The following is a 43,296-nucleotide window of genomic DNA, read 5'->3' as shown; positions in this document are numbered from 1 at the left end:
AAGGCGGACGGCACGATCACGGATCCTGCCGCACCCGCCCACCACCTGTCACATCGTCAGACAGTCGATTCGGTCACGACCTTCTGAATGCTTACCCTCAAGCTGAGGTTGGAAAAGCCTCACTGCCTCCTGTCTCGGGCGAAAGTCTCGCTTGACGCCTATCAGGAAGTCCCCTCGGTGCTGCCGGGGGATGCTTCGGGCGGCAGTGATCCTGGTGGGGGCTCGGGTGGTGGCGGGGGTAGCGATGCCGCCCCGGTGGCCTGCCGGTAATTGATGATTGCTTGGATTCTTTTTTCAGGATCGGTTATCTCTTCCAGAGTCGCCGTGAATTTCTCGTCGACCGCATCTCCTTTCCGCTGCCGTACGTGGTCCAAGACCATTGCGGTCATGGGAACAACCAGGTACGCCAAGAGGAGAATGACTCCGACGGCCCACCACGGGGCGCCACCCAGGCCCGCGAGAGCCGCAGGTACCCCCGCCAGGATGCTTGCCGGGGAGATGTGAGGGGGAAGGTTCACAAGGTGTGCCCTTCTGGCACACAGCGGCCCCGCCGCCTCGTGCCTGACAAGCCGGGCCTTGGCCGACGGCGAGCGGGTGGGAGGCGGCGCAGGAGCGCCGGGGCGTGCGAGCACGCCGAAAGCCGGTGCCGCCAAAGGGCGGCCCGGTGGCCTTTCAGAGAATCTTGATTAAGCGCCCAGGAAGTGAGGAAGTCTTCAGAGGACTTAGGCTGCCGACCTGGCGAGGGAGGTCTGGATCGACTTTTTGGGCAGGGGCCGGTATTACATTTCGCAAATAAAACGAATGCCTAGAAGACCCTTGAGTCGATTCATTTAGCCTCTACCTACACCGCTTTCCTTGTGCTGGATGCCGGCCTGCTTGCCGTCTGGGCACGCCGGACGTGCCACCGAGTATGCCCTATCACGGCTTGTGATGCGCTGAGGACACGATGCTGAAGCTGGCGACTGGAGCCGGGTAGTAGCGGCAAGACCCACCCGCCATCCCGCGTGGTCCGCGCGGGTGGTGGGGGACGACGCGTCCACCACCGCCAGGACCTTCCCACTCGACTGCCGATAAGGCGACCCGCCGCTGACTGACAACGGCAGCGGCACGAGTCAGGAGTCCTTCTCAATCACTGGGCACCTGACACGGCGCCAACAGCAGTCCCCCGCGAAGACTTTGAGAGTGCGCCGGTACGAGAGGCTGAACTCGACCCGATTCTGGACACACGTGTACTGCTGGCAGGACTGTAACGCTAACTTTTGCTAGCGCCAAGTCCCCAGGTCAGCGAGGTGACTGTTGTGACTGAGGACTCCAGCTGGCCACTCTGAGCGTCGCAGTTGGCCACTGGGGTCGAGTCGGCCCGGCGGAGTCAGTCGTGACGCGCGAGCTTGGCCGAGGAGACGAGCAGGATCACGGCCAGCACGGGGATGAGCACCAGGTCCGGGAACACACCGAGGAGCAGCCCGCCCAGCATCGCGCCGGCGATCGAGCCTGCGGCCATCACCAGGGTGAAGCGGCGGTTGGCACGCAGCACCGCGAAGCTGCCGTCACGGCTGTAACGGGCGAAGGCCACCAGCATGGTCGGTAGTGACACCAGCAGCTACAGGCTGCCCGCCGTCTTGATGTCCACGCCGAACAGCAGCACGATCGTCGGGATCAACAGCTCGCCCCCCGCCACGCCCATGATCGCCGCGACCACCCCGATGCCGAACCCAGCCACGACCCCGCTGGGCACCTCCGCCCACAGTGGCAGCGTGAGCGTTCCCAGGGCGGTGGTGTGCGTGACCAGCAGGGCCACGGCCATGAGCACCATCAACTCTGCGAGCACCTTGTAGAGAGTGGAGCCGCGCATCCGCACCGCCCAGGATGCTCCGGCCCAGGCACCCGCCAGGCTCCCGGCTAGCAGGTTGACTGCGACAGGCCAGTGCGCGGCCACTTCGGAGACCGACACCGCTGCCAGGCGGGCGGGCAGCGCGGCCAGGACCACCACCAGGCTCATCGCCTTGTTCAGGATGACCGCGGAGAGCGCGGCGAACCCGAACAGGCTGATCAGCAACGGCAGTCGGAACTCCGCGCCGCCCAGCCCGATCATCCCGCCCAGAACACCGATGGCCGCTCCCGCACCGAACACCACGGGTGCCGAGTGCGTCGACCGAAGCGGGGCGAGGTTCTGGTCGGTGGTCATGGCGGGCATCCTCGCCGGTCGCGGGTCCTGTCCGCTACGGCACGGGCCCGCCTTTAGGGAAAGGCACCGGGCGCTGCCCCAAGATTCGTCCGGTCCTCTGAAGCACCTGGTGAGTGAGGGGCCTCGCGGTTTCCGGACAGGCTTCTGACCGTTTATTTCACGCGGCGATTCGCAACTTCTCGTACTCGGCGTGGACTTCGCGCGGAGGGCGGTAACCCACCGCCGAGTGGAGGCGTTTGCGATTGTACCAGAATTCGATGTAGCGAGTGATGTCCTGCCGGGCAGTCTCGCGGGTCAGGTAAGTCACCCTTGATACGCGCTCGTTCTTCAGGGCGCCGAAGAATGATTCGGCCATGGCGTTATCAAAACAGATCCCGGTGCGACCAGAAGATCTGCGGAGCCCGAACCGGTCGAGCGTCTTCCCGAACTCGGCTGACATGTAGTTACTTCCGCGGTCGGAGTGAAATATTGCACCGGCCGAGAGGTTTCTGTTCCGTGCCGCGTTGCGGATCGCCCTGGATATCAGCGGAGTTTGGTAGTGGTCGTCCATCGCGTAGCCGATCACCTCTTTCGTGCAACAGTCGATGACCGTCGCGAGGTACAGCCAGCCTTCCCCGGTCGCGATATAGGTAATGTCGCCGACGAGCTTTTCACCGGGTGCTTCCGCGGTGAAGTCGCGGCCGACGAGGTCCGGCACCTGGCCGGCCGCAGCCTGAGTGAGGTTGAACCTCTTCGGGCGTGGCTGGCAGGGCGCCAGGCCCAGTTCGCGCATGAGACGCCGGACCAGCTCCACGCCTGCGGCCACGCCCCAGCGGTCCAGCTGGGCCTGGATGCGCCGGTGCCCGTAGGTGCTGTCGGACATGTCGAAGGCTTTCTCGATGAGCAGTTTCAGTTCTTCGCGCCGCTGAGCTGTCGCGGATTCTGGGCGGGAGCGCCAGTCGTAGTAGCCGGATCGGGATACGCCGAGTCGGCCGCACATGAACTCGACGCTGTATGCGTACTCCTCGGTGTCGAGCCGCATCTCGTCGATGAACTCGTACTTGCTTGCTACCGGGGATCCTTCGCGAAGTACGCTGCGGCTTTTTTCAGGAAAGAATTTTCCATCTCCAGCTCGCGGTTGCGTCGTTCGAGTTCCTTCAGGCGCGCCCGCTCGTTCACCGTCAGTTCCGCATCGGGGGCCGGTTCCTGCTGCTTCTGGTACTTCTTCACCCAGCCGCGTAGCGTCTCCGAGTTTAGCTCAAGCTCCCGGGCGACTTCCGAGATCGTCTTGCTTGACCTCAACGCGATCTGGACGGCTTCCTCGCGGAACTCCGGCGAGTACTTACTGGGTGGCGCCACTTCTTCCTCGTTTCCTTGTTCAGGACAACCCTATTGGATGCCTGTCCGGAAACTTCGTGGCCCCTCAAGGCGGCATCACCGCTGAATTCTGCCTCCCGAAACGCAGCACCCGCTTCGAACTCTGCCTGATTGAACCAGGCCATGCCCAAGTGGGGCCGCCTGGTAGCAGGGTCCGTGAGCGCAGAGAGCAGCTCATCCAGTAGTTGCTTGCTGAATCGCGTGCCGCAGTGGCTGATGTCCGCGCCGGGCTGCAGGTCGGCTAGGTATGTGGACCGGTCGTCATCGCTCAGGTGGGCTAGACACTCGGTGTACGGCTCGACCTGTTGACCGAGGCAGCCCGCCGCGTGATCGGAGGTTGCCCCCTGCCCACACGTCGGCCATGCGGGGCTTCCCGAGGTGGATGCATCGGAAGTTCTGACGGTCATGATCGGAGGGACGTGGAAGTGGGTTTGACAGGTTGCCGACATCGGTGGATTGCGTCCGGCGCCGCTTGCCGCCAGGCAGGTACCGTCACGGTGCCGACTACTGGCCTTCCTTGGCCTGCAGTTCTCGGGCGATAGCAACATCCTGGCTCATGGCAACGACGACCTGGCGGTCCACTTCCTCCTGCTCGTGCGGCTCCCCGCACGGACAGATGCTCCACTCACCAGAGTCGACCCGTCCGACAACCCGCTGGACAAGGTCAGCAAGCTCGTCAAGCACCCCCACCGGCACCTCGACGAGTTCGCTGCCGCTCGCCGACACCGTAGCGGAGCCGAGTTCTGTCACCAGGTCCATCGCGTGAGCTGCCGCCCGGCCGTCGCGGTTGGCCGCCGCGTACTTTCCGGCCTGTGCGCCGGCCATCACCAGGCGCCCCAGAGCCATGGTGGGCACGTCCACGGTGCGCGCGTCCAGACGGACCGGACGCACAGCGTGGACAGCGGAGGCATCCTCGTTGGAGTCGTCCGCCGCAGCCGCGATCGCGTCCGCGACCATCTCCGGCGAGACCAGATGGACTGCTTCCTCGGGGTCCAGCCTGACCTTCTCTGCGGCCGTGCTGACCACGTAGGCCACCACATCTCGAACCGCTACCGGTTCGACCTCAAGGCCGCGTGTCAGTAGCACTGCCGTGGTCTGGGCCACCAGGGCCTTGAACCCCGTGCCGCTCTTGATGTCCGCCATGAGGACCAGCGTAGAGGGGCGCTTTGTTGGATTGCGACAAAGCCGTCCAAGCAAAGGGCAGTAACCATCGCGCTCCGTGCGCCGTCCCGCGAAGCTGTCATCAAACCGTCGCCCGATCACCGCTGCACCGTCGTTGCGCCAATGGCCTCCCCTTGGCCTCCCCTCGCCGTGACCGGACGAAAGCAGCTCTGACAGCCTCCGGCCCACAAGGTCAAGGACAAGCAAAAGGCCCAGGTCAGCGGGTATCTGACCTGGGCCTTTCAAAGAGCCGCCTTCGGGATTCGAACCCGAGACCTACGCATTACGAGTGCGTTGCTCTGGCCATCTGAGCTAAGGCGGCGCGCTGTCCGCACTATGGTGCGATCAGCAACGGCGGTAAGTCTACACAGTTTCCGGGGGTGCTCCGACCACGCCCCGGGACGGCCGGTCCCGCCGGAGGTGGGAGGCCCCGTCGGCGGTCCCGGGGTGTGCCGGTGCCGCTACGAGCAGCGTTTCCCCTGCGAGGGCAGGGTGCCACGGAGCAGGTACGCGTCGATCGCGGAGTCGACGCACGTGCTGCCGCGGCCGTACGCCGTGTGACCGTCGCCGTCGTACGTGAGGAGTCTGCCCCCGGAGAGCTGCGAGGCGAGGGAGCGGGCCCAGGCGTAAGGGGTCGCCGGGTCGCGGGTCGTGCCCACGACCACGATCGGCGCCGAGCCCTTGGCCTCGATGCGGTGCGGCCGGCCCGTCGCCTGCACCGGCCAGTAGGCGCAGTTCAGCGACGCCCAGGCCAGCCCTTTCCCGAACACCGGCGACTCCTTCTCGAACGCCGGAAGGGCGTCCCGCACCTCCTGCGGGGTCGAGAAGGCCGGCGGCAGGTCCAGGCAGTTCACGGCCGCGTTCGCGAACATCAGATTGGAGTACTGACCGTTCGCGCCCCGCTCGTAGTAGGTGTCCGACAGCAGGAGCAGTCCGGCGCCGTCGCCGCTCCGCATCGCCGAGGTCAGCGCCTCGCGCAGCTGGGGCCAGGCCGTCTGGTCGTACATCGCCGCGATCACCCCCGTCATGGCCAGGGCCTCGCCCAGCTTGCGGCCTCCCGAGTCGCCCGTCGGAAGGGGGGACGCGTCGAGCTTCCCGAAGAACGCCTTCAGCTTCTGGCCGGCCTTCTCCGGCGAGGTGCCGGGGACGCCGAGCGGGCAGTTCGTCTGCCGGAGGCAGTCCTTGACGAAAGATTCGAACGCCCCTTCGAAGCCTGCCGTCTGGTCCTCGTTGAGCTTGCGGGCCGACAGGGCCGGGTCCATCGCACCGTCCAGCACCATCCGGCCGACCCGGTTCGGGAACAGTCCGGCGTAGGTCGCCCCGAGGAACGTCCCGTACGACGCCCCCACATAGGTCAGCTTCCGTTCGCCCAGCGCCGCCCGCAGGACATCCATGTCGCGGGCCGCCTCGACCGTGGAGACATGGCGCAGCAGGGCCGGAGACTGGCGGCCGCAGCCCTCCGCGAACCGCTTGTACGCGTCGACCAGCGCGTTCCTCTCCTGCTGGCTGTCGGGGGTGATGTCGGTCTGCGTGTACGCGTCCATCTGGGGGCCGCTGAGGCACTTGACGGGCTCACTGCCGGCCACGCCGCGCGGGTCGACGGCGACCAGGTCGTAGCGGGCGCGGATCTCCGCCGGGTAGCCGGTGCCCGCGTACTGCTGCAGATAGCCGACCGCCGATCCCCCGGGACCGCCGGGGTTCACCAGCAGGGAGCCGAGGCGCTTGCCCTGATCGGTGGCCTTCTTGCGGGCGAGGGCCAGTCCGACGGTGCCCGAGTCCGGCCGGGCGTAGTCGCGCGGCACCTTCATCGTGGCGCACTCGAAGCCCGGGACCCCGCACTCCCGCCAGGCCAGCTTCTGCGTGTAGTACGAGGTCAGCGCAGCCGGCGTGGACCGGGGCAGCGCGGCGAGTCCCGCCTGCGCCGTCGCCGTCGTGGAACCCCCCTGGGAGCAGGCCGAGACGAACAGTCCGGCGGCGGCGAGCAGGGCGCCGCCCGCCCGCACCATGCGCGGCGGGCGGAGGAGGGGGAGAAGGAGGGAGCGGCTCGGGCGAGGACGGCGGGACGGTCCTGGGATGGGCCTGGTGTGCATTCTGCGAGCGTAACGCTGTGCGATGCATCGCTCACCTTCAGTCGCGAAGGTGCCTCGTACGAGTGATGGGGACACCACCGCCCAGGCTCCTCTCCCCGGCCGGCCTCTCCCGGCCGGCCACGGCCGGTTCGGCGGGTCGTGCGGTTCGGCGGGTCGTGCGGTTCGGCGGGTCGTGCGGTTCGGCCGTAGGATCCGGCCGTCGTACGGTTCGGCGGTCGTGCGGTCAGCCCGTCCGCAGCGCCATCGTCATGGCCTCCACCGCCAGCAGCGGCGCCACGTTCCGGTCCAGGGCCTCGCGGCACGCGGCGATCGCCTCGATGCGGCGCAGGGTGGATTCCGGGGTGCTGCCGCGGGCCAGACGCTCCAGGGCGTCCTCCGCGTCCGTGTTGGCGAGGGCGATGCGGGAGCCGAGCTGAAGGGCAAGCACATCGCGATAGAAGCCGGTCAGGTCGGTGAGGGCCTGGTCCAGGCTGTCGCGCTGGGTACGGGTTCTGCGGCGCTTCTGTCTGTCCTCCAGCTCCTTCATCACGCCCGCGGTGCCGCGCGGCATGCGTCCGCCCTGCACCGCCCCGAGTGCCGTCTTCAGCTCCTCGGTCTCCTTGGTGTCGACCTCCTCCGCGAGCTGCCGGGAGTCCTCGGTTGCCGCGTCGACGAGCTCCTGGGCGGCCCTGAGGCAGCCGCCGATGTCATCGATCCGCAGCGGGAGGCTGAGCACGGCGGCCCGGCGCTCGCGGGCGCGCTCGTCCGTGGCCAGACGGCGGGCGCGCTCGACATGGCCCTGGGTGGCGCCGGCGGCGGCGGCCGCGATCGCGGGCTCGATGCCGTCGCGGCGTACGAGCATGTCCGCGACCGCCTCCACGGACGGCGTGCTCAGGTTCAGGTGGCGGCAGCGGGAGCGGATCGTCGGCAGGACGTCCTCCAGGGAGGGGGCGCACAGCAGCCAGACCGTACGGGGAGCGGGCTCCTCCAGGGCCTTGAGGACCGCGTTGGCCGACTTCTCGTTCAGCCGCTCGGCGTCCTCCACGAGGATCACCTGCCAGCGTCCGTTCGCCGGCGAGGTGAACGACTTGCGGACCGTGTCACGCATGTCCTCGGCAAGGATCTGGGTGCCCACGGCGGCCACCGTGGTGACATCCGCGTGCGTGCCGATCAGCGCGGTGTGGCAGCCGTCGCAGAAGCCGCAGCCGGGGGAGCCACCGAGGGCGCGGTCGGGGCTCACGCACTGGAGCGCGGCGGCGAACGCCCGTGCCACCTGCGTACGTCCCGCGCCGGGCGGGCCCGTGAACAGCCAGGCGTGCGTCATCTTCGACGCCTCGGGCGGCGGTGCGTAGGCGGCGGCCGCGGTGACCAGGGCGTCGGCGTCACGCGCGGCCGCGTCGAGCTGCCCGCTCACCCTCTCCTGACCGACCAGGTCGTCCCACACGCTCACGGGACACCGCCCTTTCGTCGCACTTCGCCTCTCCGCGGTCCATTGTGCGGGTCGGCACCGACAACGACGCCGGAGCGCCCGCGCGGCACCGGGCCGCGGCGGCACCAGGACACCGCTCTCAGCGTCGTCGATCTCAACGCCGCCGGCCGGAACCGCCGCCCTCGTCCCAGTGCCCCTCGTCCTCGTCGTCGCGTGGACCGAGCAGTTCGTCGGCGAGGGTCGGCAGGTCGTCCAGCGGGGTCTCCTCGGCCCAGTCCGGACGGGGACGGCTGCGCGGCCGTCCCTCGGGATCCATCCGGGGCAGCTCGCGCGTGCGGTCCTCGGCGCCGTCGGGTCGCGGCGCCTGGCGCTCGTCGCGGAAGAAGCCCGGCGGCACCCGGTCCGCCGGATCACCGGCGCCACCGTCCCGTACCGGCGGCAGCACGGCGGTCTCGTCCGCGGCACCCGGCGGGACCGGCGGCAGCACCGCCGTCTCGTCGGCCGCCGTCCGCTCATCGGCCGGCCTGGGCAGCTTCGCCGTGGTTTCCGACTCGGACTCCCCCACCCGCACGGGCGGCAGCACGGCGGTCTCGTCGGCCGGACCGCCCATCGCGTTCGACGGCGTCACCAGCGGTGTGGGCACCGTCGTCTCGTTGTCCGGCGACGAGCCTGACGAGGTCCGGCCCCCGGTCCCGGACCCGGTCCCGGCGGAACCGGTGGCTCCGGCGCCGGTGCCGCCCGCCGCCCTGCCGTCCGCACCGGCCGTACCCGCCGCACCCGAGGCCGCCACGCCGGACGACGCCGCCGCCTGGGCCGCGGCCCGGCGCGCCTCCTCCGCCCGCAGCAGCGCCTCCTCGGCCTTCCGCTGCTTCTCCAGGCGACGCTCCTCGGCCTCGGCCCGCAGCCGGGCCTCCTCCTCCGCCTGCCTGCGCCGCCGCTCCTCCTCGGCCTTGCGCCGCGCCTCCTCGGCCGCCCGCGCCTGCTCCTCCGCGAGGAGCCGCGCCTGCTCCTCCTCGGCACGACGGCGGGCCTCCTCGGCCCGCTGCCGGGCCTCCTCGGCCTGGCGCTCGGCCTCCCGGCGCTGCGCCTCCTCCAGCTCCCGCTGCTTGCGCTCCTCCTCCTCGGCGCGCAGCCTGGCGAGCTGCTCCTGGCGCTCGCGCTCCAGCCGCTCCTCCTCGGCCTTGCGCGCCGCCTCTTCCTCCGCCTTGCGCCGTGCCTCCTCCTCGGCCTTCCGGCGCGCCTCCTCCTGGGCCTTCACCTCGGCCTCGGAGAGCGGCAGCATCTGGTCGAGCCGGTGGCGGATCACCGTCGTGACCGCCTCGGGCTCCTGGGCCGCGTCGACGACCAGATAGCGTCCGGGGTCGGCGGCGGCCAGCGTGAGGAAACCGGACCGCACGCGCGCGTGGAACTCGGCCGGCTCCGACTCCAGCCGGTCGGGCGCCTCCGTGAACCGCTCGCGCGCGGTCTCCGGCGCGACGTCCAGCAGAACGGTCAGATGCGGCGCGAGACCGTCGGTCGCCCACCGGTTGATCCGGGCGATCTCGGTCGGGGACAGGTCGCGGCCGGCGCCCTGGTAGGCCACGGACGAGTCGATGTAGCGGTCCGAGACCACCACCGCGCCCCGGTCCAGCGCCGGGCGTACGACCGTGTCCACGTGCTCCGCGCGGTCCGCGGCGTACAACAACGCCTCCGCGCGGTGCGAAAGTCCGGCGCTGGAGACGTCCAGCAGGATCGACCTCAGCCGCTTGCCGACCGGTGTCGCGCCCGGCTCACGGGTCAGCACGACCTCGTGGCCCTTGGCGCGGATCCACTCGGCGAGCGCCTCGGCCTGGGTGGACTTCCCGGCGCCGTCACCACCCTCCAGGGCGATGAAGAAGCCGCTCGCCGCGGGCACCTGCACCGGGTCGTCACCGCCGCGCAGCGCGTCCCGCAGATCGTGCCGCAGCGGCACGCCGGAGCGGTCGTCCACCTTGGCGAGGACCAGCGCGGCCACCGGCAGCAGCAGCGCGCCGACCAGCATCAGCGTGAAGGCGGCGCCGCCGTGCGCGAACACGAACTTGCCGTTCTCCAGCCGGTGCGGCCCGATCCCTCCCGCCACCACCGGTGCCGCCAGCGCCCCGAGCACGACGAAGACCCGGACGACCGCGTGCAGGTGGTCGGTGGTCCGCGCCCGCCGGTGGTCCTCGGCCTCCTGGTCGAGCAGCGTGTGACCGGTGTTCGCGGCGACGCCCGCGCCGATGCCGGCGAGCGCCCCGATCAGCAGCACGCTGGTGACGTCCGGATCGAGTCCGCAGGCGAGCAGCGCGACACCGGTGAAGGCGATCGCGAGCGCGAGCAGCCGGCGCCGTGACAGCGAGGGCAGCACGCCGGGCGCCGTACGGATGCCGACGGCCGTGCCGCCGGTCAGCGCGAGGACCAGCAGACCGTACGTCACCGGGCCGCCGCCCAGGTCCTCGGCGTGCAGAACCGAGACGGCGACGGCCGCGGAGACCGCCCCGGCGACGGCCGCGCAGGCGAGCACCAGAAGAGGGATCGCTCCCGTACGGCCCTTGTCGACGGCCCCGCCCGTCCTGGGGCGGCGCAGGCCCTCCAGCGGCGACCGCGCACGGGGAGTGCGGGTGCCGGGCAGTTCGAGGAAGGTGACCACCGAGAGGGAAGCGGCGAACAGCCCGGCCGCAACGTACGAGGCGAGGGCCGCCTGGTGCTGGTCGAACCAGGCGATGCCCGTGCCCAGCAGATTGTTCAGGAGTGACGCGAGGACCAGCGCGGCGGCGGCCAGCGGCACCGCCGCGAAGCCCGTGCGCAGCGACAGCCGCCGCAGTGCGTCCATGTGGTCCGGCAGCGGGCGCACCGTCGCGCCTTCCAGGGGCGGCGCGGGCAGCAGGGCGGGCGCCGCGCCCTCGCGGCACACCGTCCAGAAGCGCTCGGCGACCCCGGTCACGAAGGCGGTCACCAGCAGGACCGCGAGCGCGTCCGCCGGAGCCCAGTCGATCCACAGGGGGGCGACGATCAGCAGGGCGGCCCGCAGGCCGTCGGCGCCGACCATGGTCCAACGGCGGTCGAGCGGACCGTCCTGGGAGGTCAGCGCATTGAGCGGGCCGAGCAGGACAGCCCCGAAGAGCAGGGTCGCCAGGACACGCGCACCGAAGACGGTCGCGATGGCGAGGGCCACGCCTCGGTAGCCCCCGCCGAAGGACCCCTCGGCGACAGCGGTCTGGAGGGCGAGCACGACCAGCACGAGCAGGGCGAGGGCATCGCCCACACCGCCGATGAGCTGGGCGCTCCACAGCCGTTTCAGTTGCGGTCGGCGCAGGAGCGCGCGGACGGCGCGCTCGCGGGAGTCTGCGACCAGGGCGTCGTCGGGGGCCGGGATGTTCGCCGTCGGCTGCTCGGCTCGCGTCATGCGTTCAGCCTATCGGGAGCCGCCGACAGCCCGAGGCGACCGACCGAACGTGCGCACGCCTGACACCAAACTGATGCCGGAGCGTACGTTTCGTACGAGTCGTGCGCGTCGTACGCGCCGTACGCGCCGTACGCGCCGTACGCGCCGTACGCGCCGTACGCGCCGTACGCGCCGTACGCGCCGTACGCGCCGTACGCGCCGTACGCGCTCATGCGGACCGGCCGAGGGGTCCGAGCATCCGGCCGCTGCCCGCGGCCGCCGCGCCGGTCAGGGCTCGACCGACGCCTTCGGCGCCGCCGTCTTCGCCGCAGCGGCCTTCTTGGCGGGCGCCTTCTTCGCGGTGGTCTTCTTGGCGGCCGCCTTCTTCGCCGTCGACGCCGTCTTCTTGGCCGGCGCCTTCTTGGCGGCGGCCTTCTTCGCCGTCTTCTTGGCGGGTCCCTTGGCGCGCTTCTCCGCGAGCAGCTCGAAGCCGCGCTCCGGGGTGATCGTCTCGACGCTGTCGCCGGAGCGCAGGGTCGCGTTGGTCTCGCCGTCGGTGACGTACGGGCCGAAGCGGCCGTCCTTGACGACGACCGGCTTCCCGCTGACCGGGTCCTCACCCAGTTCCTTCAGCGGCGGCTTGGCGGCGGCCCGGCCACGCTGCTTGGGCTGGGCGTAGATCGCCTGCGCCTCCTCCAGCGTGATCGCGAAGATCTGGTCCTCCGCCTGCAGCGACCGCGAGTCCGTGCCCTTCTTCAGGTACGGCCCGTAGCGCCCGTTCTGCGCGGTGATCTCCGCGCCGTCCGTGTCCGTGCCGACGACCCGCGGCAGGGACATCAGCCGGAGCGCGTCGTCGAGGGTCACCGTGTCCAGGGACATCGACTTGAACAGGGAGGCCGTGCGCGGCTTGACGGCGTTCTTGCCCGTCTTCGGGGTGCCCTCGGGCAGGATCTCCGTGACGTACGGGCCGTAGCGGCCGTCCTTGGCGACGATCGGGCGGCCCGTCCCCGGATCGGTGCCCAGGGTGCGCTCGCCGCTCGGCTTGGCGAGCAGTTCCTCGGCCAGTTCGACGGACAGCTCGTCCGGGGCCAGGTCGTCCGGGATGTCGGCGCGCTGGTGCTGCTCGGAGTCCTTCTCGCCGCGCTCGATGTACGGGCCGTACCGGCCGACCCGCAGGACGATGTCGTTGCCGACGGGGAACGAGGACACCTCACGCGCGTCGATCGCGCCCAGGTCGGTCACGAGTTCCTTGAGACCGCCGAGGTGGTCCCCGTCGCCGTTGCCCGCCTCGGCCGCACCGCCGTTGCCGGTGCCCTCGCCGAAGTAGAAGCGCTTCAGCCACGGCACGGCCTGCGCCTCGCCGCGGGCGATGCGGTCGAGGTCGTCCTCCATCTTGGCGGTGAAGTCGTAGTCGACCAGCCGGCCGAAGTGCTTCTCCAGGAGGTTGACGACGGCGAAGGACAGGAAGGACGGCACCAGGGCGCTGCCCTTCTTGAACACGTATCCGCGGTCGAGGATCGTGCCGATGATCGACGCGTACGTCGACGGACGGCCGATCTCGCGCTCCTCCAGCTCCTTGACCAGCGATGCCTCGGTGTAGCGGGCCGGGGGCTTGGTGGCGTGGCCGTCGACGGTGATCTCGTCGGCGGTCAGCGCGTCGCCCTCGGCGACCTGCGGCAGCCGGCGCTCGCGGTCGTCCAGCTCGGCGTTCGGGTCGTCGGCACCCTCGACGTACGCCTTCAGGAAGCCGTGGAAGGTGATCGTCTTGCCGGACGCGCTGAACTCGGCGTCCCGGCCGTCGGCGGCGGTGCCACCGATCCGGACCGTGACCGAGTTCCCCGTCGCGTCCTTCATCTGGGAGGCGACGGTCCGCTTCCAGATCAGCTCGTAGAGCCTGAACTGATCGCCGGTCAGCCCCGTCTCCGCGGGCGTGCGGAAACGGTCGCCCGAGGGCCGGATCGCCTCGTGCGCCTCCTGCGCGTTCTTGACCTTGGCGGCGTACGTGCGCGGCTGCTGCGGCAGGTAGTCGGCGCCGTACAGCTGCGTGACCTGGGCGCGGGCGGCGGTGATCGCCGTGTCCGACAGGGTCGTGGAGTCCGTACGCATGTACGTGATGAAGCCGTTCTCGTACAGCTTCTGCGCGACCTGCATGGTGGCCTTCGCGCCGAAGCCGAGCTTGCGGCTGGCCTCCTGCTGCAGCGTCGTCGTACGGAACGGGGCGTACGGCGAGCGGCGGTACGGCTTGGACTCGACCGAGCGGACCGCGAACCGTGTGTGCTCCAGGGCGGCGGCCAGCGCCCGGGCGTTCGCCTCGTCCAGGTGGAGCGTGTTCGCGCCCTTGAGCCGACCCAGGGAGTCGAAGTCACGGCCCTGGGCGACGCGCTTGCCGTCGACCGCCGCGAGCCGCGCCACCAGGGAGGACGGGTCGGACGAGTCGCCGGCACGGCCGGTGCCGAAGGTGCCGGTGAGGTCCCAGTACTCGGCGGAGCGGAACGCCATGCGCTCCCGCTCCCGCTCGACGACCAGGCGAGTGGCCACGGACTGGACGCGGCCCGCCGACAGCCGCGGCATGACCTTCTTCCACAGGACGGGCGAGACCTCGTAGCCGTAGAGGCGGTCGAGGATGCGCCGGGTCTCCTGGGCGTCGACCAGCTTCTGGTTCAGCTCGCGCGGATTGCGCACGGCCTGCTGGATCGCGTCCTTGGTGATCTCGTGGAAGACCATCCGCTTGACCGGGACCTTGGGCTTGAGCACCTCCTGGAGGTGCCACGCGATGGCCTCGCCCTCGCGGTCCTCATCGGTGGCGAGGAAGAGCTCGTCGGAGTCCCGAAGCAGATCCTTGAGCTTCTTGACCTGCGCCTTCTTGTCGGCGTTGACGACATAGATGGGCTGGAAGTCGTGCTCGACGTCCACGCCGAGGCGACGCACCTCGCCGGTGTACTTCTCGGGAACCTCCGCGGCGCCGCTCGGAAGGTCACGGATGTGCCCGACGCTCGCCTCGACGGTGTAGCCGGGGCCGAGATAGCCCTTGATCGTCTTCGCCTTGGCAGGCGACTCGACGATGACAAGTCGGCGGCCGCCCTGTGCGGTCTCGCTGGTCGGGGACAACTTCGCTCTTCTCTCCGGTCGACGCTCTGGGTCCTCCCCAGGGCTTCGTCCCGGGGTCTGTCGTGGTGACGCTGCGGAGTGTGACGGTACAGCCCGCCCCCGTGTCAAACGGGAAAAGCCCGCAACGGCCACTCGAACGGTAACCCGACTACCGGTATTCCTGCCGCCCGGAGTAGCCACCTGTCCCTCGGGTCCTGTCCGGAGGGTGATCTCCCGGTTACCGGAGCCCCGGCCGCCGGACCGCCGTGAACCATGACGTCACAGGCGTGAGAAGCTCCATGCGGCGAGGACGAGCGCGGCCACCGCGACGAGGCTCGCGAGGGCGGTGGATGCGGCGCGGCTCACACCCTCGGCCACCGGCTCGCGGCGGTGCAGCCGCACCGCGGTCCAGATCAGCAGGGCGCCGCCGAACAGGGCGAACACCGTGCCCGCGAAGACCGCCGGTCCGCTCTCCATGGTCTTGCTCCTCCCGGCCTGGACCGCCGGACCGCCCGGACGGCCCGGATCGGGAGGCTGGCACACGCGGGAGGACGGAGCGCGAACCCGGGGTGAACGCCGGACGGACGAGCCGCCCTGACGCCACGCGCCCGGACCGGCTCGCGCACCGGGTGCCCGGACCGGTGGCGCGGCGTCCTGTGGCGAAGCCCGCGCATCGTCTCGAATTCGCCGGCTCGAATTCGCCGTCCCGAATTCGACGTCTTGACCTCGTCGGCCTGAACTCGTCGGCCCGGAGCCCGGCCCGAATCCGGCAGGGCTTCCGGCAGGGCTTCCGGGGCCCGTCACGGCGCGGGTTCGAGGAAGCCCTGCTCGACCAGCAGCCGGATCTGCGCGGGAGTCCGGTCCCGCAGCAGCACCGGGTCCTCGCCGACCAGCTGCGCAATGGCGTCGAGGATCCGTCCCGCGCTCAGGGTGCCGTCGCAGACGCCGGCGAAACCCGCGCCCACGGTGTCCACCCGGGTGGCGCGGCGCATCCCGCGGTTCTGACGCAGCACCACGTGCTCCGGGTCCTCGGCGCCGGGCAGCCCGACCTGCTCCTGGACGACCTCGGCGGCGAGCCTGAAGTGCCCGGCGAGCAGGGCCGCGTCGTCGTGCTCCCGCAGGTACGCGACGCGCTCGAAGTGGGCGCGCACGGCCTCGCCGAGCGGCTGTTCGACCGGATGCGGCCACTCCTCGACGGTGATCGAGGGCTCGGCGGCGTCCGTCCTGCGCAGCGTGATCCAGCCGAAGCCGACCGCCTGCACCTTGCGTGCCTCGAACTCGTCGAGCCATGCGTCGTACCGGGCCTGGTACTCGGCCGTCCCCCCTCGGTGGTCGCCGGCGTCCCGCAGCCACAACTCGGCGTACTGCGTGACGTCCTGGACCTCGCGCTGCACGATCCAGGCGTCGCAGCCACCCGGCACCCATGAGCGCAGCCGGTCCTGCCAGTCCTCCCCTTCCACGTGCTGCCAGTTGGCGAGGAACTGCGCGAACCCGCCCCGATTCAGCCGTGCCCCCGCCTGCTGAACGAGCGTGCGGCACAGATCGTCCCCGCCCATGCCGCCGTCTCGGTAGGTGAGCCGGGCTGCGGGAGAGATCACGAAGGGCGGGTTCGACACGATCAGGTCGTACGTCTCGTCGTCGCGGATCGGCTCGAAGAGGGAGCCCTGGCGAAGGTCCGCGGCCGGGGCGCCGGAGAGCGCGAGGGTGAGCGCGGCGATGTGCAGGGCGCGGGGGTTGACGTCGGTCGCGGTCACGCGCGTGGCGTGCCGTGCGGCGTGCAGCGCCTGGATGCCGGAACCGGTGCCGACGTCGAGGGCGGCGCCGGCCGGGGTCCGCACGGTGATGCCGGCGAGGGTGGTGGAGGCGCCGCCGACGCCCAGGACGACCTCTTCCGCGCGGCTGCCGATGCCACCCGCACCGCCGACCGCACAGCCGAGGTCGGAGACGATGAACCAGTCCTCGCCGTCGGGTCCGCCGTACGGCCGGACGTCCACGGCCGCGGCCACCTCGTCCCCGCCGGTCGGGACCAGCCAGCCGGCTTCCAGGCACGCGTCGACGGGCAGGACGCCCGCCACGCGCGCGTGCGGCACGGGTTGCTGCAGCAGGAACAGCCGTACCAGCGTCTCCAGCGGCGTGTCCCCGCGTGTCGCCCGGAGCGCGGGCACGGTCTCGCTCCGGGCGAGCGCCGCGTACGCGGGCGCGCCGAGCAGTTCGAGCAGCCCGTCGGCGGTGAAGGAGGCCGCGCGGAGGGCGTCCCTCAGCCGTGCGGTGACGTCGGGGTGGTCGGTGGTGGGCAGGGTGGCGAGGCCGGAGTTACTCACGTCGACCATTCTGGCCCCGGGCGACCGGTCATCGGGGCCCACCGCCACGGTCGGCCGTCCCGCGAGCCGGGAGGGGCGGGGCGCTCAGCGCCGTGCGACACCGAGCGGGCGCGCACCCGGCACTCGGCACCCCGGCACCCCCGCAGCACCCTCTTCGCGCCCGGCACCCGGCACCCGGCAGCACGCTCTCCGCGCCCGTACCCGGGACCGCCGCTCAGCCCGAGGCCGCGGGGGTGGAAGCCGACGGGGAGGCGGACTTGCAGCTCTGCTGCTGTGCCATGGCCTTGCCGACGTCGCCCTCCTCCAGCTGCTTCAGCGCATCGCTCCCGTTCTTGCTGAGCTTGTCCAACTGCGTCGCGATCCCCTTGAGCCCGTCGGCGAACTTCCCCTGGTCCTTGGTGTCGAGACCGTCCACCTGCTTCTTGAGGTCCGTGTAGGCCGCGGAGATGCCGTTGAGCTCCTTGACCGCGTTCTTCTGCTTCGTCGCGCCGTTGTCGACGTCCGGCGCGCCCGCCGTGTCGACGGCGGCACCGATCGCCTTGTAGGCGTCGGACATGGCCTGGAATGCCTGGGAGTCGGTCTTCTGGACCTGCTCCGGGGTGCTGTTGTCCGAGGTCTGCTTCTGGATCGCGGCGCTTGCGCCCGCGATCTTCCTGGCCTGCGGCTGCACCGCGTCGCAGACCTGCTTGGCCCAGGATCCCAGCTTGTCGTCGGTCCCGCCGCTGTTGCTGGTGCACGCCGACAGCGCCAGTACCAGTACCGCACCGCCGGACACCGCGGCCGCGAGCTTCTTGTTCACCGGATCGGTCCCTTCCATGGCTCTCTCGGCCCCGGAACATACACGCCAACCGGGCGACAACCCCATGTCGAATATCGCTTATGGCTGTTATGGGATTGTTTGCTCCGTGCGAGAGAAGCCTCACGAAGGGGGCGCGAACGCAACAGGGCGGGCGCACGGCGTCTCGATGATCGCCGTACGCCCGCCCGTTTGCCGGCGCCTGACCAGGCCGGAAGAGCGGGTGCCGTGGAACCGGCTACGAAACCACCGCCGGATCGGCGGGCTTCGACACCCTCTCGGCGTTGTCTTCGTCACCCACGGCGATTCCGCGCCGCTTGGAGACGTACACCGCGCCCACGATCACGACGAGCGCGAGCAGCGAGATCAGGACCCGTACACCGAGACTCTTGTCACTCCCGTACGAGAATTTGATCACCGCCGGTGCGATGAGCAGCGACACCAGGTTCATCACCTTCAGCAGCGGGTTGATCGCCGGGCCTGCGGTGTCCTTGAAGGGATCGCCGACCGTGTCGCCGATCACCGTGGCGGCGTGCGCTTCACTGCCCTTGCCGCCGTGGTGGCCGTCCTCGACGAGCTTCTTCGCGTTGTCCCAGGCACCTCCGGAGTTGGCGAGGAAGACCGCCATCAGCGTGCCGGCGCCGATGGCACCGGCGAGGAAGGCGCCGAGCGCTCCGACGCCGAGCGTGAAGCCGATGAAGATGGGCGCCATGACGGCGAGCAGGCCGGGCGTGGCCAGCTCTCTGAGGGCGTCCTTGGTGCAGATGTCGACGACCCTGCCGTACTCCGGCTGCTCCGTGTAGTCCATGATCCCGGGCCGCTCACGGAACTGCCGCCGCACCTCGTAGACCACCGCGCCCGCCGCACGCGACACCGCGTTGATCGCCAGCCCCGAGAAGAGGAAGACGACCGCCGCGCCCGCGATCAGGCCGACCAGGTTGTTCGGCTGCGAGATGTCCATGACCAGCGTCATCGGTCCGCCGCCACCGACCTTCTCGCCCACGTCCTGTGCGGCCGTGGTGATCGCGTCGCGGTACGAGCCGAAGAGCGCCGAGGCCGCGAGGACGGCCGTGGCGATGGCGATGCCCTTGGTGATCGCCTTCGTGGTGTTGCCCACGGCGTCCAGATCGGTGAGCACCTGCGCGCCCGAGCCCACGACGTCGCCGGACATCTCGGCGATGCCCTGCGCGTTGTCGGAGACCGGGCCGAAGGTGTCCATGGCGACGATCACACCGACCGTGGTGAGCAGGCCGGTGCCGGCCAGCGCCACCGCGAACAGCGCGAGCATGATCGAGGTACCGCCGAGCAGGAACGCCCCGTACACGCCGAGCCCGATCAGCAGCGCGGTGTAGACGGCCGATTCGAGACCCACGGAGATACCGGCGAGGATCACGGTGGCCGGGCCGGTCAGCGAGGTCTTGCCGATGTCCCGCACCGGACGGCGGGTGGTCTCGGTGAAGTAGCCGGTGAGCTGCTGGATCAGGGCGGCGAGCACGATGCCGATGGCCACGGCTACGACCGCGAGGATCCGCGGATCGCCGTCCTTGGCCCGGATCGCCGCGTCGGAGACGCCCTTGAGGTCGGCGTACGACGACGGGAGATACGCGAAGACGGCCGCGGCGACCAGTGCCAGCGAGATCAGCGCGGAGATGAAGAACCCCCGGTTGATCGCGGACATGCCGCTGCGGTCGGCGCGGCGCGGGGCCACGGCGAAGATGCCGATCATCGCGGTCACGACCCCGATGGCGGGGACGATCAGCGGGAACGCCAGTCCGGAATCGCCGAACGCCGCCTTGCCGAGGATCAGTGCGGCGACGAGCGTCACCGCGTACGACTCGAAGAGGTCGGCCGCCATGCCCGCACAGTCGCCGACGTTGTCGCCCACGTTGTCGGCGATGGTCGCGGCATTGCGCGGGTCGTCCTCCGGAATGCCCTGCTCGACCTTGCCGACCAGGTCGGCGCCGACGTCGGCGGCCTTGGTGAAGATGCCGCCGCCGACACGCATGAACATGGCGATCAGCGCCGCGCCGAGACCGAAGCCCTCCAGGACCTTCGGCGCGTTCGCCGCGTACACCAGCACCACACAGGAGGCGCCCAGCAGACCGAGCCCCACTGTGAACATGCCGACGACACCGCCCGTGCGGAACGCGATCTTCATGGCTTTGTGCGAGACGGCGGTGAGATCCTTTTCCGGCTCACCGTCCGCCGGGGTTGCCTCGCGTGCCGCCGCGGCAACCCGCACATTGCTTCGTACGGCGAGCCACATGCCGATGTATCCGGTGGCCGCCGAGAACGCCGCTCCGATCAGGAAGAACATCGACCGTCCGGCGCGCTGATTCCAGTCGTCCGCGGGCAGCAGCATGAGCAGGAAGAACACGATCACTGCGAATACGCCGAGCGTGCGCAGCTGCCGGGTCAGATAGGCGTTCGCGCCCTCCTGGACCGCCGCCGCGATCTTCTTCATGCTGTCGGTGCCCTCGCCGGCCGCGAGGACCTGTCGCACCAGAACCCCGGCGACCACGAGGGCCGCGAGGGCCACGACGCCGATGACCACGACGATCATGCGGTTGCTGTCGGTCAGTACCGCGGCTGCGAGGGATGTGGGGTGATCGAACTGTTGAGGGGTAGAAAGCCCCGCCATTCGTCCTCCTTGACGCTTGGGCTGAGCTCAAGATGTGGACGGATTGTAGGGAGCGGAACCTGATCAAAACAGGCCGCGGTAATCAGAATTGGTCTTCAGGTGCTCTTCAGCAAATGATCGCACGCGAGCTACAGAACCCGAAAGTGGTAACGCCCTAAAACCATTGACTCGATGAGCACTTGATCAAATTATCGCGCGATTGATCGTGAAGCAATTCACGAATTCGGGGTCCCGGCTGTACAAAAAGAAGGGTCCTGCACAGGGCAGGACCCTTCGAAGCCGTACGAAACGCACGGGAGGGAGAGGGCGAGGGAGCGTGCGTGGGGTGGCGGTGGGACCGCCCAGGGCGTCAGGCCGGGAGTGTGACGGGCGGTGTGGTCGGCCAGCTCATCCTGATCCGTCCGCCGTCCCGCCCTGCGGTGACCTCGACGTCGTCGACGAGACCGCTGATGACAGCGAGGCCCATCTCGTCCTCCTCGGCCTCCGCGTCCGCCTCGCCGCCGGCTCCGGACGGCTGGGCACCGGGTGCCGCGTGCGGCGCCTCGTCACCGACCTCGATGGAGAACTGTTTCTCCTCCTCGGTCAGCAGCACCCGCACCGGCGCCGAGATGCCGTTGCTCTGGTGCAGCCCGACGGCACGCGTGCAGGCCTCACCGACGGCGAGCCTGACCTCGTCGAGGACGGCCTCCTCCACTCCGGCCCTGCGCGCCACCGCGGCCGCCACCAGTCGGGCGGTCCGGACGTGCTCGGGCAACGCGCTGAAGCGGAGTTCAACGGTGGCCATGCATCCCCCTCGGAACTTCGGGCGTGCGGTCAGGGGGCCGGGCCACCGGGCCCGGTCCCCCTCATTGCTCCTGCCGTCCGGGCGCTGCGGCCCGGACGGGATCAGTCGGTGGCCGCCACCGCTTCCTCGACCGAGGTGTGGATCGGGAACACCTTGGTGAGACCGGTGATGCGGAAGATCTTGAGAATGCGCTCCTGGTTGCACACCAGACGCAGGGAGCCCTCATGGGCACGCACACGCTTCAGGCCACCCACCAGCACGCCGAGCCCGGTGGAGTCGAGGAAGTCCACGCCCTCCATGTCGACGACGAGGTGGAAATTCCCGTCGTTCACCAGCTCGACCAGCTGCTCGCGCAGCTTGGGCGCGGTATATACGTCGATTTCGCCACCGACCTCGACGACCGTACGATCGCCGACGGTACGGGTCGACAGGGACAGGTCCACGGATCCTCCAGCACCTTGCTATCGAGCGGTCGCCCCTCGGAACACCTCGGCAGCGTCCAAGGGCAGTTCGCCAGCCGCGATGGCATTCAATCACTTACCGGCAGGCGTGCACGACGCCTTGGTCCCATTGTCCGTCACGCCGGTGACACACTCGGTGCCGATGGCCAAGAATCACCGATCCGATCGACCCTCGGCGGATCCCGCGTCCCGCCCCTCGCCGGGCACGGTCCTGGACCGGCTCGCCTCGGGGCCGAGCCGGGCTGCGCGCATCACTCATACGGAGCACTTGCCCCCGCGCGAGGGCCGCCATGCCGTCTGGCCGGAGCGGATCCGTCCGGAGGTCGTCGCCGCCCTGCACACCGCGGGCATCGAGCACCCCTGGGCCCACCAGGCGCGCGCCGCCGAACACGCCCTCGACGGCGACTGCGTGGTCGTCGCCACGGGCACGGCCTCGGGCAAGTCGCTCGCCTACCTCGTACCGGTGCTGTCACGGCTGCTGGACGGCTCCGAGGCGCCGAACGGCCGCGGTGCCACCGCCCTCTACCTCGCCCCGACGAAGGCTCTCGCGGCGGATCAGTGCCGATCGGTGAAAGAACTTTCACAACCCCTGGGCACGGCGATCCGCCCCGCGGTGTACGACGGCGACACGCCGCCGGAAGAACGCGAATGGGTGCGCCAGTACGCCAACTACGTGCTCACCAACCCCGACATGCTGCACCGCGGCATATTGCCCTCGCACCCCCGCTGGTCCTCCTTCCTGCGCGCCCTGAAGTACGTCGTCATCGACGAGTGCCACACCTACCGGGGCGTCTTCGGCTCCCACGTCGCCCAGGTGCTGCGCCGTCTGCGCCGCCTGTGCGCCCGCTACGGCGCCTCACCCGTCTTCCTGCTCGCCTCCGCGACCGCCGCCGAACCCTCGGTCGCCGCCCGCCGCCTCACCGGCCTCCCGGTCGTCGAGGTCGCGGACGACGCGTCCCCGCGCGGCGAGCTGGTCTTCGCCCTCTGGGAACCTCCCCTCACCGAGCTGCACGGCGAGAAGGGCGCTCCGGTCCGGCGCACCGCCACCGCCGAGACCGCCGACCTGCTGACCGACCTGGCCCTGCAGGGGGTCCGCTCGGTCGCCTTCGTCCGCTCCCGTCGCGGCGCCGAGCTGATCTCGGTGATCGCGCAGGAGCGTCTGGCCGAGATCGACCGCTCCCTGGCCCGGCGGGTGGCCGCATACCGCGGCGGCTACCTGCCCGAGGAGCGCCGCGCCCTCGAACGCGCCCTGCACTCCGGCGAACTCCTCGGCCTCGCCGCCACCACCGCCCTGGAACTCGGCATCGACATCTCGGGCCTCGACGCCGTTCTCATCGCCGGCTACCCCGGGACACGGGCGTCGCTGTGGCAGCAGGCGGGCCGCGCCGGCCGCGCCGGGCAGGGTGCCCTCGCGGTCCTGGTCGCCCGCGACGATCCCCTGGACACCTTCCTCGTCCACCATCCCGAGGCCCTCTTCGACCGGCCGGTGGAGTCGACGGTCCTCGACCCGGACAACCCGTACGTCCTGGCCCCGCATCTGTGCGCGGCCGCTGCCGAGCTCCCGCTGACGGAGGAGGACACCGAGCTGTTCGGTCCCGCCTGCGCGGAGCTGCTGCCGCAGCTCGAGGCCGCGAAGCTGCTGCGCCGCCGGGCGAAGGCCTGGCACTGGACACGCCGGGAGCGGGCCGCCGACCTCACGGACATCCGCGGGGAGGGCGGGCGCCCCGTCCAGGTCGTCGAGGCCCGGACCGGGCGGCTGCTCGGCACGGTCGACGCGGGCGCCGCGCACACGACGGTGCACGAAGGCGCGGTGCATCTGCACCAGGGCCGTACGTATCTGGTGCGGACGCTCGACCTGGAGGACTCCGTCGCCCTGGTCGAGGAGGCCAGTCCGCCGTATTCGACGGTCGCCCGCGACACCACCTCCATCTCCGTGCTGGAGACGGACGTCGAAGTCCCCTGGGGCGCCGGCCGGCTGTGCTACGGCTCCGTCGAGGTCACCAACCAGGTCGTCTCCTTCCTGCGTCGGCGTCTCATCACCGGCGAGGTGATGGGCGAGACGAAACTCGACCTACCACCGCGTACGCTGCGCACCCGGGCGGTGTGGTGGACGGTCACCGAGGACCAGCTGGACCAGGCCCGGATCGGCCCCGAGATCCTCGGCGGCGCCCTGCACGCCGCCGAACACGCCTCGATCGGCATGCTCCCCCTGTTCGCCACCTGCGACCGCTGGGACATCGGCGGCGTCTCCGTCCCGCTGCACCCGGACACCCTGCTGCCGACGGTCTTCGTGTACGACGGCCACCCGGGCGGCGCGGGCTTCGCGGAACGGGCCTTCCACACGGCCCGCTCGTGGCTGACGGCCACCCGGGAGGCCATCGCGTCCTGCGAGTGCGAGGCGGGCTGCCCCTCCTGCATCCAGTCCCCCAAGTGCGGCAACGGCAACGACCCGCTGCACAAGAGGGGGGCGGTGCGGTTGCTCACGGTGCTGTTGCACGGGGCGCCCGAGGAGGCGGACGAGGCGGACGACTGAGCACGCGGCGCCGGAGGTGCCGCCGGCTCCCGGTGCGCCCCGGCCCGAGCCGGCCCGGCCCTCGCCCTGACCTCGGCGGTGAACGGACCGGAGCCCGCCGCCGCCGTCACGTCCGCGACCTCGCCCTCGACGACGCAACGGAGGATCCGGCCGCCCTGCGCTCCCGCGACGCGGCCCGCGAGGGCACAGGCCACGTCGCCTCCCTCCATCCAGTGGTCCGCGACCGCGAGCGCCGCCAGGTCGGCCGCGCCGGCCGCACGATGGCGGACCAGCACGGCCTCCCCCTGGGCCAGCAGCACCCCGAACACGGCACACAGCGCACCGATCACGCACACCACCCATACGGTCGCGGAGCCGCGGTCCGAACGGGTCACGTGGCCGCGGGCGTTCAGGAACCCGAGGAGGGAACGCAGGGCGCGCTCGCGTCCGCTCATCCGTCCGCCCCCACCGTGTCCTCCGCCAACGCCACCGCCTCGTGGCGCAGTTCGAGAGGCAGCCCGCGCGGGCCCGGCGGCCGGGCGACCACGACCACGTGGACCAGGTCGCCCTCCCGGCTCACCCTGACCCTCGCGCCGTCCGGCGCGGCCTGCCGGGCCACGCGCCGGACGGCGTCGGGCGGCTCCTGCCGGGCCGCGGCCCGGGCCCCCGCGCGGGCCGCGTCCACGCACTGCAGTTGCGCCGACGCGGCCAGCAGGGCCCAGACCAGTGCGGTCGCGAAGAGCACCAGGGCGGGCAGGACGACCGCTGTCTCCGCCGTCACGAACCCGCGGTCCCGGCCGGGTCTCCCTCCCGGGCGCCTTCTCCCCCTGTCACATGCGGACATCGAGCGCCCGCTTCACGATGGCCTGCAGCTCCGCGCTGACCTGCCCGCTCGTCAGCACCTTGTAGAGGAGTGCCGCGAAGGCCACGGCCGCGATGATCCCCATGGCGTACTCGGACGTGACCATGCCCGCATCCCGACGCGCCGGCTCCCGCACCCGGCGCACCAGCGCACGCGCCCGGGCTCGTGCCCCTGCTCGCAGGTCCACTCGGGCTCGTACGCCCACTCGTGCTCGTCCTGCCTTGCCCATCTCAACCCCCGTGAGGTTCTTGTCCTTTCGAGGCCCGGTCCGTTCCGCCGGGCCGCCCGTCCACGTCCTTCACCGCATGCCGTGTGCCGTCATCCGTCACCTCCTCCCAGCAGCCCGCCCGCGAGCCCGATCACCACGGGCAGCACCCCGACCGCGATGAACGCGGGCAGGAAGCACAGCCCCACGGGCGCCGTCACCATGACCCCCGCCCGGCGTGCCCGTGCCGTCGCCGCACGTCCCCACTCGGCTCGGGCCTCCGCCGCGAGGCGCCCGGCGGCCGCGGCGGCGGGTACTCCGGAGTCCCCCGCCCGTTCCAGAAGCCGTGCCAGGGCTCCGGCGCCGGGAAGGTCGGCGAGCCGCCGCCAGGCTTCGGCCGGCCGGCCCCCGAGCCGCACCTCGGCCGCGCCCCGGGCCAGTCGTTCCCCAACCGGTCCTCCCAGTGCCTCGCCCACCGCCCGGGCGGCCGGCACAGGGCCGGCGCCCGCTGCCGCGCACGCCGCCAGCAGATCGGCGGCGAGCGGGAGCTGACGGGCCGCCGCGCCGGCGTCGTACTGCGGGGCGAGCCGATCCGCCACCCGCCGTGCTCTCCACCGCGACACACAGACCCCGGCGATCAGCCCCAACACCAGCCCGTCGATCCCGCCGGCCACCACCCAGCCGGCACACAGCGCCCCGGCCACCGGCAGCCACCGGCGCTCGGCGCCCCGCATCCCGAGCCGCCGCACACCGGCCTCCCGGACACCGGCCCCCCGGACACCGGCCTCCCGCACGCCGACCCCTCGGACACCGGCCTCCCGTACGCCGATCCGCCGCAGCCCGCTCCCCCGCCCCGCCGGTACGGCCCCCCGCACGCCGAGGTCCCGCTGCCCCGACGCCGCTTGTCGCGCCTTCACGCCCCACCATCCGGGCGGGAGCGCGGGCGGCGGCCGAGACGTCCGGTTCCCGGACGCCACGTGCGGCATCAGCACCGCTCCCAGGCGACGCCGCGCCCTGCGCTCACGCCGGGAGACGGCGAGCACCCACGCGAGCCACCCCAGGGCCGCCACTCCCCACAGCACCCCCAGCCTGTGGACGACGTCAGCGCTCATGCCGCCTCCGCTCCCCGCACGATCCGCAGGGCCCACCACAACCCCGCGCCCTCCAGCGCACCGCCGACGGCAAGGCAGGCCAGCCCCGCACCGGTGTGCAGCAGGACGTGCAGCGGGCGGGCACCGAGTGCCGTGCCCAGGAGCAGACCGAGGACCGGCAGGCCCGCGAGCAGCACCGCCGTCGACCGGGCGCCCGCCAGCTGGGCCCGCAGATCCGCCCGCTGATCGCGCTCGGCGCGCAGGGCCGCCTCCAGCCGGTCGAGCCCGGCCGCCAGGCCCGCCCCCCGGTCCACGGCCACCCGCCAGCACGCGGCGAGCCCCGACAACCCGTCGGCCCCCGGCTGCCGTGCCGCCTCCGTGAGCGCGCCCGGCACGTCCCCGCCGAACCGCGCCGCCGCCAGCACCGCCGCGTGCGCCTCACCGAGCCCGCCCGAGTCGCGTGCGGCGCGCAGCAGCGCCTCGCCCGGCTGACACCCCGCACGGACCTCACCCGCGAGCGCCCCGCACAGCGCGATCACCGCTTCGCCGCGCCTGTCCCTTGCCAGCCGAGCCTCCCGTGCCCGTCGTACCCGGCGCAGTGCGGGGACGCCGGCGGCTCCGGCCAGCAGGGGCAGGACGGACGCACCGAGCACCGCGATCAGCGCACCCACGGCGAGCGACCACCACTCGGCCGGCAACCGCCGCAGCCGCACGACGGCCCGTTCCCAGGGCGGCGGGCCGACTCCTGCTTCCGCTCCCCCGTCCGCGCACAGCAACCGGGCACGGCGCGCCGCCGCGTTCGGGCGGACCGTCATCCAGGCAGCCACAGCGGCACAGGCCACTCCCACGCCCAGGGTCGTCCGGCCGATCTCCGTCACAGAACGTCACTCCCCTCACGTCCGCCGCTCCCGTCCCCGAGGAGTTCGCCCAGCCGCTCCCAGCCCCGCTCGCGCGTGAACGCCTCCGGGCCCCACCTCAGTGCGGGCACCGTCACCACCAGTCCCGACGCGTCCCGCTCCAGCACATGCACCTCCGCGATCCGGCGCCGCCCCGTCCGGTCGCGCACGAGGTGGAGGACCACCGACAACGCGGCCGCCAGCTGGCTGTGCAGGGCGGCCCGGTCCAGGCCCGCCGCCGTGCCCAGGGCCTCCAGTCGGGCGGGCACCTGGGCTGCCGCGTTGGCGTGCAGCGTGCCCGAGCCGCCCTCGTGGCCCGTGTTCAGCGCGGCCAGGAGGGACACCACCTCGGGGCCGCGCACCTCGCCGACGACGAGCCGGTCCGGTCTCATCCGCAACGCCTGCCGTACCAGGTCGTGGAGTTCGACCAGGCCCACGCCCTCCTGGTTCGCGGGCCGTCCCTCCAGGCGCACCACATGGGGATGGTCGGGGCGCAGCTCCGCCGAGTCCTCGGCCAGCACGATCCGTTCCGACGGCCCGACCATCCCCAGCAGCGCGCTCAGGAGCGTGGTCTTCCCGAAGTGGGGACAGGAACACCACTGGTGAGCCACACTCAGGGCATGAAATCCACTCCAACGGGGGAATCCCGGACGCGCGCCGTCATCTACTGCCGTATCAGCCAGGACCGCACCGGGGCCGGCCTCGGGGTCGAGCGGCAGCGTCAGGACTGCGAGGCCCTCGCGGAACGTAACGGCTGGCAGGTCGTCGAGGTGTACGTCGACAACGACATCAGCGCCTACTCCGGGAAGAAGCGCCCCGGCTACCGGAAGATGCTCGACGACCTCAGGAACGGCCTGGCGACCGTCGTGATCGCCTGGCATACCGACCGGCTGCACCGGTCCCCGACCGAGCTGGAGGAGTACATCGACGTCTCCGAGCGCTGCGGCATCGCCACGCACACGGTGCAGGCTGGGACGATCGACCTCGCGACGCCGTCCGGGCGGATGACCGCGCGGATCCTCGGCGCCGTGGCCCGCCAGGAGTCCGAGCACAAGGGGCACAGGGTGGCGCGCGCCCGCCAGCAGAAGGCGATGGCCGGAGAGTGGGGCGGCGGGATCCGCCCCTTCGGCTGGGGTGTCCTCACCGGGGAGACGCGCACGGTCGTGGACCGGAAGACGGGCGAGGAGCGCGAGGAGTCCGTCTACGACACCACCAAGGCCGTGCCCGAGGAGGCCGCCGCGATCGAGTACGGCACCGATCTCCTGCTGTCCGGGGGCTCAATCCGCGGGTTCACGAAGTGGCTCGCCGAGAAGGGCTACACCACCACCCGCGGCAACCCGATCAGCACCACCGACGCCCGGGACATGCTGCTGCGGCCCAGGAACGCCGGCATCGCCATCTACAAGGGCGCCGAGGTCGGGCGCGGGCAGTGGGAGCCGCTGGTCCCGGAGGAGAAGTTCAGGGCCGTTGTGGCGATCCTGTCGGACCCGGGCCGGAAGACGAACGTGGGCGCGCAGCCGAAGTGGCTCGGGTCGATGCTGTTCCTCTGCGGCCGCAGCGGCTGCGGCACGGGCATGACGGTCACCCAGTCCGGCGGCCGCCAGTACCCGTCGTACCGGTGCCCGACCGGCCACGGTGGCGGCCGGCGCGCCGAGATCGTCGACCAGTACGTCGAGGACACCATCGTGGAGCGGCTGTCACGGGATGACGCGGAGGACCTGCTGCTGCCCGGCCCGGACGATGTGGACGTGGCCGGGTTGCAGGCGGAGAGCGAGCAGATCCGCCGGCGGATGACGGATCTTGCGGGACTGTTCGGTGCGGGGCAGTTGGAGCTGGGGCCGTTCACGGAGGGGATGGAGACGGCCCGCGGGCAGTTGGAGGGTGTGACGCAGCAGCTGGCGCGTGCGGCGACGCGGGATCCGCTCGTCGACTTGGTGGGGGCGCCGGATGTGCGGAAGGCGTGGAAGGCGCTGGGGTTGGAGCGGCAGCGCAACGTGCTGCGGGCGGCGCTCACGGTGACGTTGATGGTGCCGCGGCCGGGGCGCATGCCGGACGGCGGGTACTTCGACTACGACGCCGTCGTGTTTCAGTGGATACGGGGCAAGCAACTCTGATCAACTGCGCTGTGGCGCGGCTTGTCTTTTGTCAATCAGCCTTAATTGTCAGACACCACGCGCAGTCGGTTCCGGGGCTTGTCAACGTACTCCTTGAGCGCCGCTCCCTGCCTAATTGCCTGCAAGAATCCAAGCGTCCTTAGCTCCGTCTCGCGTTCCTCGCGGATCTCCTTCAACTCAGCCTTCTCGACTTCGAATTGATGACCCAACTGAACTATCTCGTATTCAAGGAGCGCTGCTCGCATAGAGAACGCCTCGCGTTCTCTGCGCACGTCTTCAAGTGCCTGCTTCTCCACTTCGAACTGGGCTATCAAATGAGCTATGTTGCGCTGAAGGAAAATTTCACACCCGCGCAACTGGGCAATCTGGCCCTCTCGGACGAATATGAGCCACTCATCGGCTCGCCGGGCCGCCAGGTCCTGGAGGGCTGCTTTCTTGTACCGGCGCAATGCAATCCCGATCGTTACTGGCTGAAGAGTCGTGAGCACCCCAGCAAGTAGCATGGTCTGTAGGTCACCGATAGATTTGCCCATTTGCACTTGACTCAACATCATCGCAACAAAAAACAGGGCCGTAGGCACTGCGCCCATGAACGCAACCTTGGATATGTGCTGCATCCCATCCGGAAGACAGGATGAGCGAATCCGGTACGTCCCCCGCGGCGCTCGATGCCGACCTCGACTCACGCGACTTCTCCATCTTCTTGCTGGCTCTCCGGACGGATGTTCTGGTCTGTCAGCAAGGCGCGCACCATCGTCTCAAAAAGCTCCACCTTCGCTGGCTCTTTGATCCCCAGTTCGGCAGCAGCCTCCCGGGGCGACAACGATCGCGGAGGCTGCTGCTCTGTGAACACGTCCCGAGAGATAAGACCTGAAAGCACCAGCAGTTCGGAAAGTGGAACCCGCAGCGCTGCCGCGAGTGACTCAAAGTAGGCAGGGTCTGGCATCGCCTTACCGGCAATCATGCGCCCCACCGAGGACGGGGACATCCCTGTATCGCGGGCTAGGGCAGTCTTGCCTCCGCCGCGCGGCGAGTCGATGTCGTAGCCGGCCCGGCGAGCAGCTTCGCGGACATAAGCAGCAAACTGCTCTGCCCTCAGTTCGTCGTGGTCAGGCATGCCGTACATGCTAGCGCGCAAGTAAGAGTGCGCCTACCCCGGCAGCAAGACCATCTTAGCTACCGAGGCAGGCAGCTACTTGCGACAGGGGCAGTAGAGGCGTAAGTTCCCTGCATCGGCAGGTACTACCTGCCGAGGCAAGGAGATACCCATGTCCGACTACCGCCTTCGTGTCGAGCGGCTGCGCTCAGCGGCGGCAGCGAAGGGCGATCACACGAGCTACGCCATCTGGAAGCGCACGGGAGTCGCCCAGTCCACGCTGTCGCGGCTCCGCCGCGGCATCGCGAGGCCCGCCGCGGACACCCTGCTCGTGCTGTCAACGGCCTACGGGCTGAGCGTCGACGAACTCATCGAGCGCCAGGCGCCGGCCGTCGTTCCGGAGAACAGCGACGGGGCCAGGTCTAGCCACCCAGCCCCGTCTGACGAGAACGCCCTCACCAACCAGCACTAACCAGCAAGACGGCGGCACCCGGGGTCTAGCCACCCCATCAGTGCCGCCGCCGGAAAGAGACGTCTCAATGACCACCGTAACCACGGCGACAGCGTCGTCGCCAGACACGGCCGATCAGCGCAACCCGAACGAGACCCGCAGGGACAAGGCGCGCGAGGCATTCCCCCGAGTGTGGGACGCGATCGAAGCCATGTTCGCCGTGTCGGAGAACGCGGAGATGACCCGCGGTGCGCTGCGGGAACTCGTCGACATGTGCGCCGCCAAGGCCCGCCAGGAGCGCGTGCAGGCGCAGACGGGGGTGACGGCATGACGACCACCACCCCCGTGACCGCCCCCGAGGCCAACCTCGTGGACCTCGACAAGGCCATTGCGGCCACCCCGGACGCGGTCCGCGTGGCCCTGCAGAAGGCCGTCCCCGACCGGTTCACGCCGGAGCTGGCCGCGCAGATCAGCGCTGACGTCATCGCCCAGCTGAACGCCATGCGCACCCCCACTTGCCAGGCCGCAATCCCGGAGCGGCCCGCCTGCCCCGACGGCTTCACCTGGTGCGGGGAGCCCGCCGCGGACCACGGCGTCGACCGTCGGCACGCCGGGGCCGCCCACGCGATGCGCGGCACCTACACCCGCCCGGACGGCGGGCTCATGGAGTTCCAGGTCGTCCAGTGGGGCGACGACGAGCCGAAGCTCCTCTTCCAAGCCGACGGCACCTGGCCCGACCTCAACCTCGCCCAGACCGACGAGCTGGTCGCGGACACGACCACCCACCTGATCCGGCTGAAGGCCACCCGCCGCCGGCTCGCCCTGCTCCTGGGCGGCGACACCGTGCCCGCGGTCGAGGTCACCGACGAGGAGATATCGGCGGCGGCGTTCGCGCTGGTGCTGGACGCCCTGGACACGGCGGTGGGCAAGAGCAGCAGCAAGGCCGGTGTCTGGCAGGCGCTGCGCACGGTCGTCGACATGTACGCCGCCGAGACGCAGCCCGCCGCCGAGGAGACGCACCCCGACCTCTGCCTCCAGTGCGAGCACAACTGGCACGGCACAAAGCGCTGCACGGGCGGCAGCATCTCCACCATCACGGGGTGCCGCTGCGCCGCCGGGGTGCGGCAGGACGGGGCACAGGCGTGACCGCCCCGACGAACACCGCGGCGGCTGAGGGTCACGGTCTGCCCGTGACCCCTGGCCGCCCGGCCCGCCCCGACCGTCCCGTCCGGTTCACCGACCCGGCCCGCGATGCCGCCTACTGGGCCAGGGTCGACGCGATCGTCGATGCCGCGCCCCCGTTCTCGGCCGAGCAGCGCGCGGTGATCAGGAGCGCTTTCCACCAGCCCGAAGCCAGGGGTGCAGCATGACCTTCTCCATCCACCACCCGTTCGCGGCCAAGGTCGTCGCCCGACACGATGCCCTCCTGTGCAACGACGGGCCCGAAGAGCAGACCGCCCGCGTCGTCGCCGCTATCGAACGCGTCTCCAAGGTCACCCTGTTCGCGCCGATGCACACCGAGGTCATCGTCGACCTCGCCGGGTTCGGTGAAGCGCCGATCGTGTACGTCACCGAGAAGGACGAGTACCTCCTGCTGTCCGACGTCGCCGAAGCCCTCGGCTGGCCCCTGCCCAAGGCCCACAAGTGGGCCCAGCTGGAGAACGACTTCGCCGTCCGCGACCAGCGTGACCACGACGAGGAACGCGGCGACGGCCGACTCGGCTGGGAATGCCTCCTCGACTACGTCGACCTCCGCCTCGACCTCGTCATGGACGACCCCGAAGCTCGGCCCGACGCCGGCGGACGCCGCTGGTCTTCGGCTGGGGACTGGCTGATCTCGAAGGACCGGCTGCCGCTGCTGCTGTCCTGCTCGCCGTGGGGCAAGGAGTTCATGGACAACGCGCTGCCCGCGTTCGGGCACGCGATATGGCAGGTCTGGGGCGACAAGCTCAAGCAGATCCCGACCGTGAACCTGGACGGGACGCCGACCGGCGGCAACGCCTACGACGACCTGTTCAGCACGGACGGGCTCACCGAGGAGGAGGCCCTGCACCGGGCCCGCCGCGGTCCCGCCCTCGACGAGGACGGAGACCACCGATGACGCGCACCCCGCACGACACGTTCCTGTCCGACCAGACCCTCGCCACCGCACGCGACGCCGCCGCAGATCCCGGCACCGTCCCGGTCGCCATCACCGCCGCCAACGGCCAGCAGTGCACCTGGTGCGACTGCCCCGACGGACCCAACTCCCCGCACAACCAGCGCGACTACCGGTGCCCCGGCTGCCCGGCCACGGCGAAGTACGTCGTCAGCACCTTCTCCGGGCCCAACCTGCGGTACGACTTCCCGGCCTGCGACCGGCACCACACCGACATCGTGGCCACCGTCGCCCAGCTGGTGGGAGGGCGCAGGTGACAGGCACCGTCCACATCCAGGTCGGCAGGTTCGACGCCAAGGTCCACAGCCCGTTCGAGGCGAAGGACGTCATCAAGGACCTGCCCCGCACCTGGCGCCGGTGGGACAAGGGCGAGAAGTGCTGGATCGTCGAGCTGCACGCCGTCGACTCCCTCAAGTCGAGCCTGCGCATGGCCGGCTTCACCGTCCAGACCACGCATCAGCCCGGCTCGGAACGTCGCTACAGCAGTCCGCCGCCGCGCGCCGAGCGCAACCCGGACACCTGGGCCGACTCCATGTACCGCGCGCTCGGCAAGACCCTCGGCGACAAGGCGTACAAGGCGCTCGTCCCCGTCCTCCACCCCGACCGCGGCGGCGACACCGTCTCCATGCAGCAGCTCAACGCCGCCCGCGACAAGGCCAAGCTCCAGCCCACCCGGTGACGCGAGCGCGGCGCCGCCAACGGGTAGCGCCGCGCCCTCACGAACACCATCGGCACCACGGGAAACGGAAGACCACGTTCGTGAACACCACCACCGGGCCACTGGCCGCAGACCCGGACATCATCCGGGCATGGCTCGCCTCCCGCTTCGAGGCGCCGGGCCTCGTCTCCCTCTGCTCCAAAGGGAACTGGACCGGGATCCAGACCGACGACCTCGACCGCGCCGTCGCCTGGGCCCTCGAGCAGGACCGCGCCGGAGCCGAGGGCATCTACTGCCGCGTCACCACCGTCACCAGCCGCTTCCCCGCCGGCACGCGCGGCAGCGCCCGCGACTCCCGCGCGATCGTCGGCATGTGGTCCGACATCGACTTCGGCAACGACCTCCACAAGGCGACCGGCCTACCCGCCGACGCCGACGAGGCCCGCGACATCCCGCGGTTCGCGAAGCTCCCCGAGCCGACCCGCGTGGAGAACTCCGGCGGCGGCCTGTACGCCTGGTGGGAGTTCGAGCAGCCGCTCGTCATCGGCCAGGACATCGGCTTCGACGAGGCTGACGGGCTCGCCGGGGACTGGCAGAACATCCTGCATGCCGGCGCGAAGACGATGGGCCTCGGCTACGGCACCGGGGTCAAGGATCTGGCGCGGGTGCTGCGCCTGCCCGGCACCGTCAACCGGAAGCCCGGCCGCACTCCCACGCTCTGCCAGGTCGTCGAGGACACCGGCATCCGCTACAGCCTCGACGACATCCGGAAGCTGGCCGCGGACCTGAAGCCGAAGCCGAAGAAGCGCACGGCACCCAAGCCGTCCGCACCCCGCTCCAAGGCGTCTCGCCCGGGCCCGGCGGGCGGGCGCGGCCCGATGGAGATCCTCGGCGATCACGCATGCTGCGGCGAGATCCTCATGCATGCCGGCGCCACCTACGCCGAGCAATATCCGGGCACCTGCTCCTACTGCGGCAGTGGCTGCCAGCGCTGGAACCGGCCCGGCTGGGACGAGACCTGCTCCCGGGACGGCATCGCCGTCCACAAGGAAGGCGCCGCCGTCACCATCCGCAGCGACAACTTCCCCGGCATCATCGCGTCCGCGATCGGCCACGTCCTCTCCCCCGGCCAGTTGTTTGCCGCACTGCACCACGGCGGCGACGAGTCCGAGGCGTCCCGTGACATCATCCGCGCCGCCCACGGCCGCGACGGAGCGACCACCGCCGCCCGAGCCCTTCCCGCGGAAGTCCTGGAAGACGTACGCCAGGCCACCGCCCGCGACGAGGACGACCAGCCCGAGCAGCCCGGGTCCGAGGAGACCGCCGAGGACGAGCCAGAGGCCCCACCCGCTGGGTCCCCCGCCGCGCTCCTCGCGGACTTCCTCGAGCAGCTGCAGAAGTACGTGCACCTGTCCGACCACGGGCACGTCATCTTCGCCCTCGCCGTCGCCGTCTCCTCCGACCTCGACGGCGAACCCCTATGGGGAATGCTCGTCGGCCCGCCCTCCGGCGGAAAGAGCGAGGCCGTGAAGGCACTCGACGAGATCGCCGACGAGCACGTCGACGACATCACCGGCCCCGCCCTGCTGTCCTGGATGCCCGGCAAGAACCCCAAGCCGGCCGGGATCCTCACCCGCATCCCGAGCCGCGCGTTCGTCACGATCAGCGACTTCTCGACGGTCCTCGCCACGTCCGACCGCGGCGGCCGCGACACCCTGTTCGCCCTGCTGCGCCGCGCCTACGACGGGCACGTCGTCCGCGAGGTCGGCAACAGCCCGCGTCCGCTTACATGGACTGGCCGGCTCACGCTGCTCGCTGCCGTCACCCCGGCCATCGACAACTTCTCCTCCCACACCGACGCCCTCGGTCCGCGCTGGCTGTACTGCCGCCTGCCCGAGACGGACAACGACCACAAGAAGGCCACCGTCCGCAAGCGCCGGAAGATCGAGGGGCTTGCCGAACTGCAGGCCGAAGCCCGGCGCCGGGCGTCCGCGCTCGTGCGTGCCGCCCGCCGGGTCGTCCCAGACGTCGACCTCGACGACAACATGTACGACCAGCTCGAGGACGCCGCCATGCTCACCTGCCTCGGCCGCGCCGCCGTACCACGCCACGCCTACGGCAAGCGCGAGATCGACGGCATCCCCGTCATCGAGGAACCCGCCCGCGTCACCGGGCAGATCGTGTCCCTCGCCAAGTCCTTGCTGGCGCTCGGCGTCCCCCGGGGCCAGGCCCTGGCGCTCGCCGGGAAGTGCGCCCTCGACACCGTGCCCCAGGCCAGGCTGATGATCCTGCGGCACCTGGCGCAGGGAGAGGCGCTGACTGTGTCCGAGGTGCGCCGCCGCACGGGCTTGAACCGGCACGTGGCCCGACGCGCGCTCGAGGACATGGAGGTGCTCGACCTCACCACGTGTCTGCGCAGCCAGCAGGACGAGGAGACCGAGGAGACCGGCTTCCCGTCGACCAACCCATGGCAGTTGGGCACGGAGAAGGCGCTCGTGGTCGCGGTGTTTGACGCGCAAGCAGCAGCCGAACAAGAGAGCGAATCCGAGAGCTCTCCCTTGGCACGAAGTGTTGGTTTCCAAACCCCAACCCCCCAAGAAAGAGACCTTAACGATCTTGGAAATCGCTCGTCAGAGGCTTCCGGTACGCGCGCAACCCACACTTCGGGCCAAGCAACGTCCCAGGCAGCGCCACCCCCAGCGCCCGAAGGCGCCGGACTGTGGGACGCGCCGCTCGAAGAACCCGACGACTACTGGGCCGAGGCGTCGTGAACGTCGACGACATCGTCGCCGCCAAGATCGAGGCCGCCCGGTTCCGTGCCGAGAACGCCAAGCGCCGGCGCGCAGCATTCGCCGTCGCCCGGCAGCGCGGCCTCGCCGCCCGCCACGCCGCCAAGCTCCGTAACCAAGCCGCCAAGAACTTCCTGGGATCCCAGGAAAACCCCACCACCAAGGAGAACTGACCATGGACCTGCAGGCTCTCGCGGCAGACCTGATCTCCCGTACCGAGAAGGCAGTGGAACAGGTCGCTGGCCTCTCAGCCCACACCGGCATCACCTTCAAGGTCACCGACATCGTCGACGCTGTCGAACGCGACCTTCCCGCCGGCTACCCCGCGCCCACCGCGGACGGCGCTCTCACGCGTCGGGACGTCATCAAGTCCATGGCGGAGGACGTTCTCAGCGGCGCGATCTACGAGGACCACGCCTGACCCGCACGACACCGGCCGGGCCCGCGGATATCGGGCCCGGCCTCCCACCCAGCACACCACAGAAGGAGTCCGCCATGGCAGGCGAGACCGTGATCACCGTCGTCGGCAACCTCGTCGACGACCCCGAACTCCGCTTCACCCCGTCCGGCGCCGCGGTCGCCAAGTTCCGCATCGCCTCCACCCCGCGCGTCTACGACAAGCAGGCCAACGAGTGGAAGGACTGCGACGCCCTGTTCCTCACCTGTTCGGTGTGGAGGCAGGCCGCCGAGAACGTCGCCGAGTCCCTCGCCAAGGGCGTGCGCGTCATCGTCCAAGGCCGCCTCAAGCAGCGGTCCTACGAGGACCGTGAGGGCGTGAAGCGGACCGTGTACGAGCTCGACGTCGACGAGGTCGGTCCGAGCCTCGCCCGGGCCACCGCCAAGGTCACCAGGAACCCGAGCGGCGGCGGACAGCAGCAGGGACGTAATTCATCTGAATCACGTGACCCGTGGGCCAGCGCCCGGCCCGCCAACGGTCAGCAGCAGGGCGGCGGGTGGTCAACCACCCCGCCCGCGGCACCGGGCGCCGGCCCCGACGAACCCCCATTCTGACCAACCCGAAGGGACACGACCATGACCGAACACGAACTCCAGCTGCTCGCCATCGGCTTCACCCTCGGCATGTACGCCATGCTCATCGCCGAGATCATCCGCGGCCTACTCGACGAGCGGCGTGACCGCAAGGCCCGGCGCGCCGCCGAGGCCAAGCTGAAGGCCGCCGAGGAAAGGGCAGCGGCGTGACCGCCTCCTGCGGCCTGTGCGAGCGGCAGCTGGAGCACGGCTACCTGTGCCCCGGCTGCATCCTCGGCACCGCCCGGCGCCTCGACCGCATGCCCCGCCTGTACGAGGCCCTCGCCGCGTTCCTCCACCCCGGCGGCCGCCGCCCCGAATTCGGCCGCACCCGGCCCGCAGAGGCGCCGCTGCCGGTCTCCGAGCCGGTGTTCAACCTGCGCGGTCCCGGCGGCATCGTTGGCGTCCTGGAGGACTGGCGCTCAGCGATGCAGGCCGACCGCGGCTGGGGCGAGCCCGCCATCGAGGGCGACACCGCCCGCCGCATCACGGTCGCCGCCCGCGCCCTGGAGCACAACCTGGAGTGGATCGCCGCGGCCTGGCCGATGGCCGGCGCGTTCGCCGAGGAGATCCGCGGCCTCGAACGGGACGTCGCGTCGATCGTGAACCCGCCGGAGCCATCGCTGAGGCTCGGGAACTGCCCGGCCGTGTACGAGGACGGTGTCGTGTGCGGGGCCGTCCTGCGGGTGCCGGCGGGGACGGCGGAGGTCGTCTGCCGGTGGTGCGGGTGCGTGTACCCGCCGGAGACCTGGCTGCAGTTGAGGGAGATTCAGGCCGCGGAGTCGGCGTGAACACCTTGAGTCCAACACCGGTGTTGGGTAGAGTTGCGGTGATGGAACCCAAGTCATGGCGCGACCGGGTCCGCGACGAAGACGAGCTGTTGGCGCAGCTCAACCAAGCCGCCTCCGAGTCAGCCTCCCGACGAGCCGAAGCCCTACGCGATGGCGTAGCGGAACTCGGCTCCGTCGCCGAGGTCGCCCGCGCCCTCGGCAAGAGCTGGCAGGCCATCGACCAGGCCATCAAGCGAGACCAGCGCAAGAAGGCGCCCAAGCCGGACGCCACAACCGAATAGACAGCGAGGGCCGGACAGCAGCTCCCAGGTGTTGGCGCACCCGGGGCGATCGCACCGCCCGACCCTCCAGCCCACGAACGAGACAGGACCTCGTCATGGACCACCAGCACAGTAGCGCGCCCGCACGCGCGCTGATCACCCCCACCGAGCCCGCCGACCTCGACGTCGCCATCCGCGTCGCCCAGCGCATGCTCGCCACCTACGGGCAGCCCGCCTACAGCGACGCCGGCGCCGTCGCCCAGGCCCACGGCGCCCTCACCGAGTCCCTCCGCATCCTCCTGCGCTCCCTCGGCGCCGAGGCGGTGGACGCCCGATGACGCAGCACCTGCCCCGCACCGTCGCCGTCAACGTCCTCGTCACCAAGGCCCTGGAAGTCGACGAACCCGAGTGGTGCGTCGGCCACCGCGCCGACCGCGCGAACTTCAAGGTCGACATCGAGCACAACGGACCCGAGACCTTCGCGACCTTCGAGACCCGGCTCGGCACCCTCGAGTACCTGCGCGCCTGGATCACCCACCGCCCCTACGCCACCCTGCCCCCCGAGCCGCTGCCCCTCGTCACGGTCGAGATCGACGGCGATGCCGTCTCCCTGGAACCCGACCAGGTGCGTGCGTTCGCCGCGGCGACCCGTACGCACCTCGATGTCCTCGAGCGCCTGGCCGATGACGCCGACCGGATCCGCGGGGGTGGCCGCTGATGTTCGGCCTCGGCAAACGCCCCACCACCCCGGGCCCCTACGCCTCCACCCGCGACCAGGAGCGCGCCGCACGCCGCCAGGCCCGCGACGAGCAGGCGGCGGCCAGCCGGCGCGCCGGGCACCGCGCACGCGTCCTCCGCGACGGCGACACGGCCGGCCAGTCCAGCCGCCGCCGCTGGTTCGGGGGTGCCCGGTGACTGAGCTGTCCCGTGAGCTGCGCCAGGTCCTCGTGCGCCACCTCGCCGACGCGGGCAAGAACGCGTCGGAGATCGCCGCTGAGCTGGGGATCTCCCGTCACACCGCGCGCAGGGACCTGGAGAAGACGCCCGACACCGCACCCGCGCCGGCCGCCCCGGATGAGCCGGCCGGTGAGCGGCCGGTGAGCACCGGCGCGCGGCCCGGGCCCGAGGGCCTGAACCTGCCCCCGAGCGAGCAACTCGGGAAGGACCTGCGGCTCATCGCCGTCTCACACAAGCGGCCTGCGGAGGCCGTCGCCGCCGAGCTGCTGCACGCCCACGCGGAGGCCATCCGCGCCCGTGCGCGCGCCCGGTTCGCCGCGGCGAGGACGTAGGGCCGTGCTGCCCGCGTTCTTCGCCGCCTGCGCTGTCTGCGGGCTGGCCGGGCTGTGCCTGGTCAGCCCCCGCGACGTTCCCCGCGTCACCGGGACCGTCGCGTTCATCGTCACCCTCGCCGCGCTCGCCGTGGCCATCGTCCGATAGGGACCCGCATGACCCCGCTCCACATCCCCACATACGGCATCGTCACCCTCGGCGGTGTCGTCGTCGGCCTCTCCCTGTTCCTGTGGGACGCGGCCCGCTGGTGGGCCGACCACCCCAAGAAGCGCTTCAGCCTCAAGGCCCTGCGCCGCCTCGCCCCGACCCTGCTGTGCCTGGCGTACGGCACCCTGCTCATCCTGTCCGCGGGCGGCATCATCGGCGCCGCCGCCGACTGGTCCCTGTGGGGCTCCAACCACGCCGGGGAAGTCGGCCTCGTGTACGGCTTCGGCAGCACTAGCCCCGACGTCACCCGCACCCACCAACTGGCGCTCACCCCCGGCGGGCACGCCGTCGTCGTGCTCGCCACCGTCGTCCTCGTCGCGGTCGCCTCCCGCCGCGGGTGGCGGTGGGACCTCGTCCGCCCGACCCTGTCCGGGATCAGCCTCGGCCTGGCCAAGAGCGTCGCCGGCGCCGCCGGCCTGATCCTCGCCCCGGTCGTCTCCACGCTCGGCGACCTCGTAACGGGGCTGCTGTGAGCCCGCGCGCGGCCGACGCGGGCCGCCGCATGTGCTACGGCACGTGGATGCTCCTCGAAGGCTGGGGGCACTGGCTGTCCGCAGCGAGCCACGCCGACCGGCCCGGCCTGGTCCGGCTCGGCGTCACCGGCCGGCGCCTGGCGGGCTCCCTGTTCGCGGTCGTCTTCTACGGATCGATCCTCCAACGGGCCCCGTACCTGATCTACGCGGTACCGGTCGCGTGGGCGTGGTCCGCATGGCAGATGTCCGAATCGTCCGCCACTCCCCCACCGGCAGCGGTACCCCCTTCCGGCGACGTCCTCGCAGGTGAGACAGACGAAATCGCGAGAGTGGTCCGGGGGCCAGAAGGGGTTACGTGCATCATCCACCCAGTGAGGGAGGAGGCGCCTGCCGACCCGAAGTGAGCGCCCCCGCCGCCGTATCCGTGCCGCATCATGGCCCCATGGAGTCGCACGCCACCCCTTCGTACCGGTGCACCACACGCGAGGCCGCCGCACTGCTCGGCATCCAGCCGGGCAGCGTCCGCCAACTCGTCCGCCGAGGCCGGCTCAAGCGCTCCGGCGGCACGCCACGCAACCCCTGGTACGCCCTCTCAGACGTGGCCGCGCTCCACGCTGAACGGCAGCAGCCCGCACCGCCGCTTGACGCGCAGGTCAGCACGGTGTAACGATCTCGGTGAACAACTGTGCCCTCAACCGGCACCACAGACACACGACAAAGCCCCGGCCCGGTCCCCCCGGCCGGGGCTTCGTCGTGCCAGCCGTCCGCCGCCTGGCGATGAGACCAGAGAGGTCTCACTCCGCGACAACAGGGCACGGGTCGCAGGGTGTGCGGGCGACCAGGCGGCGGACCCACGTCACAACACGGCCACACCACACGCACCCAGCCTCCGCGCGGCGCCATGATGCCCCCTCAGCCACACCGTCCTTGGGGGGACCATGCGCACCCGCACAACCGCCTGCACAGCCCTGCTCGCTCTCGCAGCCCTCACCACCGGCTGCAGCAGCGGCCAACCCGCACCACGCGTCACCGTCACACAGACAGCCACCGCCACACCCAGCACAGAGGCCACCACCGGCGCCACCACCGGCGTACTCAAGATGGGCGCCACGAAGACCATCAACGACGCCGCAACCGGCGTACACGCCACCGTCCAGGCCATCGAGTACCAGCAGCCCTACAAAGGCCCCCAGCCCGCCAAGCCGGAAGACTTTCAGGGCGGCGACATCTGGGCCACCGCCAAGGTCAAGGTCTGCAACATCAACGGCACCGACTTCAGCGTCGACCAGCTCCCGTGGTCACTTGCCTACGAAGACGGCACCACCATCAAGGCCACCGGCTCCACTGGAGGCGACATGCCCAAGCCGGAGTACCCGATGGAGAAGACACTGACCCCCGACCGCTGCGCCGCCGGCCTCATCGCCTACCCCGTCCCCAGCAACAAGCGGCCCGAGCGGCTGGTGTACCAGCCCGGCAACGGCCAGCCAACCGAGTGGGCCATCCCCAAGGCGTAGACACCAGGAGGCGCCCGTGGCTGGCAACCCCCGCAACGGGCGCCCCTACCGCCGACTCTGCGCCTGGCTCCGCGCCCAACGCCTCCCCTGCTGGTGGTGCGGCCACGAGATCGGCTACGGCCTGGACGCCCGGCACCCACTGTCGTTCACCCTCGACCACCAGGTCCCGCTGTCCAAGGGCGGCAGCCTCCTCGACCGGGCCAACGCCCGCGCCGCACACCGGCGGTGCAACAGCAGCCGCGGCAACCGGACGACGCCACGACGACCGGAGCGCGCCTCACGGAGGTGGTGACACGGTGCTGTACGTCATCACCGGCCCCCCGGCCGCGGGCAAGTCCAGCTGGATCGACGCGCACGCCAAGCCCACCGACATCGTCATCGACCTCGACCGCATCACCCTGGCACTCACCGGCCCGGGCGCGCCGCAGTGGAACCATGCTCCTATCGCCAGCAAGGTCGCCCTGCGCGCCCGTTACGCGGCCATCGACGAGGCTCTCAAGCACCTCGACGAGGTCGACGTGTACCTGATCCACACCATGCCCAGCGCCAAGTGGCTGGCCCGGTACCGGCGCCACGGTGCCAAGGTCGTGGCCGTCGACCCAGGCCGCACCATCGTCATGCAGCGCATCGAAGCCATGCGCGACCCCGAGATGAGACGGGTCGCTACACGCTGGTACCGGTCACGGCGGGCGGCCGCAGACACCCCGCGAGCAGGCCGAGTGCTGGAGTGGTGATCATGAGCCGGGCCATTCTTGGAGGAGTTCCCGGGCGACCCAAACGCCCTTGTCGCCCGATTTTTTGCGCGGCCCGGATTGAAGATCAACTTCACGCGAACTGAGTTCGACCCATTTAGCGGCGGTCACTCTGAGTGATGTAACTCTGCGTGAAGGGCGGGTGATCATGGGCGCCGTGACCGACGCGATCACCGTCGAGGTTGAGAACCTGAGTGGACACCATACCGCGCCTGGCCTCGCCGAACTAGCCCTTGCGCTGGCGCGGTCCATCGACGACACCGACGCTGCGACCGCTCGTGCCGTGGCGGGCCGCGAGCTACGCGCCGTGATGGCAGACCTGCGCCGTCTGGCTCCCGTCGAGGCGAAGGGGGACGCTGTCGATGACATTGCTGAGCAGCGAGCGAAGCGCCGAGCAGCTGCTCGCGAGCAGGCCGCCGGAGGATGACGGCCGCGTCTACGGCTGGCAGCGGCCGCCGATCGAGGTCGCGCCGCCG

49 protein-coding genes, 1 tRNA gene and 2 pseudogenes (1 of these 52 running past the window's edge) are annotated in these 43,296 nt (G+C 70.8%); 29 read left to right on the top strand and 23 right to left on the bottom strand.

Features of this window, described 5'->3' with window-relative positions:
- Positions 1 to 1,369: 1,369 nt before the first annotated feature.
- The 15 genes from ACFYMU_RS30615 to bldG form a co-directional block, all read right to left on the bottom strand.
- Positions 1,370 to 1,594 carry a hypothetical protein gene (locus ACFYMU_RS30615; RefSeq protein ID WP_388380132.1) on the bottom strand — a complete coding sequence of 75 codons (225 nt, stop codon included), beginning with the start codon at positions 1,592 to 1,594 and terminating at the stop codon, positions 1,370 to 1,372.
- Between the two features lie 6 nt (positions 1,595 to 1,600).
- The gene (locus ACFYMU_RS30610) at positions 1,601 to 2,185 is read right to left on the bottom strand and encodes a TSUP family transporter (RefSeq protein ID WP_388380129.1); all 585 of its coding nucleotides are present in this window, start codon (positions 2,183 to 2,185) and stop codon (positions 1,601 to 1,603) included.
- A 157-nt stretch (positions 2,186 to 2,342) separates the two neighbouring features.
- Positions 2,343 to 3,523, bottom strand: a protein-coding gene (locus tag ACFYMU_RS30605; RefSeq protein WP_388380126.1) for an IS3 family transposase whose coding sequence is annotated in 2 segments (ribosomal slippage) — positions 2,343 to 3,259 and positions 3,259 to 3,523 — 1,182 coding nt in all. Because the reading frame shifts where the segments join, the coding sequence is not laid out codon by codon here.
- A gap of 522 nt (positions 3,524 to 4,045) precedes the next feature.
- Positions 4,046 to 4,684, bottom strand: a complete 639-nt coding sequence (locus ACFYMU_RS30600; protein ID WP_388380123.1) for a hypothetical protein — start codon at positions 4,682 to 4,684, stop codon at positions 4,046 to 4,048.
- Positions 4,685 to 4,950: 266 nt separating this feature from the next.
- Positions 4,951 to 5,024, bottom strand: a tRNA-Thr gene (locus ACFYMU_RS30595).
- Between the two features lie 139 nt (positions 5,025 to 5,163).
- Complete coding sequence (locus tag ACFYMU_RS30590) at positions 5,164 to 6,792, bottom strand: alpha/beta hydrolase (RefSeq protein ID WP_388380120.1); 1,629 nt, start codon at positions 6,790 to 6,792, stop codon at positions 5,164 to 5,166.
- 223 nt (positions 6,793 to 7,015) lie between these two features.
- The gene (locus ACFYMU_RS30585; protein ID WP_388380117.1) at positions 7,016 to 8,221 is read right to left on the bottom strand and encodes a DNA polymerase III subunit delta'; all 1,206 of its coding nucleotides are present in this window, start codon (positions 8,219 to 8,221) and stop codon (positions 7,016 to 7,018) included.
- A 133-nt stretch (positions 8,222 to 8,354) separates the two neighbouring features.
- Positions 8,355 to 11,603, bottom strand: a complete 3,249-nt coding sequence (gene tmk / locus ACFYMU_RS30580; protein ID WP_388380114.1) for a dTMP kinase — start codon at positions 11,601 to 11,603, stop codon at positions 8,355 to 8,357.
- A 267-nt stretch (positions 11,604 to 11,870) separates the two neighbouring features.
- Entirely contained in the window at positions 11,871 to 14,690 is a 2,820-nt protein-coding gene (gene topA, locus ACFYMU_RS30575) for a type I DNA topoisomerase (protein WP_388380111.1), read from the bottom strand.
- Between the two features lie 258 nt (positions 14,691 to 14,948).
- Positions 14,949 to 15,146: a hypothetical protein gene (locus ACFYMU_RS30570; RefSeq protein ID WP_388380109.1), complete on the bottom strand. Its 198-nt coding sequence runs from the start codon at positions 15,144 to 15,146 to the stop codon at positions 14,949 to 14,951.
- Between the two features lie 323 nt (positions 15,147 to 15,469).
- Positions 15,470 to 16,990 (bottom strand): methyltransferase, encoded by a 1,521-nt coding sequence (locus ACFYMU_RS30565; RefSeq protein WP_388380106.1) that lies wholly within the window; start codon positions 16,988 to 16,990, stop codon positions 15,470 to 15,472.
- 214 nt (positions 16,991 to 17,204) lie between these two features.
- Positions 17,205 to 17,807, bottom strand: a complete 603-nt coding sequence (locus ACFYMU_RS30560; RefSeq protein WP_388380103.1) for a small secreted protein — start codon at positions 17,805 to 17,807, stop codon at positions 17,205 to 17,207.
- A 217-nt stretch (positions 17,808 to 18,024) separates the two neighbouring features.
- Positions 18,025 to 20,427: a sodium-translocating pyrophosphatase gene (locus ACFYMU_RS30555; protein WP_388380100.1), complete on the bottom strand. Its 2,403-nt coding sequence runs from the start codon at positions 20,425 to 20,427 to the stop codon at positions 18,025 to 18,027.
- Positions 20,428 to 20,776: 349 nt separating this feature from the next.
- Positions 20,777 to 21,211 (bottom strand): ATP-binding protein, encoded by a 435-nt coding sequence (locus tag ACFYMU_RS30550; protein ID WP_388380097.1) that lies wholly within the window; start codon positions 21,209 to 21,211, stop codon positions 20,777 to 20,779.
- 101 nt (positions 21,212 to 21,312) lie between these two features.
- Positions 21,313 to 21,654, bottom strand: a complete 342-nt coding sequence (bldG, locus tag ACFYMU_RS30545; RefSeq protein WP_010986038.1) for an anti-sigma factor antagonist BldG — start codon at positions 21,652 to 21,654, stop codon at positions 21,313 to 21,315.
- A gap of 79 nt (positions 21,655 to 21,733) precedes the next feature.
- On the opposite strand from bldG, the gene ACFYMU_RS30540 reads away from it, so the two are divergent.
- Entirely contained in the window at positions 21,734 to 24,205 is a 2,472-nt protein-coding gene (locus ACFYMU_RS30540; RefSeq protein WP_388380093.1) for a DEAD/DEAH box helicase, read from the top strand.
- A gap of 98 nt (positions 24,206 to 24,303) precedes the next feature.
- On the opposite strand, the pseudogene ACFYMU_RS30535 reads toward ACFYMU_RS30540, so the two are convergent.
- From ACFYMU_RS30535 to ACFYMU_RS30510, 6 genes and pseudogenes are all read right to left on the bottom strand, one after another.
- Positions 24,304 to 24,639 (bottom strand): annotated as a pseudogene (locus tag ACFYMU_RS30535) (Rv3654c family TadE-like protein); the annotation flags it as partial.
- Positions 24,636 to 25,028 (bottom strand): TadE family type IV pilus minor pilin, encoded by a 393-nt coding sequence (locus tag ACFYMU_RS30530; protein WP_388380090.1) that lies wholly within the window; start codon positions 25,026 to 25,028, stop codon positions 24,636 to 24,638. The gene ACFYMU_RS30530 and the pseudogene ACFYMU_RS30535, both read right to left, overlap by 4 nt.
- Positions 25,015 to 25,275 (bottom strand): DUF4244 domain-containing protein, encoded by a 261-nt coding sequence (locus ACFYMU_RS30525; protein WP_388380087.1) that lies wholly within the window; start codon positions 25,273 to 25,275, stop codon positions 25,015 to 25,017. The genes ACFYMU_RS30530 and ACFYMU_RS30525 overlap by 14 nt, the downstream gene beginning before the upstream one ends.
- An 89-nt stretch (positions 25,276 to 25,364) precedes the next feature.
- Entirely contained in the window at positions 25,365 to 26,363 is a 999-nt protein-coding gene (locus ACFYMU_RS30520) for a type II secretion system F family protein (protein ID WP_388380084.1), read from the bottom strand.
- Positions 26,360 to 27,157, bottom strand: coding sequence for a type II secretion system F family protein (locus ACFYMU_RS30515; RefSeq protein WP_388380138.1), 798 nt, complete (start codon positions 27,155 to 27,157; stop codon positions 26,360 to 26,362). Before ACFYMU_RS30515 ends, ACFYMU_RS30520 begins: the two co-directional genes overlap by 4 nt.
- A gap of 59 nt (positions 27,158 to 27,216) precedes the next feature.
- Positions 27,217 to 27,816, bottom strand: a pseudogene (locus ACFYMU_RS30510) (ATPase, T2SS/T4P/T4SS family); the annotation flags it as partial.
- 42 nt (positions 27,817 to 27,858) lie between these two features.
- Between ACFYMU_RS30510 and ACFYMU_RS30505 the strand changes: the two are divergent.
- A complete protein-coding gene (locus ACFYMU_RS30505; protein WP_388380081.1) occupies positions 27,859 to 29,352 on the top strand; it encodes a recombinase family protein in 1,494 nt (497 codons plus the stop codon).
- A 41-nt stretch (positions 29,353 to 29,393) separates the two neighbouring features.
- Here the strand turns inward: ACFYMU_RS30505 and ACFYMU_RS30500 are convergent, their stop codons facing one another.
- Both ACFYMU_RS30500 and ACFYMU_RS30495 read right to left on the bottom strand, forming a co-directional pair.
- Positions 29,394 to 29,942 carry a hypothetical protein gene (locus ACFYMU_RS30500; RefSeq protein WP_388380078.1) on the bottom strand — a complete coding sequence of 183 codons (549 nt, stop codon included), beginning with the start codon at positions 29,940 to 29,942 and terminating at the stop codon, positions 29,394 to 29,396.
- A gap of 92 nt (positions 29,943 to 30,034) precedes the next feature.
- Positions 30,035 to 30,469 (bottom strand): helix-turn-helix domain-containing protein, encoded by a 435-nt coding sequence (locus tag ACFYMU_RS30495; RefSeq protein ID WP_388380075.1) that lies wholly within the window; start codon positions 30,467 to 30,469, stop codon positions 30,035 to 30,037.
- 151 nt (positions 30,470 to 30,620) lie between these two features.
- Here ACFYMU_RS30495 and ACFYMU_RS30490 point away from each other — a divergent pair, with 151 nt between their 5' ends.
- The 27 genes from ACFYMU_RS30490 to ACFYMU_RS30360 all read left to right on the top strand — a co-directional run.
- Positions 30,621 to 30,920: a helix-turn-helix domain-containing protein gene (locus tag ACFYMU_RS30490; RefSeq protein WP_388380072.1), complete on the top strand. Its 300-nt coding sequence runs from the start codon at positions 30,621 to 30,623 to the stop codon at positions 30,918 to 30,920.
- Between the two features lie 67 nt (positions 30,921 to 30,987).
- A complete protein-coding gene (locus tag ACFYMU_RS30485) occupies positions 30,988 to 31,230 on the top strand; it encodes a hypothetical protein (RefSeq protein WP_388380069.1) in 243 nt (80 codons plus the stop codon).
- On the top strand, positions 31,227 to 32,045 hold the full coding sequence (locus ACFYMU_RS30480) for a hypothetical protein (protein WP_388380066.1): 819 nt from the start codon (positions 31,227 to 31,229) through the stop codon (positions 32,043 to 32,045). Before ACFYMU_RS30485 ends, ACFYMU_RS30480 begins: the two co-directional genes overlap by 4 nt.
- A gap of 44 nt (positions 32,046 to 32,089) precedes the next feature.
- Positions 32,090 to 32,269 (top strand): hypothetical protein, encoded by a 180-nt coding sequence (locus ACFYMU_RS30475; protein ID WP_388380063.1) that lies wholly within the window; start codon positions 32,090 to 32,092, stop codon positions 32,267 to 32,269.
- Entirely contained in the window at positions 32,266 to 33,000 is a 735-nt protein-coding gene (locus ACFYMU_RS30470) for a hypothetical protein (protein WP_388380060.1), read from the top strand. Before ACFYMU_RS30475 ends, ACFYMU_RS30470 begins: the two co-directional genes overlap by 4 nt.
- On the top strand, positions 32,997 to 33,314 hold the full coding sequence (locus tag ACFYMU_RS30465; RefSeq protein ID WP_388380057.1) for a hypothetical protein: 318 nt from the start codon (positions 32,997 to 32,999) through the stop codon (positions 33,312 to 33,314). The genes ACFYMU_RS30470 and ACFYMU_RS30465 overlap by 4 nt, the downstream gene beginning before the upstream one ends.
- A complete protein-coding gene (locus ACFYMU_RS30460) occupies positions 33,311 to 33,736 on the top strand; it encodes a hypothetical protein (protein ID WP_388380054.1) in 426 nt (141 codons plus the stop codon). Before ACFYMU_RS30465 ends, ACFYMU_RS30460 begins: the two co-directional genes overlap by 4 nt.
- A gap of 80 nt (positions 33,737 to 33,816) precedes the next feature.
- The gene (locus tag ACFYMU_RS30455) at positions 33,817 to 36,486 is read left to right on the top strand and encodes a MarR family transcriptional regulator (protein ID WP_388380051.1); all 2,670 of its coding nucleotides are present in this window, start codon (positions 33,817 to 33,819) and stop codon (positions 36,484 to 36,486) included.
- Entirely contained in the window at positions 36,483 to 36,677 is a 195-nt protein-coding gene (locus ACFYMU_RS30450; RefSeq protein ID WP_388380048.1) for a hypothetical protein, read from the top strand. The genes ACFYMU_RS30455 and ACFYMU_RS30450 overlap by 4 nt, the downstream gene beginning before the upstream one ends.
- Positions 36,678 to 36,679: 2 nt before the next feature.
- Positions 36,680 to 36,925, top strand: coding sequence for a hypothetical protein (locus ACFYMU_RS30445; RefSeq protein ID WP_388380045.1), 246 nt, complete (start codon positions 36,680 to 36,682; stop codon positions 36,923 to 36,925).
- Positions 36,926 to 36,999: 74 nt separating this feature from the next.
- Positions 37,000 to 37,515, top strand: coding sequence for a single-stranded DNA-binding protein (locus tag ACFYMU_RS30440; protein WP_388380043.1), 516 nt, complete (start codon positions 37,000 to 37,002; stop codon positions 37,513 to 37,515).
- 21 nt (positions 37,516 to 37,536) lie between these two features.
- Complete coding sequence (locus tag ACFYMU_RS30435; protein WP_388380041.1) at positions 37,537 to 37,704, top strand: hypothetical protein; 168 nt, start codon at positions 37,537 to 37,539, stop codon at positions 37,702 to 37,704.
- Positions 37,701 to 38,324 (top strand): hypothetical protein, encoded by a 624-nt coding sequence (locus tag ACFYMU_RS30430; protein WP_388380038.1) that lies wholly within the window; start codon positions 37,701 to 37,703, stop codon positions 38,322 to 38,324. Before ACFYMU_RS30435 ends, ACFYMU_RS30430 begins: the two co-directional genes overlap by 4 nt.
- A 41-nt stretch (positions 38,325 to 38,365) precedes the next feature.
- Positions 38,366 to 38,605: a hypothetical protein gene (locus ACFYMU_RS30425; RefSeq protein ID WP_388380035.1), complete on the top strand. Its 240-nt coding sequence runs from the start codon at positions 38,366 to 38,368 to the stop codon at positions 38,603 to 38,605.
- A gap of 95 nt (positions 38,606 to 38,700) precedes the next feature.
- Positions 38,701 to 38,922 carry a hypothetical protein gene (locus ACFYMU_RS30420; protein ID WP_388380032.1) on the top strand — a complete coding sequence of 74 codons (222 nt, stop codon included), beginning with the start codon at positions 38,701 to 38,703 and terminating at the stop codon, positions 38,920 to 38,922.
- The gene (locus ACFYMU_RS30415) at positions 38,919 to 39,302 is read left to right on the top strand and encodes a DUF6907 domain-containing protein (protein ID WP_388380029.1); all 384 of its coding nucleotides are present in this window, start codon (positions 38,919 to 38,921) and stop codon (positions 39,300 to 39,302) included. The genes ACFYMU_RS30420 and ACFYMU_RS30415 overlap by 4 nt, the downstream gene beginning before the upstream one ends.
- Positions 39,302 to 39,499 (top strand): hypothetical protein, encoded by a 198-nt coding sequence (locus tag ACFYMU_RS30410; protein WP_388380026.1) that lies wholly within the window; start codon positions 39,302 to 39,304, stop codon positions 39,497 to 39,499. The genes ACFYMU_RS30415 and ACFYMU_RS30410 overlap by 1 nt, the downstream gene beginning before the upstream one ends.
- Complete coding sequence (locus ACFYMU_RS30405) at positions 39,496 to 39,873, top strand: helix-turn-helix domain-containing protein (RefSeq protein WP_388380023.1); 378 nt, start codon at positions 39,496 to 39,498, stop codon at positions 39,871 to 39,873. Before ACFYMU_RS30410 ends, ACFYMU_RS30405 begins: the two co-directional genes overlap by 4 nt.
- Positions 39,874 to 39,877: 4 nt before the next feature.
- The gene (locus tag ACFYMU_RS30400; protein WP_388380020.1) at positions 39,878 to 40,021 is read left to right on the top strand and encodes a hypothetical protein; all 144 of its coding nucleotides are present in this window, start codon (positions 39,878 to 39,880) and stop codon (positions 40,019 to 40,021) included.
- 8 nt (positions 40,022 to 40,029) lie between these two features.
- Positions 40,030 to 40,554: a hypothetical protein gene (locus ACFYMU_RS30395; RefSeq protein ID WP_388380018.1), complete on the top strand. Its 525-nt coding sequence runs from the start codon at positions 40,030 to 40,032 to the stop codon at positions 40,552 to 40,554.
- Positions 40,551 to 40,958: a hypothetical protein gene (locus ACFYMU_RS30390; protein WP_388380016.1), complete on the top strand. Its 408-nt coding sequence runs from the start codon at positions 40,551 to 40,553 to the stop codon at positions 40,956 to 40,958. Before ACFYMU_RS30395 ends, ACFYMU_RS30390 begins: the two co-directional genes overlap by 4 nt.
- A gap of 38 nt (positions 40,959 to 40,996) precedes the next feature.
- Positions 40,997 to 41,221 carry a helix-turn-helix domain-containing protein gene (locus tag ACFYMU_RS30385; protein WP_388380013.1) on the top strand — a complete coding sequence of 75 codons (225 nt, stop codon included), beginning with the start codon at positions 40,997 to 40,999 and terminating at the stop codon, positions 41,219 to 41,221.
- A 271-nt stretch (positions 41,222 to 41,492) separates the two neighbouring features.
- Positions 41,493 to 42,068 (top strand): DUF4352 domain-containing protein, encoded by a 576-nt coding sequence (locus ACFYMU_RS30380; RefSeq protein ID WP_388380010.1) that lies wholly within the window; start codon positions 41,493 to 41,495, stop codon positions 42,066 to 42,068.
- Between the two features lie 16 nt (positions 42,069 to 42,084).
- Positions 42,085 to 42,360, top strand: coding sequence for an HNH endonuclease (locus ACFYMU_RS30375; protein WP_388380008.1), 276 nt, complete (start codon positions 42,085 to 42,087; stop codon positions 42,358 to 42,360).
- 4 nt (positions 42,361 to 42,364) lie between these two features.
- A complete protein-coding gene (locus ACFYMU_RS30370) occupies positions 42,365 to 42,802 on the top strand; it encodes a hypothetical protein (protein ID WP_388380005.1) in 438 nt (145 codons plus the stop codon).
- 166 nt (positions 42,803 to 42,968) lie between these two features.
- Positions 42,969 to 43,247, top strand: a complete 279-nt coding sequence (locus ACFYMU_RS30365) for a hypothetical protein (protein ID WP_388380003.1) — start codon at positions 42,969 to 42,971, stop codon at positions 43,245 to 43,247.
- Positions 43,183 to 43,296 carry the start of a terminase gene (locus tag ACFYMU_RS30360; RefSeq protein WP_388380000.1) on the top strand. The gene runs 1,422 nt beyond the window's last position, so the window shows 114 of its 1,536 coding nt (coding positions 1–114); its start codon is at positions 43,183 to 43,185; its stop codon lies off the right edge, out of view. The genes ACFYMU_RS30365 and ACFYMU_RS30360 overlap by 65 nt, the downstream gene beginning before the upstream one ends.

It is taken from the genome of Streptomyces sp. NPDC007264 (assembly GCF_042869095.1).
Lineage (GTDB): Bacteria > Actinomycetota > Actinomycetes > Streptomycetales > Streptomycetaceae > Streptomyces.
This window is presented reverse-complemented; position numbering and strand designations above follow the sequence as displayed.

Excerpts from the sequence above, each read along its gene's own strand:
- ACFYMU_RS30610 (WP_388380129.1), bottom strand. The coding sequence starts at position 2,185 with ATGACCACCGACCAGAACCTCGCCCCGCTTCGGTCGACGCACTCGGCA.
- ACFYMU_RS30600 (WP_388380123.1), bottom strand. The coding sequence starts at position 4,684 with ATGGCGGACATCAAGAGCGGCACGGGGTTCAAGGCCCTGGTGGCCCAG.
- ACFYMU_RS30590 (WP_388380120.1), bottom strand. The coding sequence starts at position 6,792 with ATGCACACCAGGCCCATCCCAGGACCGTCCCGCCGTCCTCGCCCGAGC.
- tmk (WP_388380114.1), bottom strand. The coding sequence starts at position 11,603 with ATGACGCGAGCCGAGCAGCCGACGGCGAACATCCCGGCCCCCGACGAC.
- ACFYMU_RS30570 (WP_388380109.1), bottom strand. The coding sequence starts at position 15,146 with ATGGAGAGCGGACCGGCGGTCTTCGCGGGCACGGTGTTCGCCCTGTTC.
- ACFYMU_RS30560 (WP_388380103.1), bottom strand. The coding sequence starts at position 17,807 with ATGGAAGGGACCGATCCGGTGAACAAGAAGCTCGCGGCCGCGGTGTCC.
- ACFYMU_RS30555 (WP_388380100.1), bottom strand. The coding sequence starts at position 20,427 with ATGGCGGGGCTTTCTACCCCTCAACAGTTCGATCACCCCACATCCCTC.
- ACFYMU_RS30550 (WP_388380097.1), bottom strand. The coding sequence starts at position 21,211 with ATGGCCACCGTTGAACTCCGCTTCAGCGCGTTGCCCGAGCACGTCCGG.
- ACFYMU_RS30540 (WP_388380093.1), top strand. The coding sequence starts at position 21,734 with ATGGCATTCAATCACTTACCGGCAGGCGTGCACGACGCCTTGGTCCCA.
- ACFYMU_RS30530 (WP_388380090.1), bottom strand. The coding sequence starts at position 25,028 with ATGTCCGCATGTGACAGGGGGAGAAGGCGCCCGGGAGGGAGACCCGGC.
- ACFYMU_RS30525 (WP_388380087.1), bottom strand. The coding sequence starts at position 25,275 with ATGGGCAAGGCAGGACGAGCACGAGTGGGCGTACGAGCCCGAGTGGAC.
- ACFYMU_RS30520 (WP_388380084.1), bottom strand. The coding sequence starts at position 26,363 with ATGAGCGCTGACGTCGTCCACAGGCTGGGGGTGCTGTGGGGAGTGGCG.
- ACFYMU_RS30515 (WP_388380138.1), bottom strand. The coding sequence starts at position 27,157 with ATGACGGTCCGCCCGAACGCGGCGGCGCGCCGTGCCCGGTTGCTGTGC.
- ACFYMU_RS30505 (WP_388380081.1), top strand. The coding sequence starts at position 27,859 with ATGAAATCCACTCCAACGGGGGAATCCCGGACGCGCGCCGTCATCTAC.
- ACFYMU_RS30500 (WP_388380078.1), bottom strand. The coding sequence starts at position 29,942 with ATGGGCGCAGTGCCTACGGCCCTGTTTTTTGTTGCGATGATGTTGAGT.
- ACFYMU_RS30495 (WP_388380075.1), bottom strand. The coding sequence starts at position 30,469 with ATGCCTGACCACGACGAACTGAGGGCAGAGCAGTTTGCTGCTTATGTC.
- ACFYMU_RS30490 (WP_388380072.1), top strand. The coding sequence starts at position 30,621 with ATGTCCGACTACCGCCTTCGTGTCGAGCGGCTGCGCTCAGCGGCGGCA.
- ACFYMU_RS30485 (WP_388380069.1), top strand. The coding sequence starts at position 30,988 with ATGACCACCGTAACCACGGCGACAGCGTCGTCGCCAGACACGGCCGAT.
- ACFYMU_RS30480 (WP_388380066.1), top strand. The coding sequence starts at position 31,227 with ATGACGACCACCACCCCCGTGACCGCCCCCGAGGCCAACCTCGTGGAC.
- ACFYMU_RS30470 (WP_388380060.1), top strand. The coding sequence starts at position 32,266 with ATGACCTTCTCCATCCACCACCCGTTCGCGGCCAAGGTCGTCGCCCGA.
- ACFYMU_RS30465 (WP_388380057.1), top strand. The coding sequence starts at position 32,997 with ATGACGCGCACCCCGCACGACACGTTCCTGTCCGACCAGACCCTCGCC.
- ACFYMU_RS30445 (WP_388380045.1), top strand. The coding sequence starts at position 36,680 with ATGGACCTGCAGGCTCTCGCGGCAGACCTGATCTCCCGTACCGAGAAG.
- ACFYMU_RS30440 (WP_388380043.1), top strand. The coding sequence starts at position 37,000 with ATGGCAGGCGAGACCGTGATCACCGTCGTCGGCAACCTCGTCGACGAC.
- ACFYMU_RS30435 (WP_388380041.1), top strand. The coding sequence starts at position 37,537 with ATGACCGAACACGAACTCCAGCTGCTCGCCATCGGCTTCACCCTCGGC.
- ACFYMU_RS30425 (WP_388380035.1), top strand. The coding sequence starts at position 38,366 with ATGGAACCCAAGTCATGGCGCGACCGGGTCCGCGACGAAGACGAGCTG.
- ACFYMU_RS30420 (WP_388380032.1), top strand. The coding sequence starts at position 38,701 with ATGGACCACCAGCACAGTAGCGCGCCCGCACGCGCGCTGATCACCCCC.
- ACFYMU_RS30415 (WP_388380029.1), top strand. The coding sequence starts at position 38,919 with ATGACGCAGCACCTGCCCCGCACCGTCGCCGTCAACGTCCTCGTCACC.
- ACFYMU_RS30410 (WP_388380026.1), top strand. The coding sequence starts at position 39,302 with ATGTTCGGCCTCGGCAAACGCCCCACCACCCCGGGCCCCTACGCCTCC.
- ACFYMU_RS30395 (WP_388380018.1), top strand. The coding sequence starts at position 40,030 with ATGACCCCGCTCCACATCCCCACATACGGCATCGTCACCCTCGGCGGT.
- ACFYMU_RS30385 (WP_388380013.1), top strand. The coding sequence starts at position 40,997 with ATGGAGTCGCACGCCACCCCTTCGTACCGGTGCACCACACGCGAGGCC.
- ACFYMU_RS30380 (WP_388380010.1), top strand. The coding sequence starts at position 41,493 with ATGCGCACCCGCACAACCGCCTGCACAGCCCTGCTCGCTCTCGCAGCC.
- ACFYMU_RS30365 (WP_388380003.1), top strand. The coding sequence starts at position 42,969 with ATGGGCGCCGTGACCGACGCGATCACCGTCGAGGTTGAGAACCTGAGT.